General features: G+C 64.7%; 48 protein-coding genes, 1 tRNA gene and 1 pseudogene (1 of these 50 running past the window's edge). 18 read left to right on the top strand and 32 right to left on the bottom strand.

From position 1 onward, the window contains the following. The 3 genes from ASF00_RS17660 to ASF00_RS17650 all read right to left on the bottom strand — a co-directional run. On the bottom strand, positions 1-500 hold the 5' portion of the coding sequence (locus ASF00_RS17660; RefSeq protein WP_055882623.1) for a HEPN domain-containing protein. 481 nt of this gene lie to the left of the window's left edge; 500 of the gene's 981 nt are visible here — the first part of the coding sequence; the start codon lies at positions 498-500; its stop codon lies beyond the left edge, outside the window. Between the two features lie 197 nt (positions 501-697). After that, positions 698-2,188, bottom strand: a complete 1,491-nt coding sequence (locus ASF00_RS17655) for a hypothetical protein (protein WP_055882620.1) — start codon at positions 2,186-2,188, stop codon at positions 698-700. After that, on the bottom strand, positions 2,185-7,167 hold the full coding sequence (locus tag ASF00_RS17650) for an AAA domain-containing protein (protein ID WP_156348433.1): 4,983 nt from the start codon (positions 7,165-7,167) through the stop codon (positions 2,185-2,187). The genes ASF00_RS17655 and ASF00_RS17650 overlap by 4 nt, the downstream gene beginning before the upstream one ends. A 528-nt stretch (positions 7,168-7,695) precedes the next feature. On the opposite strand from ASF00_RS17650, the gene ASF00_RS17640 reads away from it, so the two are divergent. The 3 genes from ASF00_RS17640 (at position 7,696) to ASF00_RS17630 (ending at position 12,991) form a co-directional block, all read left to right on the top strand. Further along, positions 7,696-8,982 (top strand): SbcC/MukB-like Walker B domain-containing protein, encoded by a 1,287-nt coding sequence (locus tag ASF00_RS17640; RefSeq protein ID WP_055882612.1) that lies wholly within the window; start codon positions 7,696-7,698, stop codon positions 8,980-8,982. Between the two features lie 210 nt (positions 8,983-9,192). Further along, the gene (locus ASF00_RS17635) at positions 9,193-10,551 is read left to right on the top strand and encodes a hypothetical protein (RefSeq protein ID WP_156348432.1); all 1,359 of its coding nucleotides are present in this window, start codon (positions 9,193-9,195) and stop codon (positions 10,549-10,551) included. Beyond that, entirely contained in the window at positions 10,541-12,991 is a 2,451-nt protein-coding gene (locus ASF00_RS17630) for a hypothetical protein (protein ID WP_055882606.1), read from the top strand. Before ASF00_RS17635 ends, ASF00_RS17630 begins: the two co-directional genes overlap by 11 nt. A 469-nt stretch (positions 12,992-13,460) precedes the next feature. Here ASF00_RS17630 and tnpA read toward each other — a convergent pair. Next, positions 13,461-13,848 (bottom strand): annotated as a pseudogene (gene tnpA / locus ASF00_RS19350) (IS200/IS605 family transposase). Between tnpA and ASF00_RS18755 the strand changes: the two are divergent. Further along, positions 13,807-14,073 carry a hypothetical protein gene (locus ASF00_RS18755; RefSeq protein ID WP_162233603.1) on the top strand — a complete coding sequence of 89 codons (267 nt, stop codon included), beginning with the start codon at positions 13,807-13,809 and terminating at the stop codon, positions 14,071-14,073. The pseudogene tnpA and the gene ASF00_RS18755 overlap by 42 nt on opposite strands. Before the next feature lie 29 nt (positions 14,074-14,102). On the opposite strand, the gene ASF00_RS17620 is transcribed toward ASF00_RS18755, so the two are convergent. From ASF00_RS17620 to ASF00_RS17610, 3 genes are all read right to left on the bottom strand, one after another. Further along, positions 14,103-14,552 (bottom strand): DUF5681 domain-containing protein, encoded by a 450-nt coding sequence (locus tag ASF00_RS17620; RefSeq protein WP_055882605.1) that lies wholly within the window; start codon positions 14,550-14,552, stop codon positions 14,103-14,105. Next, positions 14,552-15,892, bottom strand: coding sequence for a site-specific DNA-methyltransferase (locus ASF00_RS17615; protein ID WP_055882602.1), 1,341 nt, complete (start codon positions 15,890-15,892; stop codon positions 14,552-14,554). Before ASF00_RS17615 ends, ASF00_RS17620 begins: the two co-directional genes overlap by 1 nt. Before the next feature lie 542 nt (positions 15,893-16,434). Further along, positions 16,435-16,525: transfer RNA gene (locus ASF00_RS17610), tRNA-Ser, on the bottom strand. An 88-nt stretch (positions 16,526-16,613) separates the two neighbouring features. Here ASF00_RS17610 and ASF00_RS17605 point away from each other — a divergent pair. After that, entirely contained in the window at positions 16,614-17,480 is an 867-nt protein-coding gene (locus ASF00_RS17605; RefSeq protein WP_055882600.1) for a peptidylprolyl isomerase, read from the top strand. Here the strand turns inward: ASF00_RS17605 and ASF00_RS17600 are convergent. The 11 genes from ASF00_RS17600 to ASF00_RS17550 all read right to left on the bottom strand — a co-directional run bounded on the left by ASF00_RS17600 (position 17,477) and on the right by ASF00_RS17550 (position 27,645). Next, complete coding sequence (locus ASF00_RS17600; protein WP_055882597.1) at positions 17,477-18,331, bottom strand: pirin family protein; 855 nt, start codon at positions 18,329-18,331, stop codon at positions 17,477-17,479. The genes ASF00_RS17605 and ASF00_RS17600 overlap by 4 nt on opposite strands. A 1-nt stretch (position 18,332) precedes the next feature. Beyond that, complete coding sequence (locus ASF00_RS17595; RefSeq protein ID WP_055882596.1) at positions 18,333-18,905, bottom strand: NADPH-dependent FMN reductase; 573 nt, start codon at positions 18,903-18,905, stop codon at positions 18,333-18,335. Between the two features lie 9 nt (positions 18,906-18,914). Further along, positions 18,915-19,709, bottom strand: a complete 795-nt coding sequence (locus tag ASF00_RS17590; RefSeq protein ID WP_055882593.1) for a DODA-type extradiol aromatic ring-opening family dioxygenase — start codon at positions 19,707-19,709, stop codon at positions 18,915-18,917. Between the two features lie 76 nt (positions 19,710-19,785). Then, positions 19,786-20,844, bottom strand: coding sequence for a spore photoproduct lyase family protein (locus ASF00_RS17585; RefSeq protein WP_055882590.1), 1,059 nt, complete (start codon positions 20,842-20,844; stop codon positions 19,786-19,788). A gap of 36 nt (positions 20,845-20,880) precedes the next feature. Then, entirely contained in the window at positions 20,881-21,414 is a 534-nt protein-coding gene (locus tag ASF00_RS17580; RefSeq protein ID WP_055882685.1) for a response regulator transcription factor, read from the bottom strand. 8 nt (positions 21,415-21,422) lie between these two features. Then, on the bottom strand, positions 21,423-22,736 hold the full coding sequence (locus tag ASF00_RS17575; protein ID WP_082463537.1) for an ATP-binding protein: 1,314 nt from the start codon (positions 22,734-22,736) through the stop codon (positions 21,423-21,425). 11 nt (positions 22,737-22,747) lie between these two features. Beyond that, a complete protein-coding gene (locus ASF00_RS17570; RefSeq protein ID WP_055882587.1) occupies positions 22,748-23,470 on the bottom strand; it encodes an SURF1 family protein in 723 nt (240 codons plus the stop codon). Then, positions 23,470-23,844, bottom strand: a complete 375-nt coding sequence (gene cyoD, locus ASF00_RS17565) for a cytochrome o ubiquinol oxidase subunit IV (RefSeq protein ID WP_055882584.1) — start codon at positions 23,842-23,844, stop codon at positions 23,470-23,472. Before cyoD ends, ASF00_RS17570 begins: the two co-directional genes overlap by 1 nt. Beyond that, positions 23,841-24,464, bottom strand: a complete 624-nt coding sequence (gene cyoC, locus ASF00_RS17560) for a cytochrome o ubiquinol oxidase subunit III (protein ID WP_156348431.1) — start codon at positions 24,462-24,464, stop codon at positions 23,841-23,843. The genes cyoD and cyoC overlap by 4 nt, the downstream gene beginning before the upstream one ends. Before the next feature lie 19 nt (positions 24,465-24,483). Beyond that, on the bottom strand, positions 24,484-26,484 hold the full coding sequence (gene cyoB, locus ASF00_RS17555; protein WP_055882578.1) for a cytochrome o ubiquinol oxidase subunit I: 2,001 nt from the start codon (positions 26,482-26,484) through the stop codon (positions 24,484-24,486). Between the two features lie 9 nt (positions 26,485-26,493). After that, complete coding sequence (locus ASF00_RS17550; RefSeq protein WP_200910564.1) at positions 26,494-27,645, bottom strand: ubiquinol oxidase subunit II; 1,152 nt, start codon at positions 27,643-27,645, stop codon at positions 26,494-26,496. A gap of 276 nt (positions 27,646-27,921) precedes the next feature. Between ASF00_RS17550 and ASF00_RS17545 the strand changes: the two genes are divergently transcribed. Next, positions 27,922-29,253, top strand: coding sequence for an MFS transporter (locus tag ASF00_RS17545; protein WP_055882573.1), 1,332 nt, complete (start codon positions 27,922-27,924; stop codon positions 29,251-29,253). A 264-nt stretch (positions 29,254-29,517) separates the two neighbouring features. Here the strand turns inward: ASF00_RS17545 and ASF00_RS17540 are convergent, their stop codons facing one another. From ASF00_RS17540 to ASF00_RS17525, 4 genes are all read right to left on the bottom strand, one after another. Next, the gene (locus ASF00_RS17540) at positions 29,518-30,732 is read right to left on the bottom strand and encodes an MFS transporter (protein WP_055882571.1); all 1,215 of its coding nucleotides are present in this window, start codon (positions 30,730-30,732) and stop codon (positions 29,518-29,520) included. A 98-nt stretch (positions 30,733-30,830) separates the two neighbouring features. Next, positions 30,831-32,999, bottom strand: a complete 2,169-nt coding sequence (locus tag ASF00_RS17535; RefSeq protein ID WP_055882566.1) for a histidine kinase dimerization/phosphoacceptor domain -containing protein — start codon at positions 32,997-32,999, stop codon at positions 30,831-30,833. A gap of 90 nt (positions 33,000-33,089) precedes the next feature. Next, positions 33,090-34,058, bottom strand: coding sequence for a bile acid:sodium symporter family protein (locus tag ASF00_RS17530; RefSeq protein ID WP_055882564.1), 969 nt, complete (start codon positions 34,056-34,058; stop codon positions 33,090-33,092). After that, the gene (locus ASF00_RS17525) at positions 34,055-35,080 is read right to left on the bottom strand and encodes an adenosine deaminase (RefSeq protein ID WP_055882561.1); all 1,026 of its coding nucleotides are present in this window, start codon (positions 35,078-35,080) and stop codon (positions 34,055-34,057) included. Before ASF00_RS17525 ends, ASF00_RS17530 begins: the two co-directional genes overlap by 4 nt. Before the next feature lie 133 nt (positions 35,081-35,213). Here ASF00_RS17525 and ASF00_RS17520 point away from each other — a divergent pair, with 133 nt between their 5' ends. Further along, positions 35,214-36,149 carry a DUF808 domain-containing protein gene (locus tag ASF00_RS17520; RefSeq protein ID WP_055882558.1) on the top strand — a complete coding sequence of 312 codons (936 nt, stop codon included), beginning with the start codon at positions 35,214-35,216 and terminating at the stop codon, positions 36,147-36,149. Positions 36,150-36,383: 234 nt separating this feature from the next. Here ASF00_RS17520 and ASF00_RS17515 read toward each other — a convergent pair whose 3' ends face one another. Continuing rightward, positions 36,384-38,417, bottom strand: a complete 2,034-nt coding sequence (locus tag ASF00_RS17515; protein ID WP_055882679.1) for a S9 family peptidase — start codon at positions 38,415-38,417, stop codon at positions 36,384-36,386. A gap of 203 nt (positions 38,418-38,620) precedes the next feature. Between ASF00_RS17515 and ASF00_RS17510 the strand changes: the two genes are divergently transcribed. Together ASF00_RS17510 and ASF00_RS17505 are read left to right on the top strand one after the other, a co-directional pair. Next, the gene (locus ASF00_RS17510; protein ID WP_055882556.1) at positions 38,621-39,124 is read left to right on the top strand and encodes a DNA-deoxyinosine glycosylase; all 504 of its coding nucleotides are present in this window, start codon (positions 38,621-38,623) and stop codon (positions 39,122-39,124) included. A 71-nt stretch (positions 39,125-39,195) separates the two neighbouring features. Continuing rightward, entirely contained in the window at positions 39,196-39,819 is a 624-nt protein-coding gene (locus tag ASF00_RS17505) for a DedA family protein (RefSeq protein ID WP_055882553.1), read from the top strand. On the opposite strand, the gene ASF00_RS17500 is transcribed toward ASF00_RS17505, so the two are convergent. From ASF00_RS17500 to ASF00_RS17470, 7 genes are all read right to left on the bottom strand, one after another. Continuing rightward, on the bottom strand, positions 39,797-40,069 hold the full coding sequence (locus ASF00_RS17500) for a DUF1488 family protein (RefSeq protein ID WP_055882550.1): 273 nt from the start codon (positions 40,067-40,069) through the stop codon (positions 39,797-39,799). The genes ASF00_RS17505 and ASF00_RS17500 overlap by 23 nt on opposite strands. A gap of 58 nt (positions 40,070-40,127) precedes the next feature. Beyond that, the gene (gene gyrB / locus ASF00_RS17495) at positions 40,128-42,662 is read right to left on the bottom strand and encodes a DNA topoisomerase (ATP-hydrolyzing) subunit B (RefSeq protein WP_055882676.1); all 2,535 of its coding nucleotides are present in this window, start codon (positions 42,660-42,662) and stop codon (positions 40,128-40,130) included. Positions 42,663-43,171: 509 nt separating this feature from the next. Further along, positions 43,172-44,002 (bottom strand): OmpA family protein, encoded by an 831-nt coding sequence (locus ASF00_RS17490; RefSeq protein ID WP_055882547.1) that lies wholly within the window; start codon positions 44,000-44,002, stop codon positions 43,172-43,174. Between the two features lie 87 nt (positions 44,003-44,089). Continuing rightward, positions 44,090-45,244 carry a DNA replication/repair protein RecF gene (locus tag ASF00_RS17485; RefSeq protein WP_055882544.1) on the bottom strand — a complete coding sequence of 385 codons (1,155 nt, stop codon included), beginning with the start codon at positions 45,242-45,244 and terminating at the stop codon, positions 44,090-44,092. A 97-nt stretch (positions 45,245-45,341) separates the two neighbouring features. After that, positions 45,342-46,142, bottom strand: a complete 801-nt coding sequence (locus ASF00_RS17480) for a Coq4 family protein (protein WP_055882541.1) — start codon at positions 46,140-46,142, stop codon at positions 45,342-45,344. Between the two features lie 110 nt (positions 46,143-46,252). Next, on the bottom strand, positions 46,253-47,371 hold the full coding sequence (gene dnaN, locus ASF00_RS17475) for a DNA polymerase III subunit beta (protein WP_055882537.1): 1,119 nt from the start codon (positions 47,369-47,371) through the stop codon (positions 46,253-46,255). 132 nt (positions 47,372-47,503) lie between these two features. Next, the gene (locus ASF00_RS17470; protein ID WP_055882535.1) at positions 47,504-48,157 is read right to left on the bottom strand and encodes an outer membrane protein; all 654 of its coding nucleotides are present in this window, start codon (positions 48,155-48,157) and stop codon (positions 47,504-47,506) included. A gap of 139 nt (positions 48,158-48,296) precedes the next feature. Here ASF00_RS17470 and ASF00_RS17465 point away from each other — a divergent pair, with 139 nt between their 5' ends. The 4 genes from ASF00_RS17465 to ASF00_RS17450 all read left to right on the top strand — a co-directional run bounded on the left by ASF00_RS17465 (position 48,297) and on the right by ASF00_RS17450 (position 51,638). Beyond that, positions 48,297-48,980: a histidine phosphatase family protein gene (locus ASF00_RS17465; RefSeq protein ID WP_055882673.1), complete on the top strand. Its 684-nt coding sequence runs from the start codon at positions 48,297-48,299 to the stop codon at positions 48,978-48,980. Then, positions 48,977-49,450: a hypothetical protein gene (locus tag ASF00_RS17460; protein ID WP_055882532.1), complete on the top strand. Its 474-nt coding sequence runs from the start codon at positions 48,977-48,979 to the stop codon at positions 49,448-49,450. The genes ASF00_RS17465 and ASF00_RS17460 overlap by 4 nt, the downstream gene beginning before the upstream one ends. A 246-nt stretch (positions 49,451-49,696) precedes the next feature. Beyond that, positions 49,697-50,887 carry a 23S rRNA (adenine(2503)-C(2))-methyltransferase RlmN gene (gene rlmN, locus ASF00_RS17455; RefSeq protein ID WP_055882529.1) on the top strand — a complete coding sequence of 397 codons (1,191 nt, stop codon included), beginning with the start codon at positions 49,697-49,699 and terminating at the stop codon, positions 50,885-50,887. Next, positions 50,880-51,638 carry a sulfite exporter TauE/SafE family protein gene (locus ASF00_RS17450; protein WP_082463534.1) on the top strand — a complete coding sequence of 253 codons (759 nt, stop codon included), beginning with the start codon at positions 50,880-50,882 and terminating at the stop codon, positions 51,636-51,638. Before rlmN ends, ASF00_RS17450 begins: the two co-directional genes overlap by 8 nt. A gap of 71 nt (positions 51,639-51,709) precedes the next feature. Here the strand turns inward: ASF00_RS17450 and ASF00_RS17445 are convergent, their stop codons facing one another. Then, the gene (locus ASF00_RS17445; protein WP_055882523.1) at positions 51,710-52,327 is read right to left on the bottom strand and encodes a flavin reductase family protein; all 618 of its coding nucleotides are present in this window, start codon (positions 52,325-52,327) and stop codon (positions 51,710-51,712) included. 51 nt (positions 52,328-52,378) lie between these two features. On the opposite strand from ASF00_RS17445, the gene ASF00_RS17440 reads away from it, so the two are divergent. Genes ASF00_RS17440 through ASF00_RS17430 form a run of 3 tightly spaced genes read left to right on the top strand, consistent with a single transcriptional unit; the run spans position 52,379 to position 55,160 of the window. Then, positions 52,379-53,125, top strand: a complete 747-nt coding sequence (locus ASF00_RS17440) for a cytochrome b/b6 domain-containing protein (protein WP_055882521.1) — start codon at positions 52,379-52,381, stop codon at positions 53,123-53,125. After that, a complete protein-coding gene (locus ASF00_RS17435) occupies positions 53,122-53,883 on the top strand; it encodes a molybdopterin-dependent oxidoreductase (RefSeq protein ID WP_055882518.1) in 762 nt (253 codons plus the stop codon). Before ASF00_RS17440 ends, ASF00_RS17435 begins: the two co-directional genes overlap by 4 nt. 50 nt (positions 53,884-53,933) lie before the next feature. Further along, a complete protein-coding gene (locus tag ASF00_RS17430; RefSeq protein ID WP_055882516.1) occupies positions 53,934-55,160 on the top strand; it encodes an SAM-dependent methyltransferase in 1,227 nt (408 codons plus the stop codon). A 141-nt stretch (positions 55,161-55,301) separates the two neighbouring features. Here the strand turns inward: ASF00_RS17430 and ASF00_RS17425 are convergent, their stop codons facing one another. Next, positions 55,302-55,694 carry an EF-hand domain-containing protein gene (locus tag ASF00_RS17425; RefSeq protein ID WP_156348430.1) on the bottom strand — a complete coding sequence of 131 codons (393 nt, stop codon included), beginning with the start codon at positions 55,692-55,694 and terminating at the stop codon, positions 55,302-55,304. A gap of 144 nt (positions 55,695-55,838) precedes the next feature. Between ASF00_RS17425 and ASF00_RS17420 the strand changes: the two genes are divergently transcribed. Both ASF00_RS17420 and ASF00_RS17415 read left to right on the top strand, forming a co-directional pair. Then, positions 55,839-57,080 carry an argininosuccinate synthase gene (locus tag ASF00_RS17420; protein WP_234422517.1) on the top strand — a complete coding sequence of 414 codons (1,242 nt, stop codon included), beginning with the start codon at positions 55,839-55,841 and terminating at the stop codon, positions 57,078-57,080. A 242-nt stretch (positions 57,081-57,322) separates the two neighbouring features. Then, the coding region (locus ASF00_RS17415) for an FAD-dependent oxidoreductase (protein WP_156348429.1) at positions 57,323-57,671 on the top strand (349 nt) is incomplete at its 3' end.

Below are 57,671 nucleotides of genomic sequence, written 5' to 3'. Positions count from 1 at the left end.
ATATGCTCGCCTGCAGGTCGCTCCGAACATCGCGCAATCCGCAGCTCCTCGCTCGAAAAGCCTACGGCGCGAAACGTCCCGTCAGCGCAACTTTTGCGAGACGCCCAGAAGTTATTGTTGACAGTAATTTGGCCATCGGCGTTGAAGGCAAGCCAAGCGCGGTCAAAATGACACGCATTGTCCTTGATCAACCACATTGCCGCCTCTAGACCCTTAACCTTGAGCATGTCTTGGACAAGCTTCTGATCCAACATTTCGCCGACATTCTCGGCCGGATCTACTCGGATTGGCTCAACCCGATAGATGACCGCCGCAGCCCGATGCAGGAGATATTTTGTCTCAACCGATCCCAATCCATTGCCGAACGCGCTTATCAGTTCACCTATCTTTGCAGTATCTTTGGTGACGAAATAGTCATCAGAGAATTTTTCGCCGCGGCGGCTCGTGATCGATAGTGTGACTTGGTCAATTCCGCAAAGGAATGTCGTGGTCCCGCGCATTTTGCTCGCTCACTTCTGAGGAAAAAGCCTTCAATGGCTGACGGAAAATCCGGGCGCAACCGATCCGGTTGCAAAACAATGCTGGTGCTCGCTCTGAAATCTCGGACGCTCCCGCCTTCTCGAATTGAGCCATCCGGCAGTTGTCCTTGCATCACCGAATGCTTCGAAGTTGCGGGTGATCGATAGCGGCGGAGCCTCTAGGTCTCCGTCCTTTCCCCCACGTTCTCTGAACCAGACGGCAGCAACTCGGCAATTAGCTGCTCATCGAGCCTCCAACGCAGCGCCTTGTCATGCAACATCGCCGTGGCACGTGCGATCACGTGCTCGTCGAATGATGCGAAACCGAGCGGTACGGCAAGGCCGGACTGAATCCCAATCGGGGCGTGCACCAGTGCGGCTGCGAACGCGCCGGGAGCTACGACAAGCTCGAGCCCACCAGGCAGGACCCGTCCCTCGGCGATGCATGACCAGCTGAACGCCTCCTCTGTCCAGCGCTCTGGGCGGGTGGTGGATAGCAGCACGCTCCTGATCGGCTGCCTCTTCAGCAGGTTTTGGTTCTCGCTGTCGATCCGGCGGAGCGTTCTTTCCAAAAGCTCAGACAATATGGTTGTCCCGCCCCACATTGGTGTGATCGGTGCCACCCAGAACATGGCGCCGACGGGCCGCTTCATCTTGCGGAGACCATATCCTACGACGTCCACCAGTCGGCGCGCGTTCTCCTGCGTGAATAGCGAACCGATGATTGGAACCGTGGGACGGTCGGCACGCACGTCGCCTCTGCTGACATAACAGTGCCGATAGTACCGTTCGATCGAGAGGCCATCTCTCCGGACGTATTCCTTCAGGAACTCCGGTGCCAAGGTAACCAGCGCGTCGTAGGCCTCGTGGTCGTCGGCGCGAGCGGAAACAGTCAATTTCTCCAGCATCCGGGATGCAGCTATGGTGATCGGCTCTCTGTCGGAAAGTTCATAGTCCGGCCGCCAATCCGTCAGATCCACCTCGCCTTGGCTAGGGCGTAGTCCCGACGAAACCACCCCGACGCGTACCACGGCGGAGTAGCGCTCCTTGGGCGTCACCGTGTCGATGGAATAGAGGGAGCGTCGCGCGGTGATTGTGGGTTCGTTCCTAGGCACCAACTCTCCATAATACCGTCGGAACGCCGTCGGGACTTGCTCAGCCGCCCCGGCAACCAACTTGGCGTCAGTTACCGGCAGCTCAGGCAGCCGGATCTCAAAGGACGTGAGACTCGCCCGCTCCTGCGGCGCCAGCGAGATCAGGTCGAGCCCGACCTTCACGGCGCGCTGCTCCACCTCGAAAATGGCGGGCTCGTCCTGCCCGGGGCCGAAGAGCTGATGTCCGGTGGTGGTCAGCGCCAAACGACCGTTGAAGCGTTCAACGAAGTCGTTCTGTTCAACCTCGCTAAGAACGAATGCCATCTCCCTTCGATCGTAACCGAAGAACGCCGCTGCCTCGTCCTCCCCGATGCCGCCGGTGATCTTCAGCAGGCGTAGCAGGAACTCAGCGGTGACCGAGACACGTCCAACCTCCGCCACCTTGTGCTCGACCAGGAAGCGGCGACACGGAAGTGTAAAGTCGTGCACGGCGAGCTGCAGAGGTGCATCATCCGACTCCTCTACGAGACCTGTGCGCGTTCTGACAGTCAGCTTGCTTCGCGTGGAATCCGTCACGACATCATCTCCGTGGCCTGCTTTGCCCGGTTCTTGCCAGTCGAGCTGCTAGCAGCCGCACCCAAAAGGTCTGCGGCAGGAATGCGACGGGCATGCCCGGCGCGCAGCTTCCGCGTGAAGGCGCCGGCAATCCGGTCCATCGGAGAATCAGGCTGCCACCTATTGCCGGTACCGATGATGACAAGCCTATCCATGGCACGACTCAGCGCGACGTTGATGCGGTTGGGTGTGGCCAGAAAGCCGGGCTTGATGAGGTTGTCGCCGCCGACGACCGCGCCGTCCCAGTTGTTCCGGACGAGCGTCACGATGACGATCGGGTTCTGCTTGCCCTGATAGCTGTCGACCGTGTCGATCTTCACCGCCGCGCGGATCTCGGGGGCGATTTGGGCCGACTGGAGTTTGCGGCGCACCAGATCACGCTGCGCCGAGTAAGCGCAGATTATGCCGATTGGCGGGCCATCTACCTTCGCGGCCTCTACCCAGTCGACGAAGGGCTGCTCCTCGCTCCACCGTTTCAGAAGCGAGACGATCGCGTCGGCCTCTACCGGATTGCTGATGCTTTTGTTGCCGTTCGGCTCGGACTGTCGGGCCGACCTTCCCATCTCCGCCGTATCAATCCACGTCACGGCATGAGTGAGATCCGGCGGAAGCGCCGTGTCCGGTATGTCGGCGACCGTCCGCCCGTGCTCGAGCGGCGAGGCGGCATAGAAGCTCTCAGACACGATCTCGCCGATGGCTGGAAGCATCCGGTACTGCTTGCGAAGGGTCCGGCCCGCCATGCCCCCGTAGCCACTTTCGAAAACGCGCTCGAAGTCGCTACGCACTACCTCTCCCTTGCCGACGTCCAGCCTTGAAGCGACATCCTTGACCACGTCGGAGTCGTAGTGCGGCTCGAGCTGGTTCTGGTCCCCGACCAGGACGACCCAGCTGCCCGCCTGTATGGGGACGGCGAGTTCGCTCGCCGTGCATCGTGCCGCCTCGTCGACGATTACCAAGTCGAACGGTGTGCTCGTAAGGCCCAAAGCGGACCGCCCGAGACCGACGCAAGTCCCGGCCACGATCTGCCGGGTGCCTGCCAGGAAGGTCTCGAAGCTACGCTTCTCTGTGGACACCGAAGTCACGAAGTCTCGTGCCAGACTGGCGGCGGTCAAAAATTTCGCAATGCGATCAGGGCTCGGCCGGTCATCGAATGCGACCTTCTCCGAGCACGACTGAACGAGCTTCTCCAGCAGGATATCGCTCTCCAACTCTGCCAGCGCGTCGTCCTCCAGCATAAGGGGGACTAGCTGGAGTCGTATCGTCTCACGCAGTGTCCTCGCCTTCTCGACCTCAGCGGGGTCGTCCCCCAACTCCGATAGGGTCCGGACGACGGGGCGGATCGCGAGTTCGATGTGTGTCAGCTTGTCGGCGAGGGCACGTCCGATGCCCAGAGCGTCGGCGGCGATGAGAAGTCGCGATCTTATCTCCGCTTGGAAGCGATCCTTGTACAAGCGCTCGACGCGGGCGGCATGAAAGGGCAGGAGCCGGTCGGAGACCACGTTCTCGTTTCCGACCCGAATGATACTCGGCACCTCCCCTGCCTCCGCGAAGAGCTTCAGGACGGCCTCGGCAGCGTTATTGACGGCCTCGTGGGCCTGGCTGGAGAGCAGGACGTTTCGGGCCAGTCCCGAGGAGAGAGCCGCGTGGACAAGGGCAGCGATGAACTTCGTCTTGCCGGTTCCCGGCGGCCCTTGAACAAGACCCAGGGGGCGCGTGCGCAAAGTGGCTGCTAACGCTTCGGCCTGGACGGTATTAAGACCGTAGGTGGTCTCCAACGCCGCGGCAGTGAACCTTTGGTCGAGCATCGTCGGCATTGCCGCCGCGCGGGGATCGAAGAACTTCACAAGATCGCGGATCCGGGCGTTGCCCCGCACGATACGCGTCACGGCGGCGTGTCGCCTTTCAAGGCTACGCTCCTCGAAGTGGCTCTTGAAGCGAAGGACCTCGTACTGAGCTACGAGGGGACCGTCCCCCTTGAACTGGTAACGACCGTCATCAATCACGATCGAGGCGGGACGTGATCGCTGCAGGTCGAGGTATCCGATACGACGCCAGTTGCCGCGATGGTCCTGTCGTTCAACGAGTACGCGGTCCTTCCGGTCATAGTCGAACGATCCGCCCTGCAGTTGGAACTGGACGAGATGTCGTTTGCCGTTCCTGTCGAAGACGCTGTCCTCCAGTGCCTCGCCATGCGTTTCAAGGTCCCGCTCAGCGTCGACGAGCACTTCCCAAAGGCGTGCAACGTCGATCGAGCCGGTCGGCCGAGGCGAGGCTGCTATCTCCTCGACGAGTTCCTCCTCGGACAGCTCGGAACTGTCAGCGAGAAGCTGCTCCGAGACATCCTCCTCCGCCGTGGCATCGCCGTCCGAACGTGCTTCAGTCGCCGGCGCGTTCGACTTGGATGAGCCCAGCGCCTGGATCACGTCGGGCCGCTCTAGAAGGGGCCGGATATCCAAAGCGTCGTTGACCGGACCGTCCACGACTTCGATCAGCCCCGCGATCGATGCGAACTCGAAGCGGGCGAGCGACGATATCCTCTTCTGGTCTAGCGATCGGCGTGAGATCCTGCCGGGCCGACCCAGACCGTCCGGCTCGATCTCTATCTCCTCGCATGCGCCCCGGAGAACGAGGGAGGAACCTGAGCGTGACGGTCGGAGATAATACAGACCCTCGTCCGAGAGCATCACGCCGGACGCAGCGAACGCTGCGACGATCCTGAACGACGGCACCTCCGGCTCCGGACCTCGGCGCAGGCCGCTCAGCGCTTCCACAAGCGGTAGGAGGGTGGAATTCGCCGGATCGGCCGTCCGAACGAGTTCGATGGCCGATCGCAGCGACACGTCCAGGGTACGGTCGCCATCCGCCAGCAGCTCCTCGGCTATCCGGGTGACGGCGAAACAGTCCCGTTCGTAGCGTCCCCCACCGCCATCCGGTGCATACGCGCTCGTCAGCAGCTCACCTTCGGAAGCATTCCCGAAGTCAACGATGTCGATGAGCATCGGCGCGGCGGGCTGAGCCGGGTCGACCAGGATGTTGGCTGGCTTAAGGTCGCCGTGCGCCAGGTGGCGGGCGTGCAGTTCCTCGATCAATCGTGCCAAGGCGTCGGTCAGGTCCAAACGGGGCTCGTCACCTAACCTGCCCGATTCCGCGGTGAGCAGAGTGGCAAGCGACGGTCGCTCAGACCACTCCTGCACCTGCACTATGGCATCGCCTAACCAATACACCTCCAGGATCCGAGCGCATCCCGGCGGCTGCGCCGCGGCAAGTTCCTTGCTGCGGGTCAGGAAGTCGAGGATGCGGGCCCCCTCCCGCACTTGGTCGCCCCACATCGCGCGTTTCCAGACCTTCACGAGTACTCGCACGCCATCGCGTTCGCTACGCCAGAGCGCCTTCCGGTCGTCGTCCCGGATCAGCTCCGCTGGCGGATACTGCGAAAACAGCTGGAGCATGCTGCGCAGCGATCCGCGGAACGTCTCCAGCCCTTCCACGACCTCGGCCGGCGTGGGACGCTGCACAGTGGCCTCGACGAACGCAGCAAGCGCATCGCCAGCCTCGCGGAACCTCTTGCTCGGCTCCCAGTCGAGCGCGGTCGCGAACCAGCCGTGCAGCTCGGCGTAGTCTCCCTCTTCATCGACGGCAGGGTCCCAGTCAGGCGGGCAGCCCTCGTCGGCCGTTGGGCCCGTACCGAACAACAGACGGTGAACGGCCAGACCGAGAAGGAACACGTCCCGCTGCTTGTGGGTGCCTTTTAGACCAAGTGCCTCCTCGGGTACCGGGGACGCGGACAGGAACTGATACCGGCTTTCGCCCAACGTGTTCACCTGAGGATAGCTTGCCGCCATCAGGTGCGACACCTTCACGGTCGACGGTCGCTGCACCCAGACGCTGTGGGATCCGACGTCCAGGTGCGATGCGCCCGTCATGTGAAGGGCGTCGAGTGCCGAGAGTAGTTGGCGCGAAAGTTCGAGCCTTTCCTGCTTTCCTAGCTCCCTGAGCTCCGTCTGCGCGAAGTCGGTCAAACGGGCAAGCCGACGTCTCCGGTCATAGATCTCCCAGTAGGCGACGCCGTAATCGCTGTCCCGCCCGCGTCCTCCAAGGACGACAGCGTCACACCGCTCGCTGCGATCCTGGAGGTAGGAGACTACGGCCTGCTCGCGACCCGCGATCTCAGCCCGCCCGTCCTCGGTCTGAAACTGGGCGTCTGCCTTTGTGAAATCCCATAGGCGCAGAGTACCGATGCTGGCGGAGGCGCGCTCGTCACTTGCCTCGAACTCCTGGTAGATGTTGTCGGGGTGCCGAAACACCGGTGCATCCGAGTTCGCGAAATAGCCGCCATAGTCGCGCCGTCCCGGTACGAAGACACCCTTCGTAACGTTGAAGAACTTACGGAGCTGATCCTTCCATTCCGGTGAAGTCAACGGGTTCGAGATGAACCACTGGTTCACCGGCCCGAACCGCTGAACTCGCCGACCACGGGTCGCGATGTCATTTATGAAGTCGTCGACGCCCGAGACCATGGCGCGCTCGGTCGCCGCGATGCCGCCGAGGTCCTTGTAATCGGTAAGAACGACCATCCCTTGCACGAACGGCACGTTGTAGGTGCCGGCTGGTCGATACTTCTTCAGGTGCGCCTTCAGCTGGAGATATACGTCTCGCACGTTCTGACTGAGCTTCGGGATCGGACTGGCGCCCGAGTCCCGGCCGGCGTTGAGCCATCGCCCGCCGTCGCTCTCGATCGGCCCCCTCCAGTCCTTGAGATCGACGAGCAGTATCCGGTCCTCCGCCACGATGATCACGTCGATCTCCCGGCTGGACCCGGGCGCCGTGGCGAGGTCGAGGTTTGTGAACGCGTACCAGGCTGGCGGAAGGCGCTGCTGCAGCATCTCGACACCGCTCACTTCGCGCCTGTGCACGCCGCGCCCACAGTTTGTGATCTTCACGCCCGTCCCCCGTTATCCCCGTATGCGGGGCGTCTTTTTATCAGTCGAGCCTCGACCAGACTCGACACCGCGTCGCCACTCCGCGTTACGCGAATCGTAGCGGTTCAGCGAACGTTCTATTCCCGCCCGGCTTCAAGCGTCGCTAGCGTCAGGCGAGTGCCCGGTGATCGCGCTCACCGAGACGATGTAGGCCCTCAGGATGTCACGGTCGGAAAGCGGACTGTCGATGGGGAAATCAGGCCCAGTACCCGACGGCCCCCCGCCCGGCGCGTCGATGCGCGTCTCGAACAGCTCGTCTGCCGCGCGACGGCCGGCGTCCTCCGGGTCACCGCCCCGGTCTATGTGTTGTTGTGCCAGCGCCGCCCACTCGGCGGCCTCCGCGTCCGAAGGAGCAGTGCGGAGCTTGTACTTAATCCGGAGCCGAAGACCTGAATCACCCATAACTATCAAGACCCCTCATCTCTACGCCGCCCTCGTGAGCAGCGCCTCGATCGTAGTGCCGCGGATCTCGAGGGTGAGGCCCTGCGGATGGGCGAGGCGATCGAGGCGCTGGGCGCTGTCGTCGATGTGGCGTCCCTCGTCGGCCAGACCGGGACGCTTGAGGGCTACGTCACCACGGCGGACGCCGAACGCTCGTCGAAGGCCGAAGCAGAGCAGTCGGCGGGGACAGCAGCCGCGCTCGCACGGCAGTCATATAATGACCACATCGCCGCAGTTCCTGAATCGCTTCGCGATGCCGCCGCGATCACGCTTCGGCGATGCATCGTCAGCACGCAGATCGACCAGCGTCAGCAGGAAGTCCAGACAGCGCAGGACGCCTGCACGCAGAGCAGCGCTGATCGCGCCGCTGCCGAAAGCGACCGAACGGGTGCGGCAAAGCGTATCACCGAATGCGACCAGGACGTTGCCGATGCGCGGACCGCTTATGCGACACGGCGAGACGAGCTCGGCCTGACCGATGAGCAGTATCGGGTGGCGAAAGCCGATATTGCGAACATCGCGACCATGCTTAAACAACTTGACGCGTTGCGTGAAAACCTGACGCGTGCGCAGAGCCGGGTTGAGGATACGAGCGCGGCGATATCGGAGCGCGAGCGCCCGAATCTCGATCTTCTCCGCGCCGACCGGGATGCTGCGCAGGCAGCCGCCGCGACTGCTACCTGCGCTGCCGCCGACGCGCGTGCGGGTTGCAACCAGTTGACCCAATTGCTCGATAGCCTGCGCGAGCAGATCGATCGCCTGACTCTGCTGAACGAACAGTCCGGCCCTATGCGCGCGCTCGCCGACGCGTTCGAGGGCCGCAATGCAATGAATATCACGCTGGAGACATGCGCCGTCGGCGCAATGTTCGATCAGGTGCTCGAAGCCGCCAACCTGCGCTTCGGGCCCATGAGCGAGGGGCGATATCGGCTGGAACGCGACGTCCAGACGGTAGGTGGCCGCCGCAAGCGCGGTCTCGATATCCGTGTGCACGACATTCAGACCGGTCGCGCGCGTGAGGTAAGCACGCTCTCAGGTGGTGAAACCTTCATTGCCGCGCTCTCTCTTGCGCTGGGTCTCTCTGACATCGTCGAGATGAGCCATGGTGCGATCCGCCTCGATACGATCTTTATCGACGAGGGATTCGGCAGTCTCGACAGTGATGGAGACGGCGGGACGCTCGATCAGGTGCTACAGGTTTTGCAGGACATCGTCGGCCAGAACAGGGCCGTGGGGCTTATCTCGCATGTTCCCCTCGTTCAGCAGGCCGTGCCGAACGGCTTTACAGTTATCAAGACGCCCAGCGGAAGCACGATAGAAGAGCGTATTGCTTAGGACGGCGACTACCGAATCGACCAAAGCTCCGCGAGGGTAGTAAGGGGGAATATGACATACGTAGCAGACTGGACTAAGCCGGGGAGCTTCTCGGCGGGGCGGGATCCACTCGGCTTTCAGGCTGCTTCCGTTCGGCTGTACACTTCTCTCGTGCCGGGGCTCACTAACGTGACCAATCGGCTCCGCTACTATTCCTTCTATTGCTGGGTAGTGTGGCAATTCGAGCAAATCCACCACACGACAAAAGAAGGTAAATGGATCGAATTTATCCGGCGCTGCGAGGCGGCGATCGCGCTGGCCTGTCAGATTGGCGATGCGCCCAATGCGTTAGGCATGGCTGGATCTGACTGGGGGCGGCTTGAAGCTGCCGATTCTTCGAGGAAGACGTTCGATCTTATCAAACCGACCGACAGACCCGGAGAGGATGGTCAGTATCTCAAGGCGAAGTACGGGAATTTCGGTCAGTTCTATACCGCTAGCATGCTCGAGATGCGCTTGATCGATAACGTATCCGACCGTGTCTATGGCGTGACCATTAACGCCGGGAAGGTGCTCGCCGAGGCGGTGCAGGAGGAACATCCGGAAGCCTGCAGTCTACTGCTGAAAGCTGTGAAGGCTGGTCGTATTTCGCGGTCAGATTGCGAGGTGATTTCCGGGGCTCTTCATCCATCGTACCTGAAGCCGACCAGCGAAGAAGCGCGATTGCTGAGGGTGTTTCTCCAGGGCGCTCGCGCCGATGACCCCACCGCTGACGCCAGGCGCACCTCACTTCGTAACCTGTTGGCCGTGGTGTCGGATGCGAAGGGCGACTTCAACCTGCGCCGGGAACTCTACGTGCAGCGGGGACAACTGGAAGCTGCACCTCAGGCGGAAAACAATCTCACAGGATGGCGCGCCTATTTCCTGAACGAATTTTGTCATATCGCGCTCGAGGTCTGGCTCAATGCGATCGTCGGGCTGTCCAATCGGGTTACCGAGCCAACCTCCGTCGAGGAACTTGCAACCGGCCTAGCGGCGCTCGCGGTCACCGACGGAGAGGCTTCTACGGAGGATGTCGCGGCGGCTCTAGCGAGCAAGAGCCTGGGAGAAGACCATGATCTGGGAGCAGGCCTGCTCGCGGTCGCGTCGGTCAAGAAGATGCCTGATGTTGCGGCGATCGCGAGTTGTACCAAGCTCATTCTCTCGCTCTGGCATCGCTGGAGAGAAGCTTCGGAGGTTCGAAAAGCGTTGAGTCTAGCCACCGCCGAAGGGCGCTCGGCCGAAGGAATTTTCAGGTTCCTCGATCTCCATCCGCATGGCAACGCCAGGACCACGGTCGCCAAGCTCATCAAGAAGTTCGTGGTGTCGAACCACTTGACGATAGCCGGCCAAAAGCTGGCGACCGGAGGGCGCTTCACATACCGATTCACGCTTGACGATGGATGCCTCGTCGACGGTGAATTAAGTGAATACACCTACACGCAGCCCCGAATAGAGAACCTCCTCACATTTTCGTACGACGCCGGTCTGGTTGATGTGGAATCCGGGCTTATCACTGCTGCCGGCGCGGAATTTCTCAATGCCGCATAGTCTTTTCGATGACTTCAAGGAGACTGGATTTCACAGCTCGATCCTATCGACCTTCAGCGTCGATCCAGCCTTCTACGACGCGAGCCTGCAACTCAGACTGCGCGGGCTAGGTTGCCAGAACAATCTGCTGCTCGCGGACGCATCGATGCTGGGGCAGTCGCTTGAAGCAATCCCGGATGCATTCATGAATGCCGGTCGGAAGTATCTCGTGGTGCCGATCGAAACCACATCGTGCTTCCACCCGAAATTGGCCCTGCGCTACGGCAAGGCGAAAGCCAAACTGATTATCGGCTCCGCGAACGTCACCTCGGCGGGCTGGGCGGGAAATCTTGAACTTGTCTCGACCTTGTCGTGGCAGGCTCGGGACGATGACGCGGATAGTGATATCCATCGGACACTCTTCATCAAAGCACACCAATGGCTGTCGGCCTTGGCTCGTCCTGGCGACGACAGCAAGGCCGCGTATAAGCTCGAGTTGCTCCGCAGCCAGTCGCCCTGGATCGACGAGGCCGTGATGGAGGGCAATGCTGCGTTCACGCTGCTGGATGGATCCAAAATTGACCTCTTGCTTTCCGATCCGGCGGACACGATCGGTCTGGCCGATCGGATGCTCGAGCTGATCGACGAACCGGTCGAGCGGCTGACAATCATCTCGCCTTACTGGGATGAACAGCTTTCGGCTCTCAAGCGCTTAGCTACCACAGTCGGAAATCCGGACGTGCGCATCTTCCTCGCCCAAAATCGGCGCAATCCATCGCGGTCCTCCACTTTCCCGATTGCGGCGATCGGCAAACTGGCTCTCAAGTTTCACCCGATTGGGCCGGATGAAAGCAACACGCGCTTTCTCCATGCGAAGATGTTCCTCTTTCAAGGCGCTGGCCACGATTTCCTCTTCGTCGGCAGTGCCAATTGTACGACCGCGGCTTTGGGTGTGCCCGGCAAAGCCGGAGAAAATCACGAGTGCCTCCTGTTCCGGAAGCTGCCGCGCGGTGCTGTGAAAAAACTGCTGAACCTCTCCTATAAGTCTACGATAGCAGTCGCCGATATCCCGGCGCCGCCGGACAGGGCCGATGCACTCCCTGATACGACCACCTTTACGGCAGGCTCCGTCGAGCGCCGCGGGAGACGGCTGATCTGGTCGCCGACCCTGCGCATCAAGGGAGAAGGGAAGTCCATAAAGATCGATGACGAGCATTTTCCGTTGTCTAATCACGCCAACGGTGTGTGGACGGCCGAGTTAGGGGATGTAACGCCCGACTCAAATATCGCGCGCGTCTGCTTGGGTGACGGTCGGATCAGTCGACCGGTGATCATCGCCAATCCGGAAGAGTTGATGCGCTTCGCGCCGTTTCCGGTTGCCGATGCCATCAGGAAGAAACTTGATGCCGTCCTCAACGGCGAGGCCGACCTGATCGGGCTGGCGAAGGACATCCACCTTCTGCTGGACGATGACGCCAAGAGCGGCCCATCGCTGGAAAGGGTCCGCGCCGCTGGCGGCCGCGGCGCACCGCCCCGGATTACGGGACGTGATTTCGCGACAGCTGACGAGTTCAGGAAGGCGCTCAACCTCCGCGCAAGTATGAAGTCGGCCGGCCTTGCCCATGGTGAAAACCCGGCGCTCCAGGCACTTCTGCAGATTGTGCTCCGGGGCATGGTCAATGTGGAGACCGCCGACAGTATCGATGCCGAAGACGCGGCTAAGGCGAAAGTGTATGATGTTGGGGAGGATCAGGACGACGTCGGGGAACAGGACGACGCTGGAACCAACCGTCGTTCGTTATATGCGGCAGACGTCGAACCGGCCATCGTCTCCGCAAGCGAGTTCGAACGCAATCAGTACGCACTTTGGCGAGGGATAGAGAAGTTCCAAGGCTTTTTGGAGCGGGCAAAAAACGCGAATGCTACGCTCGATCTCGACTTCGTAACCCGATCGCTGTTCATGCTGTACGTAATGCTGCACGGCTGCACCAAGCGGTATAAGACCGAGGATGGGAACGAGACAGCCCTGATTCCGTTTTCTGGTGAGCCGGGTGAAAACTTCCGAGACAGCTTTTTGTTCGTTGCGGCGAAATCGATCGCAGCGATTTGGGGGCCGGATTTTAACCGAAGCCTGATCGGGCGGTTGCAGTTTGCGGCCGAGAGCGACACCCTCCCAGTCCAGATTACGACGCTCACGGTCATCTCTCGATGGGTCCTAGCGGCCATCCTGTCGGAGGTTCGCAGCGCGAAGGCTCATAAGTCGCTCCAAGATATTTTGGAAAAACAGGTGCCGAGCCTGTTCGTCGCTACCAAGGTCTTCCCCGAGCTCGGTCAGGAGGAACTGCTCGGCACCATCAAGCAAATGGAATTGAAGATGGGCATGGATGCCCAACAAGGCGCAAGAATACGGCAGACTCTCATCGACTTTGGTCGCGATGATCTTGTGTTGAGCCAAAAATGACGCCCCTCCTTCGACATCCCTAGTATCGATACTCCAACATTCAACACGTCTTGCGCGAGATTTTAGGGAGTTACCACGGTCCTCGGCGGCGCTCGTATGTTACTTTATAAAAATAAGTCAATTCGGCTTATGTGATAACTGCAATTATTGCATATTATTCCGCTGATCTTTATATTAATCTACTTATTTACATAATAGATTATGCTATTTAGCGTATTATATACTTGAGCCTATGTCCGAAGTGCTGTTCCGAGCGCCGTTACGTTATCCATCCGGAATATATCCCACACATCCTACCGGGCAACCGCAGTCTCCAAAGCTACAGTTCCGGTTTCCACCCGAATCAGCCGTTCAGATCCACTGCCCTGCCGTCTGAACGAACGGCTGCTTACCGGCGATCGCCGCCCGAAAGCGGCCGGGCCGCTATGCACCCTTGCTCTGAACGACAGACCGGCTCACGCCGGTAGGATCATTCGAAGTAGCTGAAGCCTTCCTCGTGGGTGAGTTTGCCCGAGGTGGTTGAGAAGTATGCTCTTTGCCAGAAGCTCTGGTCTCAGTAGCGCTTGCCGATATGCTCGAACTCCTGCCGGATTTAGCGCGATGACCGCCCGTTACGCGGCGCACGAAAATCGCTGACCGAGATTTGCGGCGGGATTTCGACGAACATATGGACGAGGTCGAAGGACAGCGGACCGTTGAGGATCGTCACGCCCATCTCGGCGCAAACCTGCGGGATGATCTCGCGCATCCTTCAAGCGGACTTCGCCTCCGAGCACCTTGAAGCGGTACTTCGGTGCCCAGACGACATGGTAGCGATGATGGAACAGTCCTTCACACGCGAGCGTATGGCGGTGCAGATCAAATCGAGCGTGAACCAGCAGGTGGTCGACGATTACGCCAGACGGCTCGACGAACGAAACGCCGGCGAGCGCATCATGCTCATCTGTCACTCCCCGGCCGGGACTCTTATCGTACCGCCATCGACAGGCAGACGACGCCTCGAGCTGGTACAAGGCAGCGAGGTCGCCGACCTCGCCATCAACGCCGGGCTCGTCGACTGGACCATAGCCCACGCATTATAATGGCCCTTACTTTCGGGTAGCATCGAGGTTCACGGCACCAATCGATTGTATTCCGCAAAGTGGTGCCGCATCTCTTCGTCGCGCATACCCTCTTCTCTCAAGAGATTGAGGAGCGCTATGGCTCGCTCCTGCTCCATCTCCGGGGTAAGCCGGTGATCCTCGATGGTCCTGACGAACGCACCAATATCCTTCAGCGCCTTTAGCGCCTTGAGGCGCTGCGCAGGTGTTCCGGCCAGTCCGTCGTTGACGATACCAAGAACAATAGCTTGCTTCTTCGGCAATCGACGTTCACGTCCGTTTATGAGAACCGATACCATCTCGTTCACGGCTTCGTGTGCGAGCACTTCGAGCGTCGCGTCCCGCGCCTTCTTCTTGTGGCTTGGACCTGTTGGATTGCCGGACTTCCCCTTCTTGAACTGATGTTCGACCGGCGGCTTGCCCTTGCCGACGGCATAATCGCGATCATCATAGTGTCCCATTACGCACACTCCTCGGCATCGGCAGGTTCGGTGGCGGCGTCAGGCTCACGGTGCAGACGTTCGGCCTGGCCGCCGGTCAGCTTCTCCCAGCGCGCGATGGTGCGATCAACATAGATTGGATCGAACTCGATCAACCGCGCCTGACGACCGGTCCGCTCGGCGGCAATCAGCGTGCTGCCCGAGCCGCCAAACGGGTCCAGCACTCGGTCGCCGATGTTCGTCACGTCCAGGAGCGCCTCGGCCATAAGCACGACCGGCTTGACGGTTGGGTGCAACGCCCGCGCCTTGTTCTTTGCCTTCCCAAATCCGATCATGCCGGGAAACGACCAGACGTTGGTACGGTCGCGACCATTCTTGCCGAGCGCGACATTGTTGATGTGCGGGGCGGAGCCATTCTTGAACACCGCGACGCATTCGTGCTGGCTTCGGTACAGCGAGCCCATACCGCCCCGGCCCTTGTCCCACATGCAGATGTTCAGGCGCTCGCTGAACACCTGTTCGCCGACGCGAAGCAGCTCGAGCAGGTGAGCATGGTCCATGCAGACGAAGACGATTGCGCCATCGGTGAGCTGATCGCGAGCATTCACCAGCGCGATGTCGAGAAAGCGTTCGAATTCGCCCTGCGTCATTTCGCCTGACGCCATGGCAAAATCGCCATGCTTTGCCGAGCTCGTCACGTGCCCCTGGATCTTCACATTATACGGTGGATCGGTGAAGCAGCACGCCGCCCGATCCGCACCCATCAGCGTCGCGTAGGCAGACGGCTCCAAACTGTCGCCGCATATGATCTTGTGATTTCCGAGCGCGTATAGATCGCCAGGCCGTGTCACCGGCTCTTCGTCGATTTCGGGCAGGTCACCGTCGAGATCGTCATACCGTCCGGCAAGATAGCGCCCATCGAGACGATCCATCTCGCCAATGGTGAAGCCGGTGAGCGTCAGATCCAGCGTCGGCACGTCCGCGCGAATCTCCTCCAGCTCGATGCGCAAAGCATCGAGATCATAGTTTGCCACCCCGGGCAGCTTGTTCGCTGCGATGGCATAGGCGCGCAGCTCGGCATCGCTCAGATGAGAGATGCGAATAACCGGGACCTCCCTGAAGCCCAGCTTGCGCGCAACCTCGACACGAAGGTGTCCGTCGATGATGACGTTCGCGCTGTTAATGGTGATGGGATCGAGGATGCCGTATTCGCGGATACTTGCCTCAACGATCTGACGCTTCTTTCCGCCGTGCGTCCGGGTTCGCCGAACGGCAGGCGTCAGGCTTGATAACGCGATCAGCTCCCATTCGCCGACCGCAGATGCTCGATTAGAGCCATGTTCTAATTTTACCTTCGCCACGCAATCACCTCATATAAAAGGCGGCTCGCGAAGATGCACGAAGACGCCAACCACACACTCATTTGGCCTCGTCTTCTGGTTTCAGAGATAGCTCGAGATCTTCTCACGTCAATAGCCTCGCATACCCCACATGTAATTATTTCGATTAAGGCTATACTTTACATTTGTCGGGCCAACCGCCCAATTTACTTTCGTCGGTGCGGAGTACGCACATTCACTGAAACCGACATGCGCTTACGCTGCCAAGGCACGCTATTTTCGCTGCCGGAAACTACAGGGACCGCTGCCGCTAAATTACGAAGATTGCTCGCTTTTCTCGATAAGAAATGCATCATTCATTGCACGAAATGGCGAACGCACGGGTTGGCAGGGAATAGCAGGGAAACGGTACTGGTTGCCGTGACTGCAGAGAAAGGCAGGCGCGTGGCGCGCGTTTGCAGTCTGACCGGCGTCTCCTGCGTACCGTTGCAGACGCAAAAAGGCGCCGAACTCCGCCGTTTCAGGGCGCCGGTCGGCGTGCGTTCGCTAATTCTGGGACTAAATGGCGGAGCGGGAGGGATTCGAACCCTCGATACGCTTTTGACGTATACTCACTTTCCAGGCGAGCGCCTTCGACCACTCGGCCACCGCTCCGCATTGCTCTGGAAGGGGATCTGCTAGAGCGGGTTTCGCGCGCGCGCAAGCGATTGCGTGTGCAGGTGCACTCGGGCAGTCTCCGGCGATGCTGAATTTCCTCTTCGCCGCCGCGCTCGCACAAGCCGTTGCGGCTTCACCCGCCGCCGCGGCGCTCCCCTCGGATCCGGTGCCGGCCGACTGGATCGCGGTGCCGGACGACGAACTGCTCGTATTCACGCTGGCGAACGGGCACAGCTTCACCGTCCGTCTCGCAAGCCGGTACGCGCCGGTCCATGTTGCCAATATCCGCAAGCTTGCCGCTGCCAAGTGGTGGGATCTCGGGACCAGCGTGTACCGGTTGCAGGACAATTATGTCGCGCAATGGGGCGATGCGACCGAGAAGAAGGCGCTGGCCGCGGGCGTCGTCGAAACCCCGCCGGCGGAATATGCGCATGCCGGGCCGACGACGGTGGCGCGGCTGGCGCAACGCGATCCCTATGCCGAATGGGCTGGCTATAGTCGCGACGGATGGCCGCTGGCCGGCAACGGCGCGACCGAGTGGCTGCCGCATTGCTACGGCATGGTCGGCGTCGCGCGCGATCTGGCGCCGAGCACGGGCAGCGGCGCGGAGCTCTATACCGTGATCGGTCATTCGCCGCGTGCGCTCGACCGCAACATCGCGGTCGTCGGGCGCGTGATCGACGGGATCGAGTGGCTGTCGTCGCTACCGCGCGGGACCGGGGATCTGGGCTTCTACACGACCGCGGGCGAGCGCAGCCCGATCGTGTCCGCTCGGCTGGCCAGCGCGCTCCCCGCCGCCGCGCGGCCGCATTTCGAGTATCGCCGCGCGGACAATCCGCGGTTCATCGCCTGGATCGCCTCGCGCGAGAACCGGTCGGGGCCGTTCTTCACGGTGCCGGCGGGCGGCGCGGACATCTGTGCCGCGCTGCCCCCGGTGCGCAAGGCGCCCTAGCGGATGACGGGCGGCTCGCCGAACAGGCCGGCGTTATAATCGTCGATCGCGCGCACGATCTCCTCGCGCGTGGTCATGACGAAAGGGCCGTGCGACACGACGGGTTCGCCGATCGGGTCGGCATGGCCGTAGAGGATCGTGGCGGGCGCTTGCGCGGTGACCGCGATCGTGGCTCCGTCCATCGCGAACGTGGCGAGGTGGTGCGGGTTGACCGGGGTCCCGTTGGCCGAGGGGGACCCGGCAACGACGTAGAAAAAGACTGAGCGACCGGCTGGTGCGGGCAGGTCGACATGCCCCCCCGCCTCGAGCGCGACCGTCATCATCGTAACATCGGTCAGCGACTTGATCGGGCCCTGCGTCTCGCCGAATGCGCCCGAAATCAGGTTCACGACGCCCCCTTCGACGGGAATCGCGGGAATGTCCTCGCGCTGGAGGCCGGTATAAGCGGGCTTGGTCATCTTGAGCCGGCCGGGGAGGTTCACCCAGAGCTGCAGGATTTCCAGCGGGCCGCCGTCGCGCTTGAACGATGCAGGCGATATCTCGGCGTGGATCAGGCCCGAGCCTGCGGTCATCCACTGAATGCCACCCGCGCGGATGACGCTTTCGTGGCCGCCGCTGTCGAGATGCGCCATCTCGCCCTCGAGGATGAAGCTCACCGTCTCGAACCCGCGGTGCGGGTGCGGGCCGAAGGGGAGACCCGAGTTACCGGGGCGATAGGTCTGCGGGCCGTGATGGTTGAGGAACAGGAACGGGTCGACCTGCGGCAGGCCGGGCCCCGGCAGCGGCCTCCGGGTGACGAGATCGGCGATATCGTCGCGCTGAGCGGGGTATTGGCGGAGGAGCTGGCGCATTTTACGACGCCTCGCGGTCGGCGGCCGTGGGGCGCACGATGTCGGCGAGCAGGTCGTCTATACCGGCGACGAGGAAGTCGAGCGTGCGCTGGTCGGTCAGGCGACCGTCGGCGATCTTCTCGTGCACCGCGCCGACGACGGCCTGGGGACGCAGGACGACCCGCGCGCCGATCGACGCCAGCGTCTCGTTCAGCTGGGCATGCGCGCGCGCGCCGCCGACTGCGCCTGGCGAAGAGGTGAGCGTGAAGACCGGCTTGCCCGTCAGCGTCGCCTTGCCGTGCGGGCGCGAGGCCCAGTCGAGCGCGTTCTTCAGGACGCCGGACATGCCGTGGTTATATTCGGGGGAGGCGATGACGATCCCATCGGCCGCGCCGATCGCCGCGCGCAAGGCCGCAACGGCTTCGGGGGGCGTGTCGGTATCGGCGTCCTGGTCATAGAGCGGGACGTCGTTGAGCGGGAAGACCGTGAGCGCGGCCTTGTCGACGACCACCTCGCCAAGCGTGGCAAGGATCGCGCCGTTGTACGAGCCGCGACGCAGGCTGCCGGACAAAGCGAGTAGCACGGGAGAGGACATCGAATTTCCTTAGTTGAAGCGATAGCCGGAGATGGCGGTTTGCAGGACGCGTTCGCCGTAGACCTGCGTGCCGGGCTGGTCTGACGCGGCGGCGGCGACCATGAGTGGCAGGAGGTGCTCCTCACGAGGGTGCGAGAGGCGGCCGGCGGGGGCGTCGGCCCAACGGCCGAGCGCTGCGGCGCGGGCGGTCGGGTCGGCCTCGACCGCGGCGGTGAGCCAGTGGTCGAAGGCCTCGGACGGCGCGGTGAAGCGCGGGTCGCCATAGCCGCGCATGTTGTGGAAGCTCATGCCCGAGCCGACGATCAGGACGCCGTCGTCGCGCAAGGGGGCGAGCGCGCGGCCGGCAGCGGCGTGGAGCGCGGGGTCGAGATCGCGATCGACCGACATTTCGACGACCGGGATATCGGCGTCGGGGAACGCGACCTTCATGGGGATGAAGACGCCGTGATCCAGCCCGCGCATCGGGTCGACGGTGGCGGTCAGGCCGGCACCGCGGAGCAGGTCGACGGCACGCGCGGCCAAAGCGGGATCGCCGGGCGAGTCGTAGCGGATCTCATAGGTATGCGCGGGGAAGCCGCCGTAATCGTAGACCAGCGGCGGGGTGGCGGCGCCGGTGAAGGCGAAGCCGCGCGTCTCCCAGTGACCGGACACAACCAGGACCGCCTTGGGCCTCTCCGGCAGCGAGGCGGCGATCGACCGGAGATATGCGGCCATGCCGGTCCAGTTACCCGCGGGATCGTCCACGAAGAAGCAGGGGCCGCCACCGTGCGGGATGAACAGGGTCGGCTGGCGGGCGTTTGTCATGCTCTTGAGGTAGGCGGCGGCGGCGGTGATCGGAAGGGCGTGAATGGCAACGCTGCGTTGCCGGTTGGCGCGGCGGTCAGGTCCAGTAGAGGATGCGCGCCTGCGGAAGCTTCGCCGCGATCTCGTCCTGGAAAAAGCTGCGGAGCGCGCGCATCGTGTCCGCGTCATAGACATATTTGACCGAGCCGAACTTGGTGCGCTTCTCGCTGCGATTGGCCATGCTGAGATCGAGCGACGAGCCGGGATACCAGGTTTCGAGCACCGCCTTCGATCCGGGCGTATAGCGGTGCGTGATTAGCTCGATCGTCACGTCGGGGATGTCGGCGAGCACCCTGCCCGCCTCCGCCAGCAACGCGCCATACGCCTCGCGCCACCCGTCCGCGGCGATGATCGGCGCGACGGTCAGGCCGATCCGGTAGCCGGCGTCCGCCATCCTGCGCAGTGCCACCAACCGCGCAGCGACGGGACTCGTGCCGCCTTCGAAGCGGGCATAGGCGGCGGGATTGATCGACGCGCGCATCCGGGTGCGGCCGCGGTGGTCGAGATCCAGCAACGGTTCGACCGCATCGAACTTGGTGGTGAAGCGGAGCTGCACGTCGGCCTCCCACGCGCCGAAATGCGCGATCAGCGCGGACAGCGATCCGGTGACGTGCTCGATGCCGAGCGGGTCGGTGTAGCAGGAGGCCTCGAACGTCGTCCCCTCGTGTGCGCGGGTGGTCGAGCGCGAGGTGACCGTGCCCTGCCCCAGATGCGCCGGGAGTTCGGCGAGGATCTCTGGCAGGTTCGCGTAGACGCGCGTGATCGGCGGGCCCTTCAACGAGCCGGCGAGGTAGCAATAGCCGCAATGCGCCGGGCACCCCTCGGCAAGATCGATCCGCCAGTCCGCGCTGGGCGCGATCGGCTGAAGCTTGCGCTTGGAGGGCGGCGCGACGACCAGCGCGAGCGTAGCTTTGGCTTCGGCATAGGCGTGGCGCGAGTCGTCGGGGAGGTCGAGCTTGAGGCGGTCGCTCGGCAGTGTCGTGACGGGTACGCCCAGTGCGGTGGCGCGGGCGACGATCTGGGCGCCGTGATCCCAGGTCAGCGCGGACGGGGTCGCCAGCAGGCGGCGGGGTTGCCAGAGTTTGGGTGAGCGCATCGGGGGACAACGCCGGCCACCGCCGATGCGTTGCCGCTATTTGACGGGGCGCTTTTCGAGCTTCCGCGCGAGCGTGCGGCGATGCATGCCGAGGCGGCGCGCGGTCTCGGAGATGTTGAAGTCGGTTTCGGCGAGCGTGGTGTGGATCCGCTCCCATTCGAGCGTCTTGATCGAGGTCGGGCGCTCGGACAATTCGGTGTCGACGACGCCTTCGGTGCGGTCGAAGGCGGCTTCGATATCGTCGGTGTTCGAGGGTTTGACGAGATAGTGCGACGCGCCGAGCTTGATCGCCTCGACCGCGGTGGCGATGCTCGCAAAACCGGTGAGGACGACGACGAGGATCTCGGGGTCGTGCGCGTGGAGAGTCTGGACGCAGACCAAGCCTGACGCGCCGCCGAGCTTCAGGTCGACCACCGCGTAGCGCGGCGTGCGGTCGGCCAATTGCTCGACGAGTTCCTCGTGGCTGGCCGCCTGCATCACCTCATAGCCGCGGCGTTCGAACGAGCGGCGGAGCGTACGGGCGAACGTCTCGTCGTCCTCGACGATCGCGAGTAACTTCGTGTCCGTCATGGCCCCGTTCATGACAGGGCGATCGCGGAGAGCGGCATACGGATCGTGACTTCCGCACCGCCGCCCTCGCAGTTCACCACGGACACGCCGCCGCCCAGCTTGCGCATGACGTTGACCGCCAGGAACAGGCCGAGGCCGTGGCCGGGTTCGCGCTTGCTCGACTGATACGGCTTGCCGAAGCTCGCGAGTCGTTCGTCGCTGAAGCCCGGGCCGCGATCTCGGACGATCAGCGCGAGGTCGCCGTCGCTGCGTTCGCCGCGGAACGCGACCCAATGCGGCGAGGCTTCGGCGGCGTTGTCGAGCACGTTGGCGATCACCTGTTTGAGTGCGGGATCGGAGACGACCTGCGGATCGTCGCCGACTCGGGTGGTATAGTCGAACTCTACACCCGCATGCACCGCGCGCCATTCGTCGACGATCGCATCAAGGAACTGGTGGAGCGGCATGATTTCGGGCGCCTCACCGCGCGCTTCGCCGGCGGACAGGAGGATGCCGGTGACGATCGCCTTGCAGCGCTGGACCTCGGATTGCATCTCGACGATCTCGGCCTGGAGATCGGCGTCCTGCGCGAGCGTCGGCATGCGGCGCCAGTCGGCGAGGATGACCGCGATCGAGGCGAGCGGCGTGCCGAGCTCGTGCGCGGCGCCCGACGCGAGCAGACCCATGCGGACGATGTGATCCTCCTCAGCGGCCTGCTGGCGGAGATCGGCGAGCCGCGTATCGCGCGCGCGCAAGTTACCCGTGATGCGGGTCATGAACAGCATCAGCAACGTCGCGATCAGCATGAAGCAGAGCAGCGAGCCGATCGTGTAGAGGATGAAATACTCGCCGCTGTAATTGGGCGGCAGGATCAACGGGCGGTAGTAGAGCGTCAGCAGTCCGAAACAGATCGCCGTGACGGCGACGATCGCCCAGCTCGACCAGCGATCGAGTAGCACTGCGCCGAGCACGACGTGGAGCAGATACAGCGAGATGAAAGGATTGGTCGCGCCGCCTGCGAGATAGAGCTGCGTGGTGAGCAGGCCGACGTCGAACAGGAGCGCGAGCAGGAGCTGAATATTTGCGCCCTTGCGCCACCCGTATAGCGGCATGCTGACCAGATTGAGCCCCACCCCCGCCGCCAGCGCCGCAAGCATCGGAATCATCGGCAGATCGAAGCCAAGCGCGAAGCGGGCGAACAATATCGTGACGAACTGTCCGGCCACCGCAATCCAGCGCAGCGTGACGAGCTGACGCATGTTGGCGTTGCCGGTCGCGTCGGTGCGCGCAGTGGCGAGCGCTAGCCACCGTTGCCAGCTTTGACGTGCAACGCTGGCGCCCATGCTTCCCGATGTCACGTGTCGACCGCCCCTCGCCGCTTGCGCGCATCCTGCCGGACGAACACGACGAACGCGACGACCGTCATCGCGGCGAGCGCGAACCAGGTCAGCATGTAGACGAGGTGGTTGTTCGGGAAGGCGATGATCGTCAACCCGCCGATGGGGGCAGCAGTGCCGGTCTTGTCCGCGTCGACGAAATAGGGCGCGACGTTGGTCAGCCCGCGGGCGGCGGCGATCGCGGCGACGTCGCGCGAATACCATTTGCCGGCAGCGGGATCGTTGCTGCGCAGGAAACCGCCACCCGGTTCGGTGATGCGCAGATACCCAGTGATCGTGATCGGGCCGGTCGGCTTGGCATGCGCGGCGCGTTGCTCCGAGGAGACATAGCCGCGGTTGACTAGGACGGTGAAGCCTTGGGCGGTGCGCAGGGGCGTGACGACCCAATAGCCGCTGCCGAGTGCGGTGGCGGCGCGGACCAGCGTCTCGCGGGTATTGTCGAGCGTGCCGTCGAGCCGGATGCGGCGATAGGCGTCGGTGGGGGCGGTGATCGCGCCCCAAGAGGCGGGGCCCGGCGGGGGCGCGGGCGCGGCATGCGCGCGCGCCGCGACCTGTTCGATCAGCTCGAGCTTCCAGGCGCGGCGCTCGATCTGCCAGATGCCGAGCGCCATGAACCCGGCGAACAGCAGCAGCGCGACCAGGCCTGCGACATAGACGGCAGGGCCCGGTCGCGCGCTCATCACATGTCTGCCGCGGCCTGCATCGGCATCATGTTCGTGTTCATGTGGTACATCACCCAGATCGACCCGCTGAGCGTGATGACGACGAGGATGATCGTGAAGATCAGCGCCATCATCGTCCAGCCGCCCTCCGACTTGCCGCTCATGTGCAGGAAGTAGATCATGTGGACGACGATCTGCGCGACCGCGAACACCATCACGACGAGGGCTGCGGTCGACGGATCCTTGAACGCGTCGGTCATGACGATCCAGAACGGGATCGCGGTCAGGATGACCGAGAGGAAGAACCCCTTGATGTAACTGCCACGCGTGCCGTGCGCTGCGTGGTCATGGTCCGCATGCGCGTCATGCGTGTTTGCGTGGGGGTCGCTCATCGTAGGGTGCCCATCAGATAGACGAAGGTGAAGACGCCGATCCAGATGACGTCGAGGAAATGCCAGAACATACTGAGGCACATCAGGCGGCGCTTGTTCGCGGCGATCAGGCCGTGCTTCTGGACCTGCACCATCAGCGTGACGAGCCAGATCAGACCCATCGTGACGTGCAGGCCGTGCGTGCCGACGAGCGTGAAGAACGACGACAGGAACGCGCTGCGCGTCGGGCCCGCACCCTCATGGATGAGGGTGGCGAACTCGTACATTTCGATCGACAGGAACGCGAGACCGAACAGGCCGGTGAACACCAGCCACATCTGCATGACGCGCTGGCGACCTTCCTCCATCGACAGCATCGCGAAGCCGTAGGTGATCGAGGAGAACAGCAGCATCGCGGTGTTCACCGCCACCAGCGGCAGCTCGAAGATCTCCTTCGGGCTGGGACCGCCGGCATAGCTGTTGCCGAGCACGGCATAGGCCGCGAACAAAACCGCGAAGATGAGGCAATCGCTCATCAGGTACATCCAGAAGCCCAGCATCGTGCTGCCGCCCTCGGGATGCTCGTGCTCGTCGAGGTCGTAGAACGAGACCGGCTTGGTCTCGTTCAGACCGTCTTTCATCGGTATTGCGGACATCGCGTCAAGCTCCCTGGATCGCGAGCTGGCGGGTGCGCGCGTCCTCGCTGGCGATCACGTCCTCGACGGGGATGTGATAGTCGCGCTTGTAGTTGAAGGTGTGGAAGATCGTCGTGCCGAAGATGCCGGCGAGTGCCAGCCCTGCGAGCCACCAGACATACCAGATCATCGCGAACCCGAACGCCACGCTGAGCCCGGCGAGCACGACGCCCGTGCCGGTGCCGCTTGGCATATGGATCGCCTTGAACCCGGTCAGCGGACGCACATGCTTGCGATCCTTCATGTCGTACCAGGCATCCAGATCGTGGACGATCGGCGTGAACGCGAAGTTATACTCGGGCGGCGGCGACGAGGTCGCCCACTCGAGCGTACGACCGTTCCACGGATCGCCCGTCAGGTCGGCGAGCCTCTCGCGGTTCCGGATGCTGACGAAGATCTGCATCAGGAAGGCACCGATACCGGCGGCGATCAGCGCTGCACCAAAGGCGGCGATGACGAACCAGATCTGCAGGTTCGGATCGTCGAAATAGCGCATGCGGCGGGTCACGCCCATCAGGCCGAGCACATAGAGCGGCATGAAGGCGAAGTAGAAGCCCGACACCCAGCACCAGAACGAGATCTTGCCCCATGTCTCGTCCAGCTTGAAGCCGAACGCCTTCGGGAACCAGTAGTTGATCCCCGCGAACATGCCGAACAGCGTGCCGCCGATGATCACGTTATGGAAATGCGCGACCAGGAACAGCGAGTTGTGCAGCACGAAGTCGGCAGGCGGCACCGCGAGCAGGACGCCGGTCATGCCGCCGATCGTGAAGGTCACCATGAAGGCGATCGTCCACATCATGGGCAGTTCGAACCGGATCCGGCCCTTGTACATCGTGAACAGCCAGTTGAAGATCTTGGCCCCGGTCGGGATCGAGATGATCATCGTGGTGATGCCGAAGAACGAGTTCACGCTCGCGCCCGACCCCATCGTGAAGAAGTGGTGCAGCCAGACGAGATAGGCGAGGATCGTGATGACGAGCGTCGCATAGACCATCGAGCTGTAGCCGAAGAGGCGCTTGCCCGAGAAGGTCGAGGTGACCTCCGAGAAGATACCGAACGCCGGCAGGACAAGGATGTAGACCTCGGGGTGACCCCAGATCCAGATCAGGTTGACGTACATCATCGGGTTGCCGCCCGAGTCGTTCGTGAAGAACGCGGTGCCGATGTAACGGTCGAGCGACAGCATCGCGAGAACCGCGGTCAGCACCGGGAAGGCGGCGACGATCAGGATGTTGGTGCACAGCGACGTCCAGGTGAAGATCGGCATCTTCATCATGGTCATGCCGGGCGCGCGCATCTTGACGATGGTCGCGACCAGATTGACGCCGGACAAGAGTGTCCCGATGCCCGCGATCTGCAGCGCCCAGATATAGTAATCGACACCGACGTCCGGCGAGTACGCCAGTCCAGAGAGGGGCGGCATCGCCAACCAGCCGGTCCGCGCGAACTCACCGATGAACAGCGACATCATGACGATCACGGCACCCGCCGCGGTCATCCAGAAGCTGAAATTGTTGAGGAACGGGAACGACACGTCGCGCGCGCCGATCTGGAGCGGGACGACATAGTTCATCAGGCCCGTGACCAGCGGCATCGCCACGAAGAAGATCATGATCACGCCGTGCGCGGTGAAGACCTGGTCATAGTGATGCGCGGTCAGGTATCCCTCGGATCCGTTGAACGCCATCGCCTGCTGCGCGCGCATCATGATCGCGTCGGAGAACCCGCGCAACAGCATGACGATCGCCAGGATGATGTACATGATGCCGATCTTCTTGTGATCGACGCTGGTGAACCACTGGTTCCACAGATAGCCCCAGACCTTGAAGTAGGTCAGCGCCGCGACGAGCCCGAGCCCGCCGATCGCCACCATCGCAAAGGTGGCGACGACGATCGGTTCGTGCAGCGGCAGCGACTCCAGGGTCAGGCGGCCGAAGATTGTCTTCAACAGAGTGTCGTTCATGATGGTTCTCTAGCCGTTCGCGACGGGGCGCGTGCCCGGCATGGTGGAGGGGGACAACATCGTATGATTGCGGTTGGACTGCGAGCCCGGCGCGCTGTTGGCGCCGTCCCGTTTTATGTCGGCGGGTGCGGTCCAGTGATTGCCGCTACCCTTCTCGTCGGCGTCCTTCATCAAAGCGCCTTCGACCCGCTCGGACGAATCCTGCGGGCCCTTACCGCCATTGACGCCCGGCATTGCCATGCCGGCGTGCGAGTCCCCCCCGCTTTTTCCGCCGTGCATCATCTGCGACATGCAGACCTTGCCTGGCTGGACGCACTGTTCGACGACCAGCTTGAAAATGTCCGGTGCGACCGCATTGTAATAGCGCACCGGCACCTTCTCGCTCGGCTTCTCCAGTTGGAGATAGCTTGCGCGGTTCAGCCCGCCGCTGGCCTTGGCGCCGCCCTGCTTGACGCGGTTGACCCAGGCCTGGAAGCCCGCGTCGCTCACGCCATGGAAGCGGAAGCGCATGCCCGAAAAGCCCGCGCCGCTATAGTTGGACGAGAAGCCCTCATAATTGCCGGGCTTGTTGATGACCGCGTTCAGCGTCGTCTGCATGCCGGGCATCGTGTAGATCATGCCCGCGAGCGCCGGGATGTAGAACGCGTTCATCACCGACGAGGACGTCATCTGGAAACGGATCGGACGATCGACCGGCGCAGCCAGTTCGTTGACCGTGGCGATACCGTATTCGGGATAGATGAACAGCCACTTCCAATCGAGCGCGACGACCTGCACCTCGAGCGGCTTGCCCGCGCCATTGGCACCGTTGCCCGCCTGCTGCTTGTCGACCAGATTGCCGACCGGCACGTTGTTCGCGAGCGTCGGCGTGTCGGGCTTGATCCGGCCCAGCGGACGATATGGATCGAGCAGATGCGTGCTGGTCCAGGTCAGCGCGCCGAGCGCGATGATGATCAGCAGCGGCACGCCCCAGATCAGCAGTTCGAGCCCGACCGAGTGATCCCAGTTGGGCTCGTACTTGGCGGCCTTGTTCGACTGGCGGTAGCGGAACGCGAAGAACAGCGTCATCGCGATCACCGGCACGATGATCAGAAGCATCAGCCCGGTCGCGATCAGAACGAGATCGCGCTGCTGCACTGCGATGTCGCCCGACGGCGACATCACCACCCAGTTACAGCCGCTGGTCAGCAGCGCCAGAGGTATGGCAGCCAACCATTTTCGGGCCGAGATTTTGGAGCGGGAAAGCTGTGTCACGACGGTCATCCGGTTCCCCTACGCCTGGCTTGCGCTGCGCTACAGTGGACAATTTGTCCAATGGGCGCTGCACTGCAACATCGGCATGGCTTTAGCATCGCGAGGGATAGCATATATTACCCCTGCCCGCATCCGCCGGAACGGCGTATGATCGGGTTCGCGCCCCGAAGAGCGAGTTGAAGAATGAGTGCAAACACAATCCCCGAGACGAGCTTCGAAGCCGACGCTCGCAGTATCCACAGCGACGGCGAACACGTCACGCCGGGCGTGATCGCGATCGGCGTGGTGATCGGCCGCACTTCGGAATTCTTCGACTTCTTCGTGTTCGCGATCGCCTCGGTGCTGGTGTTCCCGACCTTGGTGTTCCCGTATGTCGACCGGTTGCAGGGCACGCTCTATTCGTTCGCGGTGTTCGCGCTGGCGTTCTTCGCCCGCCCGATCGGCACGATCATCTTCATCGCGGTCGATCGCGCTTATGGCCGAAGCGTCAAACTGACGATCTCGATCTTCCTGCTCGGCACCTCGACCGTGGCGATGGGGTTCATCCCCAGCTACGAGTCGGCGGGCAACTGGTCGGTCGCGATCCTCGCCCTGCTGCGCATCGGCCAGGGCATCGCGCTCGGCGGCGCTTGGGACGGCTTGGCGTCACTCCTGTCGCTCAACTCGCCTGAGAAGCATCGCGGCTGGTATGCGATGCTGCCGCAGCTGGGGGCGCCGATCGGTTTGCTGGTCGCCAGCGGCCTGTTCGCGTTCTTCGTAGCGGCGCTGCCCAACGAGGACTTCTTCGCCTGGGGTTGGCGCTATCCGTTCTTCGTGGCGTTCGCGATCAACGTCGTCGCGCTGTTCGCTCGCCTCCGCCTCGTGGTGACCCCCGAATTCGAAGAGATGTACGCCAAGCGCGAGCTCGAGCCCGCGCCGGTCGTCGAGACCGTGCAGTCGCAGTGGAAAGCGATCTGGCTCGGCTCGTTCGTGCCGCTCGCCAGCTTCGCTCTGTTCCACATGGTGACGGTGTTCCCGCTGTCGTGGGTCGTGCTGTTCACGCGCGAGGCGCCCGCGCGCTTCCTGATGGTCGAGGTGATCGGCGCGGTGATCGGGATCGGCGCGATGCTGGTCTCGGGTCTGCTGGCGGACCGGTTCGGGCGTCGCACGATGCTGGGGACGATCGCGGTGCTGATCGCGCTGTTCGCGATCGCGGCACCGTCGCTGCTGGGTGGCGGCGAGGTCGGCGAGCGCCTGTTCATGGGCATCGGCTTCCTGTTGTTCGGCCTGTCGTTCGGCCAGTCCTCGGGCGCGATCGCCTCGAGCCTGTCGCCGCAGCACCGATATACGGGGTCGGCGCTGACGACCGATCTGGCGTGGCTGTTCGGCGCGGGCTTCGCGCCGCTGGCGGCACTGCTGTTGACGAGCGAGCTGGGTCTCGCCGCGAGCGGCGCCTATCTGTTTTCGGGCGCGGTGTTCACGCTGGTCGCGCTGGGGCTGAACAAGCAGCTCGCCAAGCGCGACATCGCGCGCTGAGCTGCCGAGGCTGACGGACCTACCAACAAGATCCCACCCCGGCGAAGGCCAGGGCGCAATTGGGGGACGGGGATGGCCAAGGTGTTCCCCGCCTTACCACGACCTAGCAAATTTGGCCCCGGCCTTCGCCGGGGTGGTGGTTCCGGGAATGCTTTGAGTCGCCGACACATTGTCACCCCAGCGAGCGCTGGGGTCTCCCCGGGGCGGATGCCGTACCCCGGAACAGGAAGATCCCAGCTTTCGCTGGGATGATGGCGAAAGCAATTACGCCCGCCGACGATCGATCGCCCAAGACAGCGCCCAGATCGCAAACCCGCCGAGCGCGAGCGCGGTCCCGACCCAGCCGGTGGACGGCAGCCCGAACCCACCCGCAATCGCCAGACCACCAAGCCAGGGCCCGATCGCATTCGCGGTATTGAACGCGGAATGGTTGAGCGCCGCCGCCAAGGTCTGCGCCTCCTCGGCAACATCCATCAGTCGCGTCTGGAGGATGGTCGACAATCCGCCCCCGCACCCGATCAGCACCACCACCGGCAGGATCGCCCATAGATGCGGTGTCGCCGGTGCGTAGAGCGCCAGCGCCGCTGCGCCGAACAGCAAGGTGATCCCTGCGGCGGGCATCAGCGCGACGTCCGCCGCCTTTGCGCACACCAGCGTGCCGATCGTCATCCCGACGCCGAACAGCGCGAACGCGACAGGCGTGAACGCGGACGATACGCCCGTCACCTCGGTCAGCGTCGAGGCGAGATAGGTATAGACGCAGAAGATTCCGCCGAACCCGACCGCGCCGATCGCCAGCGTCAGCCATACCTGCCCGTTGCGCAGCGCCGCCAGTTCGCCGAGCGGGCTTGCATCCTTTGCCGGTCGCAGGACCGGTGCGAATTTGGACAGCATCAGCACCGTCGCCGCGGCAATGATCGCCACGATCCCGAACCCCCAGCGCCAGCCGAACCACTGGCCAATGCCATTGGCGAGCGGCACCCCGGCAATCGTCGCGATCGTCAGCCCGAGCATCATCCGCGACACCGCGCGCGACCGCTTCTCGCGCGGCACCATCGACGCCGCGACCAGCGACCCAACGCCAAAATACGCGCCATGCGGCAACCCGCTCAGGAACCTGGCGAGCAACATCAGGTGATAGGTCGGCGCGAGCGCGGACAGCCCGTTGGCGATCCCCAGAAACGTCATCAGCCCGATCAGCAGTACGCGCCGCTCGATCTTCGCGGCCAGCACCGCGATCGTCGGGGCCCCGACGACGACGCCGAGCGCATAGGCGCTGATCACGTGCCCCGCAGTCGGTTCGTCGATCCCAAGTCCGCGCGCAAACTGCGGCAACAGGCTCATCGCGGCGAACTCGGTAGTCCCGATCGCGAACCCACCCACCGCAAGCGCGAGCAACGCCAGCCGTGCATTGAGGGATCGGGCGGCGGGTGGGGCTGCGACTGCAGCGACTGGAACGGCTTGGTCGGTGTCGATCATGCGGTTTATTTCGCAGTTGCAGCATAAAGCTTCAACCCGCGGACCCCCGATCAAATATCAGCCGCGCCCAAGCCTGTGTTCGTCGGTGACGACCTTCGTCAGACCCCATCACCGATCGGCGCGGTCATGATCACGCGCAGTCCCGGCATGTTGTCGTCATGCTCGATCGTGCCCGACAGCCCGGCAACGATCGCGTTCATCATCCGGCTGCCAAAGCCTTCGCGCGTGCCTACCTTACCCGAGCCCTCGTCCGCAACGATCAGGCGAAGGCGGTTGCGATGCTGTTCGAGCGCGATCAGGATCGGGCCCGGACGTCCGCCATACGCATATTTGCTGGCGTTGATGACCAGTTCGGTCAGCACCAAACCGATGTTCACCGCGCGATCGGTCGGCACCAGGATCGGCGCGAGATCGAGCCGCATGTGCGCCGCCCAGTCCGCGCCAAGCGAGGTCTTCATGTCGCCCGCCAGCTCCTCGAGATAGCGCGACAGATCGACCGACTCGACCTGATCGTCGCGGTACAGCCGGCGATGCACCAGCGCGACCGCGGACAGCCGCGCCTGCGCCTCGGCGAGATGCTCCTTGACCTTGGCATCGTCGGACGCCTTGGCCTGCAGCGCGAGGAACGCCGCGACCAGCTGAAGGCTGTTCTGGACGCGATGGTTGACCTCCTTCATCAGGACGTCCTTCTGCGCGATCAGCACGTCCTTGTCGGCCAGCGTGCGTTGCAGGTCGGCGTTGAGCAGGCGAAGCCGCTGGTTGATATGCGCATCGTGGAACGCGCGGCGCAACCGGTGCGCGGCCTCGACTTCCTCAAGCGTCCAGCAGCGCGATCGCCCGGACACGACCTGCGTCCAGGACTCGAACGAGGCGCGCGGGGTCAGCGCCGCGGTCGGGTCGAGCGCCACCGCCTTGTGCGGGTTACCCGCCCATTCGACCTCTTCGGCCTGCTCGGCGCGGAACCACAACAGCATCGCGCCCTCGTCGATTAGCGGCAACGCCAGGACACCGCTCGCGCACGTCCGATACGTATCCGCACGCGGGAACAGCACGGGAAGTTCGTGCGTCGCGAAGGTGTCGATTCCGCTGCGCGCGGACACCCAGGCGGCGAGATCGCGGATGTCGTCTTTCGCCGGGCACACGCCCCCGGTGTCGACGACCGTTCCCTGAACGAATGCGAAGCCGTCGCCATCGAGCATCCGCCGCAGATCGTCGCGCAGTGCGGCGACGGTGCGGCGCGGCGCAGGCTCGGTCGCGAGCTTTGGAATCACCGCGTCTTCCGCACCGCGCAGGCGCAGCCGTTCGCGGTAGATCTCGGCCTCCTCCTTGGCGCGGATCTGGCGGGCGAGACCGCTGGCAAGCGTCGCGGACGCGGCGCGGATGTCGGGCGTCAGGCCGCGCGGCGATCCGTGGTGGCACGCGATCATACCCCAGAGCACACCGTCCTTGACAATCGAAATCGATGCCGAGGCAGCAACCCCCATGTTGGCGAGATAGCGCAAGTGGATCGGCGAGACGCTGCGCAACGCGACGTCGCTCAGATCGATCGACTCGAACCCGGCGGGACGCAGCACCGCTGGCGTGTAGCTTATCGTCGGGATCGTCCGCGTCCGATTGCGCACATACAGCACGCGAGCCTGTTTAGGGATATCCGACGCGGGGAAGTGATGATGGAGGAAGGTGCCGAGTCCGTCGACCTTGTCCTCCGCCATCACGCGGCCGGCTTCGTCATCGAGAAAGCGGTAGACCATGACCCGGTCGAACCCGGTAAGCTGGCGAAACGCGATCGCGGCGCGGGCGCATAGCGCGTTCAGATCGGTCGCGCGCTCGAACGTTGCGGCCATCGCGTTGAGCCGACCGAGCATGTATGCCGCGGTCACCGGCGCGACGTCGACCTGTTCGAGTTCGACGAGCACGTGATCGCCGGCGCGGTGGAGCGTCACTTCGAACCGCCCCGTCAGCCCGACAACGGGTTCGCCGATGAGGCCCCCCAGCGGTATCTCGTCGGCGAGCAGCGACCGGACGTCCTGCGCAATCAGCCGCGACAGATCCGCGCCGAGCCATTCGGGCGACAATCGCCGTTCGATATCGCCGGCACCCGCGACGATCGCCAGCGATTCCGCATCGGCGACCAGCAACAGGCCGTGCGGCTGAATCGCACCGGGAATATGGATCGGCTCGCGGTCGCAGGCGGTCAGATCGAGCCCGCTGTCCTGGCGCTGCGCGAGATCGAGCGCGGCGGTATTGGCATCGGTCAACGTCGTCATCGGCCAAGGCCCTCCTCGTCTCAAGCTCCGCTTTGCCGACGTCCGCGGAACAAAGCAAATACCCCGGCCTTGTCAGCATGTTGATCGAAATCAGTTCTGTGGCGCCGACTCGGCATAGCGGCGCGCGATGACCGCGCAGGCGACCAGTTGCAACTGGTGGAACAGCATGACCGGCAACAGGATCACGCCGACCTTCGCAGGCGGGAACAGCACACCCGCCATCGGCACGCCCGACGCCAGGCTCTTCTTCGATCCGCAGAATTGCAGCACGATCGCATCCTCGCGCGGCAGCTTCATCAGCCGTGCGACCGCGAAGGTGAGCGCCAGGACGAAGGCGAGCAACGCCGCGCACAACAGGCCGATCAGGATCAGGTCGCCGATCGACAGTCGGGTCCACAATCCCTCGACCACCGCCGCGCCGAACGCGCTGTAGACGACCAGCAGGATCGACCCGCGATCGACCAATGTCAGCAGCGCCTTCTTCCGCGTGACCCAGGCGCCGATCCATGGTCGCAACAGATGACCCGCGACGAACGGCACGAGCAGTTGCAGCACGATCGCCTCGACGCTTTCGACCGAGATGCCACCGCTCCCCGACACGTTCATCAACAGCGCCACCAGCGCCGGTGTGACGATGATCCCGAGCAGATTGGAGAACGACGCGCTGCACACCGCCGCCGCAACATTGCCGCGCGCGATTGCGGTGAAGGCGATCGACGACTGGACGGTCGAGGGCAGTAGCGTCAGAAACAACAGCCCGGCAGCGAGCGGCCCGGTGACGAACGGCAGCGCGCTGAGCCCGAGCCCGAACAGCGGGAACGCAACGAACGTCACCGCCAGCACGGCGAGGTGCAGCTTCCAGTTGCGCAGACCCGACACGATCGCCTCGCGCGACAGCTTTGCGCCGTGCAGGAAAAAGAGCAGGACGATACCGATGTCCGCCGCATAGCCGACGATCGTCGCCATCTCGCCGCGCGCCGGCAGCAGGCTCGCCAGCACCACGGTCCCGAGCAGCATCAGGATGAACGGCTCGAACACCGCCAGAAAGCGTCCGATCATGGATGCGCCTTCACATAGGCATCGAGCGTCGCGAGGTGGCCGCTGAGTGCCGCATCGTCGAGAAAGCTGCCGAGGAAGCTGTTCCGGGCAAGCGTGACGACCTGATCGCGCGACAAATTTTTCGCCCGCGCGGTCTGCCGGAAATTCTCGCCGATATAGCCGCCGAAATAGGCCGGGTCGTCCGAATGGATCGTCGCGCGCAGGCCGAGGTCGAGCATCCGGTCGATCGGATGGTTCTCCAGCCGGTCGACGTTGCGCAGCGCGACGTTCGACAACGGGCACACCGTCAGCGTCATCGCGTCGCGCGCCAGGCGAGCGACCAGCGTCGGATCCTCCAGCGCGCGGTTGCCATGGTCGATCCGGTCCACCTGCAGGATGTCGAGCGCCTCGTGGATATACGCAGGCGGGCCTTCCTCGCCGGCATGGGCGCACAGCATCAGCCCGGCATCCCCCGCCGCCGCGAACACGCGGGCGAACTTCGATGGCGGATGCCCGACTTCGGACGAATCGAGCCCGACGCCGATGAACTGGTCGAGCCATGGCTCGGCCTGCGCGAACGTCTTGAACGCGTCCTCTTCGTCGAGATGGCGCAGGAAACTCATGATCAGCCCTACGCTCATGCCGTGCTTGGCCCGCGCCTCGTCGATGCCGGCGAACAGCCCGCGCGCGACCACGTCGAACGGGATGCCGCGATGCGTGTGCGTCTGCGGATCGAAGAAGATCTCGGCATGGATCACGCCGTCCTGCGCGACCCGGTCGAAATAGGCGACCGCCAGATCGCGGAAATCCTCCTCGGTCTGGAGCACCGCGGCGCCCGCATAATAGATGTCGAGAAAGGTCTGAAGATTGGTGAAGCTGTATGCCGCGCGGACGTCCTCGACGCTCTTGAACGGGATCGCGACCTTGTTGCGCTCGGCCAGCGCGAACATGAGTTCGGGCTCCAGGCTGCCCTCGATATGCAGGTGGAGTTCGGCCTTGGGCAGGGTCGTGATGAAGTCGCCGTTCATAAAAGGTGGGGTCATGGCTCGTCCTGTCGCTTTGGGGGCGTCGGCTGCAACCATTCCGCGCGCCGCGCACTACCGCAAGTACGAAAGCCGTTGCATGACAATCCTGTCACGTTACCGAGCGCGTAACCGCACGCTAAGGACAGACTCGATGCCCACAGGACTGGTCGCACTGCTCGACGACATCGCCGGGATCACCAAGCTCGCCGCCGCGAGCCTCGACGATATTGGTGCTGCGACCAGCAAGGCGGGCAGCAAGGCGATCGGCGTGGTCGTCGACGATGCAGCGGTCACGCCGCGCTACATGGTCGGATTCGAGCCCAAGCGCGAACTGCCGATGATCGGGAAGATCGCGCTGGGCTCGTTTCGCAACAAGCTGCTCTTCATCCTCCCCGCCGCGCTCGCGCTGAGCGCGTTCGCGCCGTGGTTGCTGACGCCGTTGCTGATGATCGGCGGGACCTACCTCTGCTTCGAGGGTGCGGAGAAGATCCTCGAGGCGGTCGGCGGCGGCCATGCCGAGGAGGTCGTCGACGTCCCGACCGACGCGAAGGCGCTGGAGAATCAGAAGGTCTCGGGCGCGATCCGCACCGATTTCATCCTTTCGGCCGAGATCATGGTGATCGCGCTGTCGGACGTTGCGACCAAGCCGATCTGGGAACAGGCGATCGTGCTCGCGATCGTCGGCATCGTCATCACGATCGGCGTCTACGGCGTGGTCGCGCTGATCGTGAAGATGGACGATATCGGCCTGCATCTCGCGCAGCGCAGCAGTGCCGCGGTCCAGGCGATCGGCCGCGGGCTGGTGAAGGGCATGCCGATCGTGATGGCCGCGCTGTCGGTGATCGGGACGGCGGCGATGGTATGGGTCGGCGGACAGATCATCGTCCACGGGGTCGAGACGTTCGGCTTTACGGCGATCCCGCACTGGATCCACGATACGGCCGAGCACGCGGCGGCGGCGGTACCGTTCGCCAAGGGCGCGGTGAACTGGGCGGTGAACGCGTTCTTCTCGGGCGTGGTCGGCCTGATCCTCGGCGGCGCGATCGCGCTGGGCTTGCACGCGGTGAAGAAGCCCAAGGCGCACTGACCGACCAGCTATTCCGTGTTCTCCCGCGCAGGCGGGAGCCCAGTCTGGGTCCCCGCCTTCGCAGGGAAACACGCCGCGGTTGGTTAGGAGGCCCTATCACCAATCGCCACCCCGGCGGAGGCCGGGGTCCAATTGGGGAACGGCGGTAACGGCCGACAGCCCCTTGTTACTTCGCCCTTCCCAATTGGGCCCCGGCCTTCGCCGGGGTGGTGTCTCTTTGTGGAAGATTAGCTCCTACTCGGCGGTCCACTTGTTCATCCAGCCGATCACCTCGCCATACCATTGGCGCGAGTTCTTCGGCTTGAGCACCCAGTGGTTCTCGTTCGGGTTGATCAGCAGCCGCGACGGGATCCCGCGCCGCTGGAGCGCGGTGAACGTCGCCAGCCCCTGCGTGTAGGGAATGCGAAAGTCCTTCTCGCCGGTGATGACCAGCATCGGGGTCTTCCACTTGGCGACGTAATTGACCGGGTTCCATTTCTCGAACGCCTGCGGGTCCTCGTAATAGGCCTTCCCGCCATGTTCCCATTCGTCGAACCAGAGCTCTTCGGTTTCGTACGCCATCGCGCGCGCGTCGAACACGCCGTCGTGCTGGACGATGCACTTGAAGCGATCGGGCCACTGCCCCTCGATCCAGTTCATCATGTAACCGCCATACGACGCGCCGAGCGCGCAGGCGTTGTCCGCATCGAGCCAGGTGAACTTGTCGGTCGCGGCCTTCAGACCCTTTTGCAAGTCCTCGAGCGGCCAGCCGCCCCAGTTGTTGCTGATCGCGTCGGTGAAGCCCTGCCCGTAGCCGGTCGACCCGTGGAAATCGACCGCGACGAGGCCGTAGCCCGCGCCGGCGAACACCGCCGGGTTCCAGCGATACGACCAGCTGTTGTTGCTCGATCCCTGCGGTCCGCCATGGACCATGTAGGCGACCGGCACCTTCCCCGTGCTGCCAGAGGGTTTCACCGCATAGCCCCAGACGGTGTCGGCGTTGGCGCCCTTGAAGTTGAACCGCGTGACGGTGGGCAGGTCGATCCCGGCGAGCCTTGCAGCATTGACCTGGGTCAAACGCTGCGGTGCGCCGCTGCCCGCGATCCGGTAGAAATCGGCCGGCGCGGTCAGGCTGTCGATCGCCACCACGGGTCCGCGCGGGGTGATCGCGACCGCGCTGACATGCCCCTCCTGCGTGAGCCGCGTGACGGCGCCAGTGGCTGTATCGACGCGGAACAGCGGCGTTTCCTGCGTGTCGTCGGCGGTGACGTAGAGCGACTTCGAATCGGGTGCCCAGGCGATCGAGCCGACCGACCGGTCCCAGCGCTCGGTCAGCGACACCGTCTTGCCGGTCGCGATGTCGCGCACGGTGAGCACCTGCCGATCGGCCTCGAACCCGGGCCGGCGCATCGCGAAATAGGCAAGGCTGCGGCCATCGGGTGACACCGTCGGCAGATTGTCGGTCGCCTGGTTCGCCTTGGTCAGGTTGACCGGCGCGGCCGAGCCGTCTGCGGGTACCGAGAAGATGTCCAAATTCGTCGACAGCGCCTCGATCCGGCCCGCCTCCCGCAGCGCGAAATACACGGTGCGACCGTCCGGGCTCCACGAGACTTCCTCGCCCCCTCCGAACGGCTTGGACGGTGCATCGCCGACGAGCGCACCGACCAAGGGCACGCCGTTGCCGGTCGCACCGGCTGCGGTCAGCGGCAACACGAACAATTGCGAGCGCGTGCCGTCGGCCCATGTGTCCCAGTGGCGGACGAAGAGCTGGTCGTACGTGCGGCCTGCGCCGGCGTTCGGATCCTTCTTTTCCATTGCCGACGCGAGGCTCGGAGCCCCCGGCTTGCGGTCCGCCCAGACGAGCAGTCTGTCGCCGGTCGGTGCGACCTTGAAGCCACTGAAGCCGCCCGTGAAGCTGGTGAGGCGGCGCGGGGTGCCGCCGGTGATCGGCATCGACCAGATCGCATCCTCACCGCCCTTGTCGGAGGTGAAATAGACGGTGGCGCCGACGATCTGCGGGTCGTTCTCATTGACCTGTGGATCGGCGAGCAGCTTCACCGGCGCTGAACCCTGTTTGCTCAGGTCGAGCCGCCAGAGATCGAAGCGGCCCTTGTCCGCGGCGAGATCGGTCTCGCGCTGCGCCCAGACGAGCCAGCGCCCGTCCTGCGACGCGGCCGGCGCGCCGACGCGGCTGAGCATCGTGACGTCATCGATAGTGAGCTGCCGGGCGGCGGCGGGGGCACTCGCGAGGGCGAGCACGGCGAGGCTGGCGGAAAGCATGATCTTCATGGCGCCGAACATAGGAGGATTGCAGGAGCGGGCGCAATCATCGCGGTCGGCGGTGCGGATACCGGCCCACGCTTACCCTGTTCTCCCGCGAAGGCGGGAGTCCAGGAGTCACGAACGCTGCCGCCCGCGACCCTGGACTCCCGCGTTCGCGGGAGAACAGAGGGCGCGGGGCACTATCGACGACGGAAGCGTTATCATGGGCCATGCCGCTCAAGCATTCCTTTCCACCCGTCGCCGCTCCGGACGCGCGTCTGCTCGTCCTCGGCAGCCTGCCCGGCGACCGGTCGCTCGCCGCGCAGCGTTATTACGCGCATCCGCAAAACCAGTTCTGGCAGCTTATGTCGCCGGTCGTCGGTTGCGACCTGACGGTGCTCGACTATGACGACCGGCTCGCGGCGTTGCGCGTGGCGCGCGTTGCGCTGTGGGACGTGATCGGTTCGGCGCGCCGCGCAGGGAGCACCGATGCGGCGATCGCCGATATCGAAGGCAACGACCTCCCCGCGCTGATCGCCACCCTGCCCGACCTCCGCGCGATCGGCTTCAACGGCAGCACCGCGCTGAAATACGGTCGCAAGCTGCTCGGGCCCGACTTCGCCGACGCGCAGATCGTCGCGCTGCCGTCGAGCAGCCCACTGCACACGGTCGGGCTCGCTGCCAAGCTTCCCGCCTGGACCGCGCTCGCGGGGTTTCTGGACGATCGCGACTGACTGTTTCCGTATCGCGATTACGACGCTTCTATGCGCTGGCTAAACGTCACGCGGTCCGTCATGGGCGGCAAATGTCGATCGAGAGCTTCATCACCCAATACGGCCTGGCCGCGATCTTTCTGGGGGCGGCGTTCGAGGGGGAGACCAGCGTCGTCACCGGCGGGCTGCTCGCGCATCAACATCTGCTGCCGCTGGTCGGCAGCGCCGCGGCGGCGGTGACTGGGTCGTTCGCGGCAGACCAGCTCTTTTTCTTCGCCGGGCGTCATTACCGCGACACCAAGCGGGTCCGTCGGATCGCGGAGAAACCCGCCTTTGCCAAGGCGCTCGATACGCTCGAGCGGCATCCGACGGTGTTCATCCTCGGGTTTCGGTTTCTCTACGGCCTGCGCACGATCAGCCCGGTGGCCATCGGCACATCGCACGTGCCCGCGCGGACGTTCATGATCCTCAACGCGATCTCGGCGCTGGTGTGGGGCGTCGTGTTCACCGGGATCGGCTATGTGTTCGGCGACGGCCTGATCGAGCTGGTCGACACGGTCATGCCCAGGCAGAAGCTGGTTGGCGTGGCGATCTTGGTCGCGGTCGCGGCGCTGATGACCGCCGCGATCCGCTTCTGGCGAGGCCGCCACGCGCGCAAGGCCGGCGCAGCGGGCGCCTCACCCGACGACGACGTCAGCCCAGATCGTTCTCGCTGATCACGACGATCTCCTGGTCGGGGTCGCGCGCCAGTGCCACGACGCCGAGATCGGCGATCTCTTCGGCATGCTGTTTGAAGATCGCGACGGCATCGCCCTCCGGGGCCACGGTGCTCAGCGCTTCGAGCACGTCATACTGCACCGCGAACTGATAACGCTCGTCGCTCACTTCGCCCTCGAACTCGACCTGGCGCAGGTCGCTATTGTCCTCGAGCGTCTTCAGATCGATGTCCAACCGGTCTTCGGCCATGCGTATCACTCCTTGATAGATGGCCGTTAAGCGCGGTTGGACACTCGATGTTCCAAGCTTAGACGTCGAGATTGGCGACGTTGAGCGCGTTGTCCTGGATGAACTCGCGGCGCGGTTCGACGACTTCGCCCATCAGCTGCGTGAAGATCTCGTTCGCGCTCTCGGCATTCACCGCGGTCACGCGGAGCATCGAGCGGACGGTCGGATCGAGCGTGGTTTCCCACAGCTGCTCGGCGTTCATCTCGCCCAGCCCCTTGTAGCGCTGGATCGCGAGGCCCTTGCGGCCCGCGGTCAGGATCGCATCAAGCAGGTGGCTCGGGCGCGAGACCTGGGTCGAGCCGCGCGTGGCGACGACGATCGTGGCAGAGCCGATCACGCCGGCCTCAGGTTCCGCACCCTCTTCGGCCTCGGGCTCGTCGGCCTGCGTGGCCTTGCTTGCCGGGATCAGGTTCGAGGTCTGCGCATAGCTCTCGGCCTGCTCGGCCGACAGCGAATGCAGTTTCCGCGCCTCCGCCGACACCAAGAAGCTCGCCTCAATGATGTGGTGATCGGTGACACCGCGCCACGCGCGCTGGAAGTGGATGCCGCCCTCTTCGGTCAGCACCGCGGTCCAGCGGGCATCGCCGTCGTCGAGTTCGAGACGGCGCGTCACCGTCTCGAGACGCGAGGTGCGATCCGCGACCGAGGCCTCGGGATCGAACACGCCACCGAGCGCCAGCGCCTCGATCATCCCGGCATCGTAGCGCTTGGGGACGTAGCGCATGAGCGTGCGCATCCGGCGCGCATGGTCCACCAGATCCTTGAGTTTGTCGCCCGTGCGGGTCCCGGCGGGGCCTTCGAGCACCATCGTCGAGACACCGGCGTCGACCAGATATTCGTCGAGGGCGGCGTCGTCCTTGAGGTACATTTCCGACCGGCCCTTGGTCGCCTTGTAGAGCGGCGGCTGCGCGATGTAGAGATAGCCGCCCTCGATGATCTTGGGCATGTGGCGGTAGAACAGCGTCAGCAACAGCGTGCGGATGTGCGCGCCGTCGACGTCTGCGTCGGTCATGATGACGATCTTGTGGTACCGCAATTTGTCGGCATTGAAGTCGTCGCGGATGCCGGTGCCCATCGCGGTGATGAGCGTGCCGATCTCGCGGCTCGACAACATCCGGTCCTCGCGCGCGCGCTCGGTGTTCAGGATCTTGCCGCGCAACGGGAGAATCGCCTGGAAATGGCGATCGCGGCCCTGCTTTGCCGAACCGCCTGCCGAGTCACCCTCGACCAGGAACAGCTCGGACTTGGCGGGATCGCGCTCCTGGCAGTCGGCGAGCTTGCCGGGCAGCGAGGCGATGTCCATCACGCCCTTGCGGCGCGTCAGTTCGCGCGCGCGCTTGGCGGCTTCGCGCGCGGCGGCGGCGTCGATGATCTTGGCGACGATCGCCTTCCCGTGCGCGGGATTCTCTTCGAGCCATTCGGCCATCTTGTCGGCCATCAGGCTTTCGAGCGGCTGGCGGACTTCGGACGAGACGAGCTTGTCCTTGGTCTGGCTGCTGAACTTCGGATCGGGCAGCTTGACCGAGACGATCGCGGTCAGACCCTCGCGCATGTCCTCGCCGGTGAGCTGGACCTTTTCCTTCTTCAACAGGCCCGACTTCTCGGCATAGTTGTTGAGCGTGCGGGTCAGCGCGGCGCGGAACGCGGCCATGTGCGTGCCGCCGTCGCGCTGCGGGATGTTGTTCGTGAAGGCGAGGACGTTCTCGTAATAGGAGTCGTTCCACTGGAGCGCGACGTCCATCGTGACGTCGTCGCGCGTGCCGCTGATCGCGACCGGCTCGGGCATCAACGGCACCTTGGCGCGATCGAGATACTTCACGAACGCGGCGATGCCGCCCTCGTAATAGAGCTCGACGGTCTTCATCTCCTCGTGCCGCGCGTCGGAGAGGAACAGGCGGACGCCCGAATTGAGGAAGGCGAGCTCGCGGTAGCGATGCTCGAGCTTGTCGAAGTCGAAATCGGTGATCTTGAAGGTGGCGGGCGACGGGAAGAAGGTGACTCGCGTGCCCTTCTGGCCCTCGGCCGCGTCGCCGACGATCTTGAGCGGCATCACCGCGTCGCCGAACGCAAAGCGCATGTAATGCTCCTTGCCGTCGCGCCAGATCGTCAGGTCGAGCCATTCGCTGAGCGCGTTGACGACCGAGACGCCGACGCCGTGCAGGCCGCCCGAGACCTTGTACGCGTTCTCGTCGTTGGTGTTCTCGAACTTACCGCCGGCGTGGAGCTGGGTCATGATGACCTCGGCTGCGGACACGCCTTCCTCGGTGTGGATGCCGGTCGGGATGCCGCGGCCATTGTCGGTGACGCTGACCGAACCGTCGGCGTTCAGGACGATGTCGATCCGGTCGCAATGCCCGGCGAGCGCCTCGTCGATCGCGTTGTCGCTGACCTCGAACACCATGTGGTGGAGGCCCGACCCGTCGTCGGTATCGCCGATATACATGCCGGGGCGCTTGCGCACTGCGTCGAGGCCCTTGAGGACCTTGATCGAGTCGGCGCCATAGTCGCCCTGGTTGGGCAGGTTGGGATTATTGGTTTCGGGGTTGGATGCCATGCCCAGCATATAGGCATCGGACGGCCGAAACGGAAGCGAAATGGCCTGGTGGGACTGGGGCGCGGGGGAGTGAAGTATAGGAAGTATAGACGCTGGGAGCGTTTTGCGCGGTGGGTGGACTTTGGGTGTCGGGCGTGGGGGGTGCGAGGGGGGTTGGATCGCCATTCGGGGAGGGTGGCAGGGTGGTGGCGTGTAGGACAGGGCTGGCTTGCTCCAGACATGGCGCCTCCCCGGCGGAGGCCGGGGCCCAGGTGGAAAGGTCGTCGTAACGTAGCGCCACCTTCCGTCAGCGACGTCCCCCACCTGGGCCCCGGCCTTCGCCGGGGGTGGTGTCGCTTGGGTTGGCATGTCCCTCTCCCCCACGGGGAGAGGGAGGGAGGAGCCGTAGGCGACGGAAGGGTGAGGGGCTTTTGCGGATACGTCGCGAGCCTCACGCCCCCTCACCCTTCCCACGGCCAAGTGGCCGCGGGCCCCTTCCCTCTCCCCCGGGGGGGAGAGGGAGTTGGTGGTCAGAAGCGGTCGGCGCGTTGGCCTAGCAGCGTCACTTCGACGCGGCGGTTGAGGCGCATGCCGGCGGCGGTCGTGTTCGTCGCGACTGGCTGGCTTTCGCCATGGCCGACGACGCTGAAGCGCGCGCGGACGACGTCCATGTCGTCGAAGGCCTGGCGGACGCTCGCCGCGCGGCGCTCGGACAGGTCCTGGTTGTGCGCGTCGGTGCCGCGCGAGTCAGTGAAGCCGTCGATCGCCACGCGGACGCCCGGATTGCCGCGCAGATAACCCGCGAGCGGGCGCAGCTTCTCGATCGCGCCGGGGCGCAGCACCGCGCTGTCGGTGCGGAACAGCACGTCCTCCTGCAGAGTCAGCGTCGCACCGCGCGGTGTCTGGCGGAAGCCGTAATTGCGCATCGCGCCGCGGTCCCACGTCGTCGTGGTCTCGACCACCGTGGTGCCGCCGCCGCGGTCGCCGCGATAGCCACCCGGGTTGCGGCCATAGGCGTCCCAGTCGAACCGGTCGCGGCGCGGGCCGGCGATGCGCGCGAACTCGCGGTTGGCGTCGTCGGCTTCGCGGCGGTTGATCCGGCCGTCGCCGTTGGCGTCAAAATTGGGCATCACGAACGCGCGACCGCGCGGCGTATTGCGCAGTTCGGGAAACAGAATCGGCACGCCTGCACCTTCAAGGCGGTAGCCGGGGCGCAACCAGGGCGCGCGGCTCATGTCGTAGCGGCCGCCGTCGCGCGCGCCTGCGCCGACCTGCGCAACGGCGGGCGCCGTGAGGATGGGGGCGGTAGTCGCTGCGATCATCAGGACGCCAAGGGCGGCGCGCGTGAATGTCCGGGTCATTGCTGTCTCTCCAGGTCGTCGATGGACGGAGCTTTGGGCGCGTCCGCTTGAACACGCGGTGACGTCGATCGACAGCGCGCGTTCAGCCTAACGCCCGACCGCGATCCGCGTTGCCTGTGTGTCGATCGCGTCGAACAGCGCGTCCTCGGTGCCCGTCATCCACACCTGCCCGCGGCCCGCGAGCCGGGCGAACAGCGCCGCGCGGCGGGCCGGATCGAGGTGCGCGGCGACCTCGTCGAGGAGCAGCACGGGCGGGGTGCCGGTGCGTTCGGCGACGAGATCGGCATGCGCCAGGACGATGCCGAGGAGCAGCGCCTTCTGCTCGCCGGTGGAGGCGAGCGAGGCGGCGCGCGCCTTGTCGCGATGCGTGACGATCAGGTCGACGCGGTGCGGGCCGGCGAGCGTGCGCCCGGCGGCGGCATCGCGCGCGCGCGCCTGGGCGAGATCGACGTGCAGCCGGGTCGTGTCGCCGTTCCAGCCGTTGAGCGCCAGCCCGGCGCGCGGGAACGGGCCGTCGTCCTGGTCCGCGAGCCGCGCGCCGAGCAACGCCACCGTCTCGCGCCGGGCCGCGTCGACGGCGGCGCCGTGTTCGGCCATCTGCGCCTCGAGCGCGGAGAGCCAGTCGCCATCGGGGCGGCCTTCATCGGCGAGCAACCGGTTACGCGCACGCATCGCCGCGTCGTAGCGCGCGGCGTGGTGCGCGTGGGCGGGCGCGAGCGCGAGCGTGAGGCGATCGACAAAGCTGCGGCGCTCACCTGCGGGCGCGACGAACAGCCGGTCCATCGCAGGGGTGAGCCACAGGATGGTGAGCCACTCGGCGAGCGCGTTGGCGGTGGTGGTGGCACCCTGGATGCGGACGATGCGGCGCTCGGGCGCGGACCCTCCCGCTTGCGGGAGGGGTCGGGGGAGGGGCGCGTTTTCCTCGACACCGGACGCCGGTACGTACGTCGCGCCCTCCCCTAACCCCTCCCGCAAGCGGGAGGGGGATTGGGCGGCGTCCTGCGCCGACGCCTCGGGGGACAAGGTGGCCGCGACGCCGAAGCCGCCGGCGCCGCCCTGGCGCGCCATTTCGCCGAGCGCAGCGCGCCGCAGGCCGCGGCCGGGGGCGAGCAGCGATACCGCTTCGAGGATGTTGGTCTTGCCCGCGCCGTTCTCGCCGGTCAGCACGACGAAGCCTGCGCCCGGTGCGAGCGTCAGATCGGCGTGATTGCGGAAATCGGTAAGGACGAGGCGCGAGAGCATTACCCCCGCCTTAAAGGACTTTCGGAGCCGATTGCATCGCCCTTTTCCGTTCGCTCAGCACGAACGGGGTAAGGGGCTGGTCGGGTCGACCGTCGCGTCAGGCGGCGATCCGCTCCGGCACGGTGGCCGCGGCGGTCGCCGCGCGCTGCGTGCTGAGATACGAGGCGAGCTCGGGTCCGAGTTCGCGCTGCGCGTGCAGATACGCGACCGGTGTCGCGATACCGAGCCGTGCGCGCGCGGCGTCGAGCGGCTCGTGCAGGAGGGTCAGATAGTCCTCGCCCGAAATCCACTTCGCCTTGCGGCCGTGGCGATAGCCTTCCCAGACCGCGTTCGCGAAGAGCCGGCTGCCGGTGACGCGGATGCTTTTCAGCGCCGCCGCCGAGCCGATCAGCGCCCAGCCGAGCCCGCCGACCTGCGCATAGCTGAACGCGACCAGCGCGGCCTCGCCCATGCTCTCGTCCGCCTTGTAGCCGGTCAGTACGTGCCAGATGTCGTGCGTGTCGCGCACGCGCCGGCCGAACCAGGCGTATGGGTGCGCCAGATCGTCCTCGCTTGGCACGAGGCGCGAGACCTCGACCAAGCCGTCGGCGGAATAGCCCGTCGTCTCGAGGAAGTCGCGATACGCGGCACCGACCGTGCCGGGCGCGAAGCTCGCGACGAAGGCGGGGTCGGAAAAGCGCCGTGCGAGTTCGACCTGGTCATAGGCGATCCGCCCGCCCTGTTCGGTGGCGATCAGCCGGGCATAGTTCATTGGCGCGTTGCCGACGTTCAGCGCGCGCATGATCCGGAATACCTGAGTCGTGTCGTCACCGTTGGCGAGCAGTTTCTTGATCGCGTCGAACGCCGTCCGCCAATCGCGACGACCCGTCGTACCGGGAAAGGGAGGAAGCTTCGCCATCGAATCGACTCCTTACTGACATTGCTGTTAGTATCAGATCCGGCGCTGCGTTCAAACGAAAAAGGCCACCCCGAAGGATGGCCTTTCGATCGATCGTCAGGGCATGAGTGTCACACGCGCATCGGCATAAGCACGTAGAGCGCGGGCGACTTGTCGTTTTCGCGGATCAGCGTCGGCGCGGCGGCGTCGGCGAGGTGGACCTCGACCATGTCGCCGTCGATCTGCGCGAGGATGTCCATCAGGTAGCGGCTGTTGAAGCCGATCTCGAACGGGAGCGCGACGTAATCGCCGGGGACTTCCTCGGCGGCGGTGCCGTTTTCGGGCGAGGTCACCGACAGCGTGATCTTGTCGCGATCGAGCGCCATCTTCACCGCGCGGGTCTTCTCGGTGGCGATGGTCGAGACACGGTCGACGCCTTCCATGAAGCTCTTGGGGTCGATCTTGAGGATCTTGTCGTTGCCGGTCGGGATCACGCGGCTGTAATCGGGGAAGGTGCCGTCGATCAGCTTCGAGGTCAGGATCGCCTGGCCGAGATCGAAGCGGATCTTGGTCGGCGACAGCGAGACGCCGACCGAGCCGTCGACCTCGTCGAGCAGCTTGCGCAGCTCACCGATGCATTTGCGCGGGACGATCACGTCGGGCATCGATTCGGCACCCTCGGGCCGCGGCAGCGTGACGCGGGCGAGGCGGTGGCCGTCGGTCGCGGCGGCCTTCAGCACCGGGTTCGAGCTGTCGCCGTCCGCGACGTGGAGGAAGATGCCGTTGAGATAATAGCGAGTCTCTTCGGTCGAGATCGCGAAGCGGGTCTTGTCGATGATCTGCTTCAAGGTCTCGGCGGGAAGTTCGAACTGAGTCGGCAGCTCCCCTTCCGCGATCACCGGGAAATCGTCGCGCGGCAGCGTGCCGAGCGAGAAGCGCGCGCGGCCCGCGACGATGCTCATCCGGCCTTCCGACGCGGCGAGCTGGACCTGGCTGCCCTCGGGAAGCTTGCGCGCGATGTCGAACAGCGTGTGCGCGGACACGGTGGTCGCGCCGGGCTGGTCGACCGCAGCGGCGATCGATTCGTTGATCTGGAGATCCAGATCGGTCGCCATCAGCTTGAGCGCACCCTCGGCGGTCGCCTCGATCAGCACGTTCGACAGGATGGGGATGGTGTTGCGCCGCTCCACCACGGACTGGACATGGCTCAGCCCCTTGAGGAGCGTTGCGCGTTCGATCGTCGCCTTCATCAAAATTCCCCCGGCCTCCACAGCCGGACTCGGGGCTGGGGGCAATCCGCTAATGGCTTACCCAACAACAAAGGGTCGGAGCAAGCGCCCCGACCCTTCTTTGATCACGGTAAACGTCGCGTTAAAACGCGATCAGAAGCGGAAGCCGTAGCTTGCGACGACCTGGTGACGATCCGTGTCGACGTCGAACCGCTGGCTCGTGCCGCCGGTCGCGTAATCGATGTTGCCGCGCTCATAGTTCGAATAGCGATATTCGAGCTTGGCATAGCTGTTCGGGCCGACCGCATGCTCGGCACCCGCGCCGACGCGCCAGCCGTTGAGCTTGAAGCTGTTGTCGGTCGTCTGGCTGGTGCTGCCGGCGAGCACGTCGAGCTTCGCGTTGGTGTAGCCGCCCTTGACGTACAGCATCGTCGTCGGTGCGACGACATAGCCTGCGCGCGCGCCGACATAGATGTCGCGGCCCTGCTTGACGCGGCCATAGCCGAAGTCGCTGGTATAGTCGTTGCGGTCGCTCTTGGCGGTCGAGCCGGTCAGTTCGGCTTCTGCGCCTAGCACGATGTTGCTCGAGGTCGCGATGTCGTAGCCGATGCCGCCGCCGTACAGCAGGCCGTCGATCTTCTGGTCGTCGCGCCCGTTGTTGTTGGACACGCTGCTGCCGGCGCCGGTGTGGTCGTAGCCGAGCGTGGCCTCGACGCGCGGGCCGGTGAAGGTCGGGTTGGTCTGGGCGAGGGCTGGTGCGGCCACGGCGGTGGTGGCGAGCAGCGAGGCGGCGATAAGCTTACGCATTGGGATACTCCTTACTATCTGGTCACCCCAAGACGCGGGGTGGACCGCTCCAATGGACCAACCGCCCGGGCGTTGCATGAACCCCAGATAAACGCGGAAATCCGTTGCTTTTGCGCCACAGGGGGTTGAAATGCCGGCCATGATTCCAAGCCATCGGCAGGGTGAACCGGACGCCCGATCAACCGCAAACCCGCCTGTTCGCAATGGTCGCGATTTTGTCGCGCGGCACGGCGAAACCGTCTTCAACGCCGCGCATCGGTTGCAGGGCGATGCCGCGCATACGCCGCTGACGCGCGCCGGATTCGCGCAAGCCGACGAGCTCGGGCGGGCGTTGCGCGACTCGCTGGGGGCGAAACCGGCGTTGACTATGTGGGCGTCGCCGACGGGGCGGGCGCTCCAGACGCTGGCGGTGATCGCCGAGCATCTGGACCTCGACTGGCACGACGCGCGGACCGACCCACGACTGGTCGAGATCGACATGGGATCGTGGGGCGGACGCTATTATGCGGACGTGGTCGACGAGGTGGGGCCGGTGATGCTGCCGGGCGGGCTATTGAAGACGGCGCACGACGGCGAGAGCTATCCGCAGATCGCGGCGCGTGTCGGCAGATGGCTGGCGGATACCGCGGCGGATGCGGGCGACCGGCTGGTGATCATGCACGGCATTTCGAGCCGGGTGATGCTGGGCGTGATGACCGGCGCGCCGGTCGATCCGCTGCTCGGCGCGCCGATTGCGCCGGGCCTGCCGCAGGGATCGATCACCCTGGTCGAGAACGGACGTGCAACCGTTCCGCATCGCGGCACCGGCTTCGCGCCAGCGTGAAGCGGGCGATCCTGCTGCTGGCCGCGGTCGCCACGCCCGCCGCGGCGCGCGACACGATCGGCATCTACCAGGGCTGGGGCGCGTTTCGCGATGCGACCCCCGACCGCTGCTACGCGATCGCCAAGCCGGTGATGGCGCACGGCCGCGTCGGCGGGTTCGCGAGCGTCGCGACCTGGCCCAAGCGGGGACTGCGCGCCTCGCTCCATATCCGCCTGAGCCGCGAGCGCGATCGGTCGGCGGGGGTGACGCTCAGTATCGGCGAGCGCCGGTTCACGCTGGCCGCCGGCGGATTCGACGCCTGGGCGAGCGATTCGCCGAGCGACCGCGCGATCGTCGCGGCGATCCGGTCCGGGCGCAGCATGAGCGTCGAGGCGGTCGGGGTCGGCGGGCGGCCGTTCGCGGATGTGTACGCGCTGCCGGGTGCGGCGACGGCGATCGATGCGGCGGCGCTGGCGTGTAGCGGGGGGTAGCCGCTGGAATCCGTCCTCGCGCTCAATCGACTCTTCACAAAGAACCCGGACGATCCTCCCCCGCCAGGGGGAGGTGTCGCCGCAGGTGACGGAGGGGGAGGACACGAAACGGCGGTGAGCGCGTGCCTCCCCCTCCGTCAGGCTGCGCCTGCCACCTCCCCCTGGCGGGGGAGGATCAGAGGGTGTCGTTGCTGACCACCACGCAGCCTGTAGAAAAATCGGGAAATTTCCGCTAAGCGCTGCCGCATGCAGACCGCCGCGAACCTCATGCCCATCCCCGGGCACATCGATCCCGTGCCCGTTCCCCGCAGCTTCGTGCCGCGCAGCGATGGGCGTATCGACCTGCTCGGGCTGTCGCTCGCCGATCTGCGCATGGCGCTGGAGACGTCGCAGCTCGAGGAGAAACAGGCCAAGCTGCGCGCGAAACAGCTGTGGCACTGGATCTACAATCGCGGCGCGACCGAGTTTTCGGCGATGACCGACATCTCGAAGACGATGCACCCCTGGCTCGAGCAGCGTTTCGTCATCAGCCGGCCCAACGTGGTCGAGGCGCAGGTGTCGACCGACGGCACGCGCAAGTGGCTGCTGCGCTCGGACGACGCGCAGGATTACGAGATGGTGTTCATCCCCGACGCGGATCGCGGCACGTTGTGCGTGTCGAGCCAGGTCGGCTGCACGCTCAACTGCACCTTCTGCCACACCGGCACGATGCGGCTGGTGCGCAACCTGACGCCCGCCGAGATCGTCGGCCAGGTGATGCTTGCGCGCGATTCGCTCGGCGAATGGCCGAGCCAGCCCGAGGGGCGGATGCTCACCAACATCGTAATGATGGGGATGGGCGAGCCGCTGTATAATTTCGAGAATGTCCGCGATGCGCTGAAGCTGGTGATGGACGGTGCGGGCCTCGCGCTCAGCCGCCGGCGGATCACGCTGTCGACGAGCGGCGTGGTGCCGATGATGGCGCGCGCGGGCGCGGAGATCGGCGTGAACCTCGCCGTGTCGCTGCACGCGGTGACCAAGGAGGTGCGCGACGAGATCGTCCCGCTCAACCGCAAATACGGGATCGAGGAACTGCTGCAGGCGTGCGCGGACTATCCGGGCACCAACAATGCGCGCCGCATCACGTTTGAATATGTGATGCTCAAGGACAAGAATGATTCGGACGCCGATGCGCACGAACTCGTCCGGCTGCTGCGCAAATACGAGCTGCCCGCCAAGGTGAACCTGATTCCGTTCAACCCGTGGCCGGGTGCCGTCTATGAATGCTCGACGCCCGAGCGGATCAAGTCGTTTTCGAGCATCGTGTTCGCGGCCGGCATTTCGGCGCCGGTGCGCACCCCGCGCGGTCGCGATATCGATGCGGCGTGCGGGCAGTTGAAGACCGCGTCGGAGAAGAAGAGCCGCGCGCAGCTGGATCGCGAAGCCGCGCTTGCTTGAGATCGGTGCGGTCGCACTGGCGGCAGGGGCTGGGCTATTGGGCGGCGCGATGAATGCGCTGGCAGGCGGGGGCAGCTTCGCGACGATGCCCGCGCTGATCGGGCTCGGCGTGCCGTCGACCTTCGCCAACGCGACGAGCAACGTCTCGCTCCAGCCGGGCGCGATGGCGAGCGCGTGGACGTATCGGCATGGGCTGGAGCCCGTGTCCGGCGTCGGCATGCGGACGATGGCGGGAATCACCTTTGTCGGCGGGCTCATCGGCAGCCTGTTGCTGGTCGCGACATCGGCGCGCGCGTTCGACCTGATCGTGCCGTGGCTGCTGCTGTTCGCGACGCTGGCGATCGCGTTCGGCACGCAGGCCTCCTTGTGGCTGCGGTCGCGCGTCGAGATCGGGCCGAAGTCGCTCGTTGCGGTGCAGGCGATGCTGGGCGTCTATGGCGGCTATTTCGGCGGTGGGGTCGGGCTGATGCTGACCGCGGCCTGGGGGCTGTTGTCGGGGGCGACGCCGGCCAGGCTTGCGGCGCCGCGCACGCTGATGCTCGCGGTCGCCAATCTGGCGGCGACGATCATCTTCATCGCCACCGGCATGGTCTATTGGGCGCTGTGCGTACCGATGCTGCTCGGCGGGATCGTCGGCGGGCATTTCGGCGCGAAGCTCGGGCTGGTGATGTCCGCCAAGGTCATTCGCGTGTGGACGCTGCTGGTGACGATCGCGACGACGATCGTGTTCTTCTGGCGGGCGTACGGCTGAGGATTGTTTCCCCGCGAAGGCGGGGACCCAGTCTGGGCACCCGCCTTCGCGGGTGAACAGTCTTGCGTCGATCAGCCTGGGCGGCGCATCTTGAAGAGTGCATCCTCGGTGATCGTGAAGTAATCCGCGGGGCCGCCGCCGCGCAGGATCGGGTTTGCGCGGGCGGTCTGGTAGACGCCGTCCTCGAGCATCGCGGGGTCGATGTGGATCGCGACCGCTTCGCCGAGCACGAGCCACTGGTCGAGTTCGCGGCCTTCCTTGGTTTCCAGGCGGATCAGCTGGGTGAGCTTGCACTCGAACTGCGCGCGCGACGCGGCGACTCGGGGCGGCTTGACCTTGGTGGAGGCGGCCATCTCAAGCTTGGCGAGCGCGAATTCGTCGACGTCGGCGGCGACGTTCGCGGCGGTCGTGTTCATCGCCTCGCTAAGGTCGCGTGAGACCAGGTTCCAGACGAACTCGCCGGTCGCCTCGATATTGGCGACGCTGTCCTTCCAGCCCATCGACGAGAAGCCGATCAGCGGCGGGGCATAGTTGAACAGGTTGAAGAACGAATAGGGCGCGAGGTTCGCGACGCCGTCCGCCGACATCGTGCTGACCCAGCCGATCGGCCGCGGCGCGACGATTGCGTTGAGGGGATCATGCGGCAGGCGATGGCCATTCGCGGGTTCGTAAGAATGCCATTCGGTCATGTACTTAATCCTGCTATATCGCCGTTCGACTGCCTATAGCGAAGGTCGAGCATGAACGATCCCACTGCCCCGACTATCATCAAGCGCCACCGGATGGCGACGCGCATCTGGCACTGGGTGACGGTGGTGACGATGTTCATCATGATCGGCAGCGGTATCGGCATCCTGAAGGCGCATCCGCGGCTGTATTGGGGCGCGTATGGCGCGAATTTCGATAGCGCCTGGACGACGCTCGACCAGTGGCCGAGCTGGCTGGTGTCGCTGCTCAACCTGCTGACGATCCCGGTGAGCTACAACCTCGCTATTTCGCGGCGCTGGCATTTGTTGTTCGCGCTGGTGCTCGCTTTCGCGCTGCTCGGGTTCATGATCGTCAGCCTGATTAACAAGCATTTCCAGCGCGACCTGCGCGTCCGTGCCGCCGAGCTGTCGCCGCGCGAGGTGGCGCATGACGTGAAGGAGCATCTCGCCTTCCGCTTCCACGATCCGAAGCGGCCGGGGGCGTACAATATCCTGCAGAAGCTGTCGTATGTCGTAACGATCTTCGTGCTGATCCCGGTGATGATCCTGACCGGGCTGACGATGTCGCCGGGGATGGACGCGGCCTGGCCGTGGCTGCTCGACGTGTTCGGCGGGCGACAGTCGGCGCGCTCGATCCACTTCATCGCGGCCACGGGCCTCGTGCTGTTCATCATCGTCCATCTGGCGCTGGTGATCCTGGCAGGCGCGTGGAACGAGGTGCGGTCGATGATTACGGGGCGCTTCCACGTCCCGGCCCACCGGCCGGAGGACGCCGCATGAGCGCGATCATCACACGCCGCACGCTCGTCGCCGGGGCCGCGATCGGCGCAGGCGCGCTCCTCACCGGATGCGACAAGATCATCCAGCATCCCGAGGCGCGGAAGATCCTGTTCATGGGCGAGGACATGAACCGAGGGCTGCAACGCGCGCTGACCAACCGCAATGCGCTGGTGCCCGAGTTCAGCCCCGCGCAGATGTCGCCGATCTTCCGGTCGAACGGCACGCGCGATCCGGGGACGCCCGACTATACCGCGATGGTCGCGAACAATTTCGCGGATTACCGGCTGAAGGTCGGCGGGCTGGTCGGTCGCCCGCTGTCGGTCACGCTGCCGCAGCTCCGCCAGATGCCGTCGCGCGCGCAAATCACGCGGCACGACTGCGTCGAGGGCTGGTCGGCGATCGGCAAATGGCAGGGCCCCAAGCTGGGCGCGCTGTTGAAGGCCGCGCAGATCCGCGACTCGGCGCGCTATGTCGTGTTCACTTGTGCCGACCTGTATGGCGGCGCGAACTATTACGAGTCGGTCGACCTGGTGGATGCGTTCCACCCGCAGACGATCCTGGCCTGGGCGCTCAACGATCAGGTGCTCGACGTCGCGCACGGTGCGCCCGTCCGGCTGCGGGTCGAGCGACAACTCGGCTACAAGCACGCCAAATATGTGATGCGGATCGACGCGGTCGACAGCCTCGCCGGGATCGGCAAGGGCAAGGGCGGCTATTGGGAAGATAACGTCGATTATGATTGGTACGCGGGGATCTGACCGCCTGCGGGGGGTGGCGCACTTCCGTACCAGTCATTAGCTAAAGCGGCATGGCACTTTTCGATCGTTTCCTGGCCCGGCAGGTCAAAACCGGCGACCTCATCCTGATCCATGCGGACGGCACCACCAAGCAGTTCGGCAAGCCCGACCCGGCCTATAACCCGGTCACGATCCGGCTGACCAAGCCCGGTGTCGCTGGCGCGATCGTTCGCCATCCGGCGCTCGGCGCGGCGGAGGCGTTCATGGACGGGCGGCTCGTGATCGAGCGCGGCGACATCCGCGACCTGGTAAACCTGCTTAAGGGCAACAGCCCGTGGGAGCGCGGCGGCGGGCTCAATCCGTCACTGCCGATCAAGCTGCTCGACAAGGTCGTCCACCGCGTCGACCGCGTGAACATGGCGCGCCGGTCGAAGAAAAACGTCGCGCATCACTACGACCTCTCGGACCGGTTGTACGACCTGTTTCTCGACGCGGATCGTCAATATTCGTGTGCGTACTTCACCGACGCGGGCAACAGCCTGGAGCGCGCGCAGGACGACAAGAAGGCGCATATCGCTGCCAAGCTGGCGATCCAGCCGGGCATGCGCGTGCTCGACATCGGCTGCGGCTGGGGCGGGATGGCGCTGTATCTGCACGCCAAGACGGGGGCCGAAGTCCTCGGCGTCACGCTAAGCGAGGAGCAGCTGAAGGTCGCGCGCCGCCGGGCCGAGGAAGCGGGCGTTGCCGACAAGGTGAAGTTCGAGCTGATCGATTACCGTGCGCTGACGGGGACGTTCGACCGGATCGTGTCGGTGGGCATGTTCGAGCATGTCGGCCCGCCGCAGTACAAGACGTTCTTCCGCAAGTGCCGCGACCTGTTGAGCGAGGACGGCGTGATGCTGCTCCACACGATCGGGCGGATGGGCGGGCCGGGCGTCACCGACACGTTCACGACGAAGTACATCTTCCCGGGCGGGTACAACCCCGCGCTGTCGGAGATCGTGCGCGGTTATGAGGGGCTGCGGATGTTCCCGACCGATATCGAGGTGCTGCGCGTGCATTACGCGCTGACGATCGACCTCTGGTACGACCGGACGGTGGCGGCGAAGGATGCGATCGTCGCACTGTACGACGAGCGATTCTACCGGATGTGGACCTTCTACCTCGCAGGCGCCGCGGCGGCGTTCCGGACCGGGGGGATGGTCAATTACCAGATCCAGCTGTCGAAGAGCCGGATGACGCTGCCGCTGACGCGCGATTACATGATCGAGGGCGAGCGGGCGTTGCGCGAGGGGTGACGCGGGTATGGCGGGGGGGGAGAGTCCCCCCGTCAATCTTGCTCGTTCCCCCGCGCAGGCGGGGGCCCAGGGTTACGCTAGACTGCGGTACTTAGCTGGGCTCCCGCGTCCGCGGGCGAACGAGGTTTGTGTCGAGGCGACTCAGCGCGGGCCCTGCACGTCGGCCTTTGCCGCGGCGCGCTCGTCGCCGCCGATCTTGCCGTCCTTGTTGGCATCGTACTTCGCAAAGGTCGCGGCCAGCAGCGCCTGCGCTTCGGCCTGCGTGACCTTGCCGTCCTTGTTCTTGTCCGCGCTGGTGAACCACAAGTCCGCGAGGCGCTTGGCGTGAACCGGATCGGGACGGCCCTGCCCGCCGACCTTCATGTTGCCGATCCGCGCCTGGACCTCGGCGCGGGTCAGGACGCCGTCCTTGTTGGTATCCGACGCGGCGAATTCGGCCTTGAACTTGGCCGAGGCGGACGCGCGGGTTTCCTGCGCGAGCACCGGGCCTGCAAGCCCTGCGAGAACGAGAACGGTAAGCGTTTGGCGTAGCACGGTGCGGTAACTCCAGAGATTTGCGGCGCGGATAGACCGGTTTGGTTGTACGCGCCATGAATGCAGGAGGCGCGGGGCGGTTGCATGGCGGCGCCCCAGCGCATAGGGGCGCGGGCATTGGATATTGCCTGAAGGACCCTGCCCGTGACCGATCCGATCAACCCCGCCGGCAGCGCCGGAATCAATCGCGTCGTGCTCGCCTATTCCGGTGGCCTGGACACGAGCGTGATCCTGAAATGGCTCCAGCAGACCTATAACTGCGAAGTCGTCACCTTCACCGCCGATCTGGGCCAGGGCGAAGAGCTCGAGCCCGCGCGCGCCAAGGCCGAGATGATGGGCGTGAAGCCCGAGCATATCTTCGTCGACGATCTGCGCGAGGAATTCGCGCGCGATTATGTATTCCCGATGATGCGTTCGAACGCGCTGTACGAGGGGCTGTACCTGCTCGGCACGTCGATCGCGCGGCCGCTGATCGCCAAGCGCCAGATCGAGATCGCCAAGATGGTCGGCGCCGACGCGGTCAGCCACGGCGCGACCGGCAAGGGCAACGACCAGGTCCGCTTCGAGCTCGGCTATTACGCGCTGTCGCCCGACATCAAGGTGATCGCACCGTGGCGCGAATGGGACCTGACCAGCCGCACCAAGCTGATCGAGTTCGCCGAGCAGCACCAGATCCCGGTTTCGAAGGACAAGCGCGGCGAGTCGCCCTTCTCGACCGACGCCAACATGCTGCACACCTCGTCCGAGGGTAAGGTTCTCGAAGACCCGTGGGACGAGGTCCCCGACTATGTCTATTCGCGTACGGTGAACCCCGAGGACGCGCCCGACGTGCCCGAGTATATCACGATCGATTTCGAGCGCGGTGACGGCGTGGCGATCAACGGCGAGGGGATGAGCCCGGCGACGCTGCTCGAGACGCTCAACGGCTATGGCCGCCGTCACGGGATCGGCCGTCTCGACCTGGTCGAGAACCGTTTCGTCGGCATGAAGAGCCGCGGCATGTACGAGACGCCGGGCGGCACGATCTATCACCTCGCGCATCGCGGCATCGAGCAGCTGACGCTCGACCGGGGTGCGGCGCATCTGAAGGACGAGCTCGCGCCGCGTTATGCCGAGCTGCTGTACAACGGCTTCTGGTTCTCGCCGGAGCGCGAGATGCTGCAGGCGGCGATCGATCACAGCCAGGAGAAGGTCTCGGGCACCGTCCGGCTCAAGCTGTACAAGGGTGGCGTGTACGTCGTCGGCCGCAAATCGCCCAACTCGCTGTATTCGGAGAAAGTCGTGACGTTCGAGGACGACCAGGGCGCGTACGACCAGCGCGACGCGGCGGGCTTCATCAAGCTGAACGCGCTGCGGTTGCGCTTGTTGGGCCGGCGCGACCGGTAAAAAAGCGCGCGCTTGCTGCGTTTACACCTCCCCGGCAAAGGCCGGGGCCCAGCTGGGGGACGTTGCCAACGCAGGGCGGCGCGTTGTTACTGCTGCCTCCCCTTCTGGGCCCCGGCCTTCGCCGGGGAGGTGCGCGTGTGGGGAGATGGCGTGAACGCTCCTGCACGGCCCTGCCCCCGCTCGTTAACCACGCCTTAGGCATCTTCACGCATACACCCCGCACCTAGTGGGGAAGAGCCTGGATGCCGAACACACCTGTCGACGTCGCGATCATCGGAGCCGGTCCTGCCGGTCTCACCGCCGCCTATCTGCTCGGCAAGGCGGGCTATACGGTCACCGTGATCGAGAAGGACCCCGTCTATGTCGGCGGGATCAGCCGGACCGTCGAGCATGAGGGCTTCCGCTTCGATATCGGCGGACACCGCTTCTTTTCGAAGTCGCAGCCGGTGGTCGATCTCTGGAACGAGATCCTGCCCGACGACTTCATCGAACGCCCGCGGATGAGCCGGATCTATTACGAGGGCAAGTTCTACAGCTATCCGCTGCGCGCGTTCGAGGCGCTCGGCAATCTGGGCATCTGGCGCTCGACTT

The organism is Sphingomonas sp. Leaf34 (assembly GCF_001421805.1).
GTDB lineage: Bacteria > Pseudomonadota > Alphaproteobacteria > Sphingomonadales > Sphingomonadaceae > Sphingomonas.
Note: the sequence above shows the minus strand (reverse complement) of the source record. Positions and strands in the feature narration are given on the sequence as shown.

Bases quoted from the DNA above. Each gene is read 5' to 3' on its own strand.
- ASF00_RS17500 (WP_055882550.1), bottom strand. From the start codon at position 40,069: ATGGCCGAAGACCGGTTGGACATCGATCTGAAGACGCTCGAGGACAAT.
- ASF00_RS17485 (WP_055882544.1), bottom strand. From the start codon at position 45,244: ATGCTCTCGCGCCTCGTCCTTACCGATTTCCGCAATCACGCCGATCTG.
- ASF00_RS17470 (WP_055882535.1), bottom strand. From the start codon at position 48,157: ATGCGTAAGCTTATCGCCGCCTCGCTGCTCGCCACCACCGCCGTGGCC.
- ASF00_RS17640 (WP_055882612.1), top strand. From the start codon at position 7,696: ATGGGCGAGGCGATCGAGGCGCTGGGCGCTGTCGTCGATGTGGCGTCC.
- ASF00_RS17630 (WP_055882606.1), top strand. From the start codon at position 10,541: ATGCCGCATAGTCTTTTCGATGACTTCAAGGAGACTGGATTTCACAGC.
- ASF00_RS17545 (WP_055882573.1), top strand. From the start codon at position 27,922: ATGAGTGCAAACACAATCCCCGAGACGAGCTTCGAAGCCGACGCTCGC.
- ASF00_RS17535 (WP_055882566.1), bottom strand. From the start codon at position 32,999: ATGACGACGTTGACCGATGCCAATACCGCCGCGCTCGATCTCGCGCAG.
- ASF00_RS17595 (WP_055882596.1), bottom strand. From the start codon at position 18,905: ATGTCCTCTCCCGTGCTACTCGCTTTGTCCGGCAGCCTGCGTCGCGGC.
- gyrB (WP_055882676.1), bottom strand. From the start codon at position 42,662: ATGGCATCCAACCCCGAAACCAATAATCCCAACCTGCCCAACCAGGGC.
- ASF00_RS18755 (WP_162233603.1), top strand. From the start codon at position 13,807: ATGATGGAACAGTCCTTCACACGCGAGCGTATGGCGGTGCAGATCAAA.
- ASF00_RS17480 (WP_055882541.1), bottom strand. From the start codon at position 46,142: ATGGCGAAGCTTCCTCCCTTTCCCGGTACGACGGGTCGTCGCGATTGG.
- ASF00_RS17550 (WP_200910564.1), bottom strand. From the start codon at position 27,645: ATGTCGCCGTCGGGCGACATCGCAGTGCAGCAGCGCGATCTCGTTCTG.
- ASF00_RS17605 (WP_055882600.1), top strand. From the start codon at position 16,614: ATGCTGAATTTCCTCTTCGCCGCCGCGCTCGCACAAGCCGTTGCGGCT.
- cyoD (WP_055882584.1), bottom strand. From the start codon at position 23,844: ATGAGCGACCCCCACGCAAACACGCATGACGCGCATGCGGACCATGAC.
- ASF00_RS17525 (WP_055882561.1), bottom strand. From the start codon at position 35,080: ATGACCCCACCTTTTATGAACGGCGACTTCATCACGACCCTGCCCAAG.
- ASF00_RS17585 (WP_055882590.1), bottom strand. From the start codon at position 20,844: ATGCGCTCACCCAAACTCTGGCAACCCCGCCGCCTGCTGGCGACCCCG.
- ASF00_RS17430 (WP_055882516.1), top strand. From the start codon at position 53,934: ATGGCACTTTTCGATCGTTTCCTGGCCCGGCAGGTCAAAACCGGCGAC.
- ASF00_RS17580 (WP_055882685.1), bottom strand. From the start codon at position 21,414: ATGACGGACACGAAGTTACTCGCGATCGTCGAGGACGACGAGACGTTC.
- cyoB (WP_055882578.1), bottom strand. From the start codon at position 26,484: ATGAACGACACTCTGTTGAAGACAATCTTCGGCCGCCTGACCCTGGAG.
- ASF00_RS17435 (WP_055882518.1), top strand. From the start codon at position 53,122: ATGAGCGCGATCATCACACGCCGCACGCTCGTCGCCGGGGCCGCGATC.
- ASF00_RS17510 (WP_055882556.1), top strand. From the start codon at position 38,621: ATGCCGCTCAAGCATTCCTTTCCACCCGTCGCCGCTCCGGACGCGCGT.
- ASF00_RS17590 (WP_055882593.1), bottom strand. From the start codon at position 19,709: ATGACAAACGCCCGCCAGCCGACCCTGTTCATCCCGCACGGTGGCGGC.
- ASF00_RS17620 (WP_055882605.1), bottom strand. From the start codon at position 14,552: ATGGGACACTATGATGATCGCGATTATGCCGTCGGCAAGGGCAAGCCG.
- dnaN (WP_055882537.1), bottom strand. From the start codon at position 47,371: ATGAAGGCGACGATCGAACGCGCAACGCTCCTCAAGGGGCTGAGCCAT.
- ASF00_RS17600 (WP_055882597.1), bottom strand. From the start codon at position 18,331: ATGCGCCAGCTCCTCCGCCAATACCCCGCTCAGCGCGACGATATCGCC.
- ASF00_RS17515 (WP_055882679.1), bottom strand. From the start codon at position 38,417: ATGAAGATCATGCTTTCCGCCAGCCTCGCCGTGCTCGCCCTCGCGAGT.
- ASF00_RS17540 (WP_055882571.1), bottom strand. From the start codon at position 30,732: ATGATCGACACCGACCAAGCCGTTCCAGTCGCTGCAGTCGCAGCCCCA.
- ASF00_RS17520 (WP_055882558.1), top strand. From the start codon at position 35,214: ATGCCCACAGGACTGGTCGCACTGCTCGACGACATCGCCGGGATCACC.
- ASF00_RS17465 (WP_055882673.1), top strand. From the start codon at position 48,297: ATGATTCCAAGCCATCGGCAGGGTGAACCGGACGCCCGATCAACCGCA.
- ASF00_RS17570 (WP_055882587.1), bottom strand. From the start codon at position 23,470: ATGAGCGCGCGACCGGGCCCTGCCGTCTATGTCGCAGGCCTGGTCGCG.
- ASF00_RS17530 (WP_055882564.1), bottom strand. From the start codon at position 34,058: ATGATCGGACGCTTTCTGGCGGTGTTCGAGCCGTTCATCCTGATGCTG.
- ASF00_RS17575 (WP_082463537.1), bottom strand. From the start codon at position 22,736: ATGGGCGCCAGCGTTGCACGTCAAAGCTGGCAACGGTGGCTAGCGCTC.
- ASF00_RS17440 (WP_055882521.1), top strand. From the start codon at position 52,379: ATGAACGATCCCACTGCCCCGACTATCATCAAGCGCCACCGGATGGCG.
- cyoC (WP_156348431.1), bottom strand. From the start codon at position 24,464: ATGAAAGACGGTCTGAACGAGACCAAGCCGGTCTCGTTCTACGACCTC.
- ASF00_RS17490 (WP_055882547.1), bottom strand. From the start codon at position 44,002: ATGACCCGGACATTCACGCGCGCCGCCCTTGGCGTCCTGATGATCGCA.
- ASF00_RS17505 (WP_055882553.1), top strand. From the start codon at position 39,196: ATGTCGATCGAGAGCTTCATCACCCAATACGGCCTGGCCGCGATCTTT.
- ASF00_RS17445 (WP_055882523.1), bottom strand. From the start codon at position 52,327: ATGACCGAATGGCATTCTTACGAACCCGCGAATGGCCATCGCCTGCCG.
- rlmN (WP_055882529.1), top strand. From the start codon at position 49,697: ATGCAGACCGCCGCGAACCTCATGCCCATCCCCGGGCACATCGATCCC.